Annotated in this window: 52 protein-coding genes, 3 tRNA genes and 1 riboswitch (1 of these 56 running past the window's edge); of the genes, 10 read left to right on the top strand and 45 right to left on the bottom strand. The window is 50.5% G+C overall.

The features are described 5' to 3' along the window. Nucleotides 1-527, top strand: the final stretch of a protein-coding gene (locus ACYVUT_RS01910; RefSeq protein WP_484501413.1) for an ISNCY family transposase. The gene continues 844 nt to the left of window position 1, outside the view; the window shows 527 of its 1,371 coding nt (coding positions 845-1,371); its start codon lies beyond the left edge, outside the window; its stop codon occupies nucleotides 525-527. Nucleotides 528-663: 136 nt separating this feature from the next. On the opposite strand, the gene ACYVUT_RS01905 is transcribed toward ACYVUT_RS01910, so the two are convergent. The 17 genes from ACYVUT_RS01905 to pth all read right to left on the bottom strand — a co-directional run bounded on the left by ACYVUT_RS01905 (nucleotide 664) and on the right by pth (nucleotide 19,348). After that, nucleotides 664-737, bottom strand: a tRNA-Pro gene (locus ACYVUT_RS01905). A gap of 4 nt (nucleotides 738-741) precedes the next feature. Continuing rightward, nucleotides 742-813 (bottom strand) — tRNA-Gly (locus ACYVUT_RS01900). A gap of 178 nt (nucleotides 814-991) precedes the next feature. Next, nucleotides 992-2,284: an O-acetylhomoserine aminocarboxypropyltransferase/cysteine synthase family protein gene (locus tag ACYVUT_RS01895; RefSeq protein WP_484501412.1), complete on the bottom strand. Its 1,293-nt coding sequence runs from the start codon at nucleotides 2,282-2,284 to the stop codon at nucleotides 992-994. Next, nucleotides 2,281-2,457: a hypothetical protein gene (locus ACYVUT_RS01890; RefSeq protein ID WP_484501411.1), complete on the bottom strand. Its 177-nt coding sequence runs from the start codon at nucleotides 2,455-2,457 to the stop codon at nucleotides 2,281-2,283. The genes ACYVUT_RS01895 and ACYVUT_RS01890 overlap by 4 nt, the downstream gene beginning before the upstream one ends. A gap of 502 nt (nucleotides 2,458-2,959) precedes the next feature. Next, on the bottom strand, nucleotides 2,960-3,364 hold the full coding sequence (locus ACYVUT_RS01885) for a hypothetical protein (RefSeq protein WP_484499796.1): 405 nt from the start codon (nucleotides 3,362-3,364) through the stop codon (nucleotides 2,960-2,962). Between the two features lie 151 nt (nucleotides 3,365-3,515). Beyond that, nucleotides 3,516-5,039: a lysine--tRNA ligase gene (gene lysS, locus ACYVUT_RS01880; protein WP_484499267.1), complete on the bottom strand. Its 1,524-nt coding sequence runs from the start codon at nucleotides 5,037-5,039 to the stop codon at nucleotides 3,516-3,518. A gap of 16 nt (nucleotides 5,040-5,055) precedes the next feature. Beyond that, nucleotides 5,056-6,084 carry a tRNA dihydrouridine synthase DusB gene (gene dusB / locus ACYVUT_RS01875; RefSeq protein ID WP_439774771.1) on the bottom strand — a complete coding sequence of 343 codons (1,029 nt, stop codon included), beginning with the start codon at nucleotides 6,082-6,084 and terminating at the stop codon, nucleotides 5,056-5,058. A 119-nt stretch (nucleotides 6,085-6,203) separates the two neighbouring features. Further along, the gene (gene pepT, locus ACYVUT_RS01870) at nucleotides 6,204-7,490 is read right to left on the bottom strand and encodes a peptidase T (RefSeq protein ID WP_484501410.1); all 1,287 of its coding nucleotides are present in this window, start codon (nucleotides 7,488-7,490) and stop codon (nucleotides 6,204-6,206) included. Between the two features lie 9 nt (nucleotides 7,491-7,499). Beyond that, a complete protein-coding gene (locus ACYVUT_RS01865) occupies nucleotides 7,500-9,125 on the bottom strand; it encodes a peptide ABC transporter substrate-binding protein (RefSeq protein ID WP_484501409.1) in 1,626 nt (541 codons plus the stop codon). A 478-nt stretch (nucleotides 9,126-9,603) separates the two neighbouring features. Continuing rightward, entirely contained in the window at nucleotides 9,604-10,485 is an 882-nt protein-coding gene (gene hslO / locus ACYVUT_RS01860) for an Hsp33 family molecular chaperone HslO (RefSeq protein ID WP_439775890.1), read from the bottom strand. 44 nt (nucleotides 10,486-10,529) lie between these two features. Beyond that, nucleotides 10,530-12,755, bottom strand: coding sequence for an ATP-dependent zinc metalloprotease FtsH (gene ftsH, locus ACYVUT_RS01855; RefSeq protein ID WP_484501408.1), 2,226 nt, complete (start codon nucleotides 12,753-12,755; stop codon nucleotides 10,530-10,532). Nucleotides 12,756-12,825: 70 nt separating this feature from the next. After that, nucleotides 12,826-14,121: a tRNA lysidine(34) synthetase TilS gene (tilS, locus tag ACYVUT_RS01850; protein WP_484501407.1), complete on the bottom strand. Its 1,296-nt coding sequence runs from the start codon at nucleotides 14,119-14,121 to the stop codon at nucleotides 12,826-12,828. An 88-nt stretch (nucleotides 14,122-14,209) separates the two neighbouring features. Beyond that, nucleotides 14,210-14,563, bottom strand: a complete 354-nt coding sequence (locus ACYVUT_RS01845; protein WP_484499791.1) for a S1 RNA-binding domain-containing protein — start codon at nucleotides 14,561-14,563, stop codon at nucleotides 14,210-14,212. Continuing rightward, nucleotides 14,563-14,943, bottom strand: a complete 381-nt coding sequence (locus ACYVUT_RS01840; protein ID WP_439775886.1) for an FtsB family cell division protein — start codon at nucleotides 14,941-14,943, stop codon at nucleotides 14,563-14,565. The genes ACYVUT_RS01845 and ACYVUT_RS01840 overlap by 1 nt, the downstream gene beginning before the upstream one ends. A gap of 66 nt (nucleotides 14,944-15,009) precedes the next feature. Continuing rightward, entirely contained in the window at nucleotides 15,010-15,252 is a 243-nt protein-coding gene (locus ACYVUT_RS01835) for an RNA-binding S4 domain-containing protein (protein WP_002878680.1), read from the bottom strand. 45 nt (nucleotides 15,253-15,297) lie between these two features. Beyond that, complete coding sequence (gene mfd / locus ACYVUT_RS01830) at nucleotides 15,298-18,774, bottom strand: transcription-repair coupling factor (protein WP_484499790.1); 3,477 nt, start codon at nucleotides 18,772-18,774, stop codon at nucleotides 15,298-15,300. Nucleotides 18,775-18,790: 16 nt separating this feature from the next. Beyond that, complete coding sequence (pth, locus tag ACYVUT_RS01825) at nucleotides 18,791-19,348, bottom strand: aminoacyl-tRNA hydrolase (RefSeq protein WP_439775884.1); 558 nt, start codon at nucleotides 19,346-19,348, stop codon at nucleotides 18,791-18,793. A 169-nt stretch (nucleotides 19,349-19,517) separates the two neighbouring features. Here pth and cbpA point away from each other — a divergent pair, with 169 nt between their 5' ends. Next, entirely contained in the window at nucleotides 19,518-20,216 is a 699-nt protein-coding gene (gene cbpA / locus ACYVUT_RS01820) for a cyclic di-AMP binding protein CbpA (protein WP_439775883.1), read from the top strand. Between the two features lie 53 nt (nucleotides 20,217-20,269). On the opposite strand, the gene alr is transcribed toward cbpA, so the two are convergent. From alr to ACYVUT_RS01775, 9 genes are all read right to left on the bottom strand, one after another. Continuing rightward, nucleotides 20,270-21,400, bottom strand: a complete 1,131-nt coding sequence (gene alr / locus ACYVUT_RS01815) for an alanine racemase (protein ID WP_484499789.1) — start codon at nucleotides 21,398-21,400, stop codon at nucleotides 20,270-20,272. Then, nucleotides 21,397-21,810, bottom strand: a complete 414-nt coding sequence (acpS, locus tag ACYVUT_RS01810) for a holo-ACP synthase (protein WP_439775881.1) — start codon at nucleotides 21,808-21,810, stop codon at nucleotides 21,397-21,399. The genes alr and acpS overlap by 4 nt, the downstream gene beginning before the upstream one ends. Nucleotides 21,811-21,894: 84 nt before the next feature. Beyond that, nucleotides 21,895-23,340, bottom strand: a complete 1,446-nt coding sequence (gene cshA / locus ACYVUT_RS01805) for a degradosome RNA helicase CshA (RefSeq protein WP_484501406.1) — start codon at nucleotides 23,338-23,340, stop codon at nucleotides 21,895-21,897. Nucleotides 23,341-23,349: 9 nt separating this feature from the next. After that, nucleotides 23,350-24,717, bottom strand: a complete 1,368-nt coding sequence (locus ACYVUT_RS01800) for a UDP-N-acetylmuramoyl-tripeptide--D-alanyl-D-alanine ligase (protein WP_484499787.1) — start codon at nucleotides 24,715-24,717, stop codon at nucleotides 23,350-23,352. A 113-nt stretch (nucleotides 24,718-24,830) separates the two neighbouring features. Further along, complete coding sequence (locus ACYVUT_RS01795; RefSeq protein WP_003612793.1) at nucleotides 24,831-25,082, bottom strand: type B 50S ribosomal protein L31; 252 nt, start codon at nucleotides 25,080-25,082, stop codon at nucleotides 24,831-24,833. Nucleotides 25,083-25,181: 99 nt separating this feature from the next. Continuing rightward, nucleotides 25,182-26,453, bottom strand: a complete 1,272-nt coding sequence (locus ACYVUT_RS01790) for a UDP-N-acetylglucosamine 1-carboxyvinyltransferase (protein ID WP_484499786.1) — start codon at nucleotides 26,451-26,453, stop codon at nucleotides 25,182-25,184. A gap of 120 nt (nucleotides 26,454-26,573) precedes the next feature. Continuing rightward, nucleotides 26,574-28,193: a CTP synthase gene (gene pyrG, locus ACYVUT_RS01785; RefSeq protein WP_439775877.1), complete on the bottom strand. Its 1,620-nt coding sequence runs from the start codon at nucleotides 28,191-28,193 to the stop codon at nucleotides 26,574-26,576. 116 nt (nucleotides 28,194-28,309) lie between these two features. Continuing rightward, nucleotides 28,310-28,897, bottom strand: coding sequence for a DNA-directed RNA polymerase subunit delta (rpoE, locus tag ACYVUT_RS01780; protein ID WP_439775876.1), 588 nt, complete (start codon nucleotides 28,895-28,897; stop codon nucleotides 28,310-28,312). 45 nt (nucleotides 28,898-28,942) lie between these two features. Then, nucleotides 28,943-29,341 carry a YwiB family protein gene (locus tag ACYVUT_RS01775; RefSeq protein ID WP_439775875.1) on the bottom strand — a complete coding sequence of 133 codons (399 nt, stop codon included), beginning with the start codon at nucleotides 29,339-29,341 and terminating at the stop codon, nucleotides 28,943-28,945. A 140-nt stretch (nucleotides 29,342-29,481) separates the two neighbouring features. Here ACYVUT_RS01775 and ACYVUT_RS01770 point away from each other — a divergent pair, with 140 nt between their 5' ends. Next, entirely contained in the window at nucleotides 29,482-30,795 is a 1,314-nt protein-coding gene (locus ACYVUT_RS01770; protein WP_484501405.1) for an HD domain-containing protein, read from the top strand. A gap of 75 nt (nucleotides 30,796-30,870) precedes the next feature. Here ACYVUT_RS01770 and ACYVUT_RS01765 read toward each other — a convergent pair whose 3' ends face one another. The 9 genes from ACYVUT_RS01765 to metG form a co-directional block, all read right to left on the bottom strand. Then, nucleotides 30,871-31,851 (bottom strand): ribose-phosphate diphosphokinase, encoded by a 981-nt coding sequence (locus ACYVUT_RS01765; RefSeq protein WP_439775873.1) that lies wholly within the window; start codon nucleotides 31,849-31,851, stop codon nucleotides 30,871-30,873. A 225-nt stretch (nucleotides 31,852-32,076) separates the two neighbouring features. Further along, complete coding sequence (locus ACYVUT_RS01760; protein ID WP_439775872.1) at nucleotides 32,077-32,823, bottom strand: hypothetical protein; 747 nt, start codon at nucleotides 32,821-32,823, stop codon at nucleotides 32,077-32,079. A 167-nt stretch (nucleotides 32,824-32,990) separates the two neighbouring features. Continuing rightward, nucleotides 32,991-34,376 carry a bifunctional UDP-N-acetylglucosamine diphosphorylase/glucosamine-1-phosphate N-acetyltransferase GlmU gene (gene glmU, locus ACYVUT_RS01755; protein WP_484499783.1) on the bottom strand — a complete coding sequence of 462 codons (1,386 nt, stop codon included), beginning with the start codon at nucleotides 34,374-34,376 and terminating at the stop codon, nucleotides 32,991-32,993. A 62-nt stretch (nucleotides 34,377-34,438) separates the two neighbouring features. Continuing rightward, nucleotides 34,439-35,269, bottom strand: coding sequence for a pur operon repressor (purR, locus tag ACYVUT_RS01750; RefSeq protein WP_003612830.1), 831 nt, complete (start codon nucleotides 35,267-35,269; stop codon nucleotides 34,439-34,441). Nucleotides 35,270-35,375: 106 nt separating this feature from the next. Then, entirely contained in the window at nucleotides 35,376-35,627 is a 252-nt protein-coding gene (locus ACYVUT_RS01745) for a Veg family protein (RefSeq protein WP_439775674.1), read from the bottom strand. Between the two features lie 59 nt (nucleotides 35,628-35,686). Further along, complete coding sequence (rsmA, locus tag ACYVUT_RS01740) at nucleotides 35,687-36,577, bottom strand: 16S rRNA (adenine(1518)-N(6)/adenine(1519)-N(6))-dimethyltransferase RsmA (RefSeq protein ID WP_439775675.1); 891 nt, start codon at nucleotides 36,575-36,577, stop codon at nucleotides 35,687-35,689. Continuing rightward, nucleotides 36,552-37,124, bottom strand: a complete 573-nt coding sequence (gene rnmV / locus ACYVUT_RS01735; RefSeq protein ID WP_484499269.1) for a ribonuclease M5 — start codon at nucleotides 37,122-37,124, stop codon at nucleotides 36,552-36,554. Before rnmV ends, rsmA begins: the two co-directional genes overlap by 26 nt. Continuing rightward, a complete protein-coding gene (locus tag ACYVUT_RS01730; protein WP_484499782.1) occupies nucleotides 37,108-37,887 on the bottom strand; it encodes a TatD family hydrolase in 780 nt (259 codons plus the stop codon). The genes rnmV and ACYVUT_RS01730 overlap by 17 nt, the downstream gene beginning before the upstream one ends. Then, nucleotides 37,887-39,869 (bottom strand): methionine--tRNA ligase, encoded by a 1,983-nt coding sequence (gene metG, locus ACYVUT_RS01725; protein ID WP_439774856.1) that lies wholly within the window; start codon nucleotides 39,867-39,869, stop codon nucleotides 37,887-37,889. Before metG ends, ACYVUT_RS01730 begins: the two co-directional genes overlap by 1 nt. A gap of 341 nt (nucleotides 39,870-40,210) precedes the next feature. Between metG and ACYVUT_RS01720 the strand changes: the two genes are divergently transcribed. Further along, on the top strand, nucleotides 40,211-41,536 hold the full coding sequence (locus tag ACYVUT_RS01720; RefSeq protein ID WP_484499270.1) for an RNA-guided endonuclease InsQ/TnpB family protein: 1,326 nt from the start codon (nucleotides 40,211-40,213) through the stop codon (nucleotides 41,534-41,536). Between the two features lie 526 nt (nucleotides 41,537-42,062). Here the strand turns inward: ACYVUT_RS01720 and mgtA are convergent. From mgtA to trpS, 4 genes are all read right to left on the bottom strand, one after another. Beyond that, the gene (gene mgtA / locus ACYVUT_RS01715; protein ID WP_484501404.1) at nucleotides 42,063-44,753 is read right to left on the bottom strand and encodes a magnesium-translocating P-type ATPase; all 2,691 of its coding nucleotides are present in this window, start codon (nucleotides 44,751-44,753) and stop codon (nucleotides 42,063-42,065) included. A gap of 88 nt (nucleotides 44,754-44,841) precedes the next feature. Then, nucleotides 44,842-45,005: riboswitch (M-box (ykoK) riboswitch) on the bottom strand. Between the two features lie 106 nt (nucleotides 45,006-45,111). Continuing rightward, nucleotides 45,112-45,726 carry a methanol dehydrogenase gene (locus ACYVUT_RS01710; protein ID WP_439776246.1) on the bottom strand — a complete coding sequence of 205 codons (615 nt, stop codon included), beginning with the start codon at nucleotides 45,724-45,726 and terminating at the stop codon, nucleotides 45,112-45,114. Continuing rightward, complete coding sequence (locus tag ACYVUT_RS01705; protein WP_003616872.1) at nucleotides 45,707-46,189, bottom strand: deoxycytidylate deaminase; 483 nt, start codon at nucleotides 46,187-46,189, stop codon at nucleotides 45,707-45,709. Before ACYVUT_RS01705 ends, ACYVUT_RS01710 begins: the two co-directional genes overlap by 20 nt. Before the next feature lies 1 nt (nucleotide 46,190). Next, nucleotides 46,191-47,216 carry a tryptophan--tRNA ligase gene (trpS, locus tag ACYVUT_RS01700; protein WP_439776244.1) on the bottom strand — a complete coding sequence of 342 codons (1,026 nt, stop codon included), beginning with the start codon at nucleotides 47,214-47,216 and terminating at the stop codon, nucleotides 46,191-46,193. A 185-nt stretch (nucleotides 47,217-47,401) separates the two neighbouring features. Here trpS and ACYVUT_RS01695 point away from each other — a divergent pair. Beyond that, nucleotides 47,402-47,472, top strand: a tRNA-Gly gene (locus ACYVUT_RS01695). Nucleotides 47,473-47,543: 71 nt separating this feature from the next. On the opposite strand, the gene ACYVUT_RS01690 is transcribed toward ACYVUT_RS01695, so the two are convergent. Next, a complete protein-coding gene (locus ACYVUT_RS01690; protein ID WP_484499271.1) occupies nucleotides 47,544-48,212 on the bottom strand; it encodes a CPBP family intramembrane glutamic endopeptidase in 669 nt (222 codons plus the stop codon). A 311-nt stretch (nucleotides 48,213-48,523) separates the two neighbouring features. Here ACYVUT_RS01690 and ACYVUT_RS01685 point away from each other — a divergent pair, with 311 nt between their 5' ends. Continuing rightward, nucleotides 48,524-49,402, top strand: a complete 879-nt coding sequence (locus tag ACYVUT_RS01685; RefSeq protein ID WP_484499368.1) for an IS982 family transposase — start codon at nucleotides 48,524-48,526, stop codon at nucleotides 49,400-49,402. A gap of 66 nt (nucleotides 49,403-49,468) precedes the next feature. Here the strand turns inward: ACYVUT_RS01685 and ACYVUT_RS01680 are convergent, their stop codons facing one another. Together ACYVUT_RS01680 and ACYVUT_RS01675 are read right to left on the bottom strand one after the other, a co-directional pair. Further along, nucleotides 49,469-50,806, bottom strand: a complete 1,338-nt coding sequence (locus ACYVUT_RS01680; protein WP_484499272.1) for a class III lanthionine synthetase LanKC N-terminal domain-containing protein — start codon at nucleotides 50,804-50,806, stop codon at nucleotides 49,469-49,471. A 303-nt stretch (nucleotides 50,807-51,109) separates the two neighbouring features. Further along, nucleotides 51,110-51,355 (bottom strand): arginine deiminase, encoded by a 246-nt coding sequence (locus tag ACYVUT_RS01675; protein ID WP_439776028.1) that lies wholly within the window; start codon nucleotides 51,353-51,355, stop codon nucleotides 51,110-51,112. A gap of 122 nt (nucleotides 51,356-51,477) precedes the next feature. On the opposite strand from ACYVUT_RS01675, the gene ACYVUT_RS01670 reads away from it, so the two are divergent. The 3 genes from ACYVUT_RS01670 to ACYVUT_RS01660 all read left to right on the top strand — a co-directional run bounded on the left by ACYVUT_RS01670 (nucleotide 51,478) and on the right by ACYVUT_RS01660 (nucleotide 53,607). Then, a complete protein-coding gene (locus tag ACYVUT_RS01670) occupies nucleotides 51,478-52,188 on the top strand; it encodes a metal ABC transporter ATP-binding protein (protein ID WP_439776027.1) in 711 nt (236 codons plus the stop codon). Beyond that, nucleotides 52,185-52,985: an ABC transporter permease gene (locus tag ACYVUT_RS01665; RefSeq protein WP_439776026.1), complete on the top strand. Its 801-nt coding sequence runs from the start codon at nucleotides 52,185-52,187 to the stop codon at nucleotides 52,983-52,985. Before ACYVUT_RS01670 ends, ACYVUT_RS01665 begins: the two co-directional genes overlap by 4 nt. A 115-nt stretch (nucleotides 52,986-53,100) precedes the next feature. Continuing rightward, nucleotides 53,101-53,607: an alpha/beta hydrolase family protein gene (locus tag ACYVUT_RS01660; RefSeq protein WP_484499273.1), complete on the top strand. Its 507-nt coding sequence runs from the start codon at nucleotides 53,101-53,103 to the stop codon at nucleotides 53,605-53,607. 135 nt (nucleotides 53,608-53,742) lie between these two features. Here the strand turns inward: ACYVUT_RS01660 and ACYVUT_RS01655 are convergent, their stop codons facing one another. The 3 genes from ACYVUT_RS01655 to ACYVUT_RS01645 all read right to left on the bottom strand — a co-directional run bounded on the left by ACYVUT_RS01655 (nucleotide 53,743) and on the right by ACYVUT_RS01645 (nucleotide 55,241). Then, on the bottom strand, nucleotides 53,743-53,994 hold the full coding sequence (locus tag ACYVUT_RS01655; protein ID WP_439776024.1) for a hypothetical protein: 252 nt from the start codon (nucleotides 53,992-53,994) through the stop codon (nucleotides 53,743-53,745). Between the two features lie 20 nt (nucleotides 53,995-54,014). Further along, nucleotides 54,015-54,749, bottom strand: a complete 735-nt coding sequence (locus tag ACYVUT_RS01650) for a hypothetical protein (RefSeq protein WP_439776023.1) — start codon at nucleotides 54,747-54,749, stop codon at nucleotides 54,015-54,017. Between the two features lie 204 nt (nucleotides 54,750-54,953). After that, nucleotides 54,954-55,241: a bacteriocin immunity protein gene (locus ACYVUT_RS01645; protein WP_050952047.1), complete on the bottom strand. Its 288-nt coding sequence runs from the start codon at nucleotides 55,239-55,241 to the stop codon at nucleotides 54,954-54,956. A 191-nt stretch (nucleotides 55,242-55,432) separates the two neighbouring features. Between ACYVUT_RS01645 and ACYVUT_RS01640 the strand changes: the two genes are divergently transcribed. Then, a complete protein-coding gene (locus ACYVUT_RS01640; RefSeq protein WP_484501403.1) occupies nucleotides 55,433-56,203 on the top strand; it encodes an NUDIX hydrolase in 771 nt (256 codons plus the stop codon). Nucleotides 56,204-56,277: the final 74 nt, after the last annotated feature.

Genomic DNA, 56,277 nt, shown 5'->3' with positions numbered 1-56,277 from the left:
AGACCGTACAGAGCCGTTTGAAGCCCGAACTGAGGCTTCACAATATTACTACAATCGAAGATGCCAACAAGTATCTCCGGGAGGTTTTTGTGCCAAAATTCAACGAGAAGTTTGGACAAGATGTAGGCAAATTTGAATCAGCTTTCGACGACAGCCCTGATGGCGAGAAGATCAACTACACGCTGGCAGTACTATCTCCACGCACGTTTGACAGCGGCTCGGCTATCTCCTACAAGAATCACTATTATCAAGCCACAGATGCCTCAAACAAGCTTATTTGCTTTGCCAAAGGCACTAAATGCCTGGTTATCCAAGCGTTAGATGGCCAGTTGTTGGTCACCGTTGACGAGAAAGTGTATGCTTTAACCGAGATTCCGAAGAATGCCAAGGTCTCTCCGGATCTCGACTTTGAGACCAAGAAGAAGAAACCGCGGAAAAAGTATATTCCACCGATGTCCCATCCTTGGAAGCGGGCTTCGTTCATTGAGCAGCAGGAAAAAGCGCACAAGTATCACAGATTCACATAAAAATAGCGGGGAAAATTCCCCGCTAATAATTTAAATTTTACGGGACATTATCCCAAGTTATTGACAGTCTTTTTTGCCCATAAATGAGAAAAAAGCGCCGCTATAAAAAGCAACGCTTTGATCACACATTGGCTAATCGGGAATGCAGGATTTGAACCTGTGACCTCTACGTCCCGAACGTAGCGCTCTACCAAACTGAGCTAATTCCCGAAGAAGCGGAAGACGGGATTCGAACCCGCGACCCCCACCATGGCAAGGTGATGTTCTACCACTGAACTACTTCCGCAACACATCTATTAGGATAATCTAAAAGCCGGGTCTTGGCAAGGGCTTTTTTATAAAAATAGCATTTTTCTCTGCGGCAAGTTCGATTAAACTATATGGAGGCCAGCAAGAAGATGTAGACGCAAAAAACGTTTCCTCTAGCAGGAAACGTTTTTTAACATAAGGAGATTTTTCAAAAATTACAGCTTGGCCAGGGCCTGGTCCAGGTCGGCCAAAAGGTCGTCGATATTTTCCACCCCAACAGAGATTCTGATCAAGTCCGGGGTAATCCCGACGCTGGCCAGTTCTTCGGCATTCAGCTGGGCGTGGGTGGTGGAAGCTGGCTGAATGATCAAGGACTTGGCATCAGCCACGTTGGCCAAAAGGGAGAAGAGCTTCAAGTTGACAATCAGCTGCTTGCCGGCTTCTTCCCCGCCCTTCAGGCCAAAGGTGAAGATTGAGCCAACCCCCTTCGGGAAGTCCCGTTCAGCCAAGGCATGGTCCGGGCTGTCAGCCAAGCCCGGGTAGCGGACCCAGGCAACCTTTGGATGCTTGCTGAGGTATTCAGCCACTCTTTGAGCGTTGTAGACGTGGCGTTCAACCCGCAAGGACAAGCTTTCCAGGCCTTGCAAAAGCAGGAAGGCGTTGAATGGGCTGAGGCTGGCCCCGGTGTCACGCAGAACCGTTGCCCGGATCTTGGTCGTAAATGCTTGTGCCCCCAGCTTGGCCCAAGTCACATCCTTGTAAGACGGGTCAGGGTTAGTGAAGCTTGGGTAGCGGCCGGACTTTTCATAGTCGAACTTGCCGCTTTCCACGACTACCCCGCCCATGGTCGTCCCGTGGCCGCCGAAGAACTTGGTAGCTGAGTGGACAACCACGTCGGCCCCATGTTCAAATGGCCGGTAGAGGTAAGGGGTAGCAAAGGTGTTGTCGATAATGACCAAAACGCCGTGCTTGTGAGCCACTTCTGCTACCGCGTCAATGTCGATCAAGTTGGCGTTAGGGTTGCCGATGGTTTCAGCGTAAACCACCTTGGTATGGTCGTTGATTTCTTTTTCAAAATTGGCCGGATCACTTGGGTCAACGAAGTGGGTCTTGATGCCCAATGGCGGCAAAGTCTGGGCAAAAAGGTCGTAGGTCCCGCCGTAAATAGTGGAAGCAGCCACGATTTCGTCGCCCGCCCCAGCTACGTTCAAGATAGCCGCGGTGATCGCTGCCGCCCCCGTTGCCAGGGCCACGCCACCCGTGCCGCCTTCAAGGGCTGCTACCCGGTTTTCAAAAACCGCCGTGGTCGGGTTGGTCAAACGGGTGTAGATGTTGCCGGCATCGGTCAAGGCAAAACGGCCAGCTGCCTGGTCAGCGTCGTCAAAGACATAGGACGTGGTTTGGTAGATTGGCACTGCCCGGGCGCCAGTTTCGTCAATTGGCTGACCGGCGTGGACCTGCAAAGTTTCAAATGACAAACCTTCGTTGCTGATAGCTTCTTTACTCATGTTTTTTTACCTCGCTTGTGTTGTTGCTGTGTAATATTTTTTAGTTGTTGGAAATGATTAGATTGCTGAAATATTGCTGTTAAAAACACAAGCGGCACATGTAGCTGGCCCCAATCGCCGCTCCCCGCCAGAGGATCAGCCAGCGTTTCGTCTGTTGATATCGTTTCCTGCACATGAACCTTACCTCGTAAAAAAGCCGCCCAACTAACCAGTAGTTCAGGCGGCCTTTACTATCTTCAATACAGTAACGATCTTAGGATGGTGAACCACAGGTATTCGTTTCTACGCTAAAAGGCATGCTGTACATCAGCATGTTCATTGACATGACTTGCATTTGACAATTCTTAGCAGCGAATTCCATGGTGGTTCTCCTTTCTTCATTAATCCTTAATTTGCTTTTAAGTATATCAGCTACCAGCTGAAAGTCAATTCTTTTTTGCTAAAAAGTCTGCAAACAAAAACCAGGAAATCATGGCAGTGATTCCCTGGTTGATCGTCCTATTCACCAAACTAAGCCGCTGAAAGCACTTTCCCAGCAAAACTTAATCTGTATTTAAAGTATACGAGCTTTTCGTCCAAAGTCAAGACCGGGCCAGCAAAACATTGCCCCCCGCCCGGCTGAACCCGTAATAATTGATCTTATCCAAATTCATTCTATTTTTTCTTTCGTGAAAACTAAGCTGCCGGGAAAGACATGAACTGGTGGGGCAACATGGTCAAAGCGGCAAAGACCAGGTTCAAGACCAAAGCCAGAGTCAAGGCCCAAGTCTCTTCTTTTTTCAGCAGATAGTTGATCGCCAATAAAGACAGAGCAGCTCCAGCCGCCAGTCCCTCTCCCTGCCAAAAGAGGAGCAGGGCTGACGCCAGCAAGCAGCTATTTAAAATAGCTAATACCCGCTTCCCCGGCCGCCAGAGGAAGTAGGCGCTAAGCCCCTCTAAAAGGCAGAGGACGGCAAAAATCCCCGCCTTGACTGGCTGGCTGGCCAAATAAGCCGCTAAGCCGCTGCTGGCAGCCAAAAAGGCCCCGGCCAAGGCGGAGATGGTGGTTAAAATCGACAATAAGTATCTGTAGATTGGCAAAAATTCACCTTTTCTAAAAGCAACTCTCAAGTTAATTGCCTTTATTCTAGCAAAAATTCCTTAACATTTATATCTTGAAAACGATTCGTTTTATTTTTTCAATAAAAAACTCCCCAGGCCAAGCCCGGAGAGTTAAATTTATTGATCTGGACTACTTGTCCAGCTTAATGTTCTTTTCGTCGTCGACGATCTTTTCCGGCCGCATGGTTGGGAAGAGCAGGACGTCGCGGATTGAAGCCGCGTTGGTCAAAAGCATGACCAGACGGTCGATCCCGATGCCCAGACCACCCGTAGGCGGCATACCATATTCCATGGCCCGCAGGTAGTCTTCGTCGATGATGTCGGCTTCGTCGTTGCCGGCGTCACGTTCAGCCATTTGGGCTTCGAACCGTTCCCGCTGGTCAAGCGGGTCGTTCAGTTCTGAGAAGGCGTTGCCGTATTCATTGCCCATGATGAAGATTTCGAAACGGTCAGTGAAGCGTGGGTCATCCGCGTTCTTCTTGGCCAGCGGTGAAACTTCAACCGGGTGACCGTAAACGAAGGTTGGGTCAACGATTGACTTTTCACCAAATTCTTCGAAGAAGGCGTTGATGATGTGACCAACTTGCCAGTAAGGTTCAACTTCAACATGGTGTTCAGCGGCAACCTTCCGGGCTTCTTCCAGAGTCATTGGCTGCCAGAAGTCAACGCCAGTTAATTCCTTGATCAGGTCAACCATGTGCACCCGACGGAATGGCTTGCCCAAGTCCAAGTCAGTGCCTTGGTAGTTGATCTTGCCATCTTCTGAAACAACCTTGGCAGCTGCCCGGATGATGCCTTCAGCTTCATCCATGACATCGTGGAAGTCGTAGTAAGCAGCGTAAGTTTCCAGTTCAGTAAATTCAGGGTTGTGCTTCAGGTCCATCCCTTCATTTCTGAAGACCCGGCCGATTTCGTAAACCCGTTCCATGTCACCGACGATCAAACGCTTCAGTGGCAATTCCAAAGCGATCCGCATGTAAAGGTTGATGTCCAGGGCGTTGTGGTGGGTAATGAACGGACGAGCTTCAGCCCCGCCTGGGATGTTGTGCAGAACCGGAGTTTCAACTTCCAGGAAGTCCTGCCCGTTCAAGTAGTCACGGATAGCCTGGATGATCTTGGTCCGGTTAACGAAACGCTGGTAGCTTTCGTGATTGGTGATCAAGTCCAGGTAACGCTGGCGGTAAATGGATTCAACGTCCTTAAGGCCGTGGTACTTGTCAGGAAGTGGCCGCAGAGCCTTGGACAGGAAGGTCACGTGCTGGGCCCGGACAGACAGTTCGCCTGAATCAGTCTTGAAGACTTCGCCTTCAACGCCCAGGAAGTCGCCGAGGTCGGCCTTCTTGAAGATCTGGTAGTTTTCTTCACCGACCATGTCCTTGCGGACGTAGATCTGGATCTTGCCGCTACGGTCATAGAGGTCCGCAAAGCCGACCTTGCCCTTGCCCCGCTTGGCCAGCATCCGGCCGGCGATCTTGGTCTTAGGCATATCTGCGTTCAGTTCGTCCTTGTCAAGGCCCAAGTACTTTTCGTCCAGGTCGCGGGCCAGGGCTTCCCGGTCATATTTGCGGCCGAAGGGTTCAATCCCCATCTCCTTAAGTTCTTCAAGCTTTTGCCGACGAACAAGCAATTGGTCGTTAATTTCGTTCTTTGCCAACGTGTTTTTCCTCCATTTACATAGATTGGGTATCAGCAGCGCGGTCACGCTTCTGCCGCGCGCGTTTTTCGTAAGTTTCGACGAATTCGTCAAGCAGGTCATAAACCTCCTGACGCGTCCAGACTTCATTTATTTTAGCACGAGTCCGGGCTGAACGGGGAATTCCCTTCAAATAATATGCTGCCTGCTGGCGAAATTCCGGCACGGCCCGTTTTTCCCCATGCAGCTGAACCAGGCCGTCGAGCTGATGCTTGGCGGTCTCCACCTTTTCCCGGACGGTCTGCTTTGGCAGTTCTTCGCCCGTTGCCAGGTAGTGGGTCATTTCCTTTAAGATCCAAGGATTGCCCAGAGCGGCCCGACCAACCATGACGGCCGTGCAGCCGATCTCGTCCAGGGCCTTCTTGGCCAGCTGCGGAGTCGTAATGTCCCCGTTGGCCACGAAAGGAATGTCCATGACCTGGGCTACTTCATGCAGGGTTTCCCAGTCAGCTTCGCCTTGATACATCTGCTTTCTGGTCCGGCCGTGCATGGCCAGCATGGAAGCACCGGCTTCCTGGGCAGCCAGGGCGTTTTCGACGGCAAAAATGTGCTTGCGATCCCAGCCGATCCGCATCTTGACGGAAACGGGCTTTTCCACGTTCTGGACAACCTTGTGGACCATCTGGTAGATCTTGTTTGAGTCCAAAAGCCACTTGGAACCCGCGTCAGTCTTGGTCACCTTTGGTACCGGGCAGCCCATGTTGATGTCGATGATGTCGGCATCGGTGTGCTGGTCGATGTACTGGGCCGCCTGCAAAAGGCTGTCTTCCGTCCCCCCGAAGATCTGGATGCTCATCGGGTGCTCGCCCGGGTCGACGTCCAGCATGCTCAAGGTTTTCTTGTTGCCGTAAATGATCCCATGGTCGGAAATCATTTCGCAGACAACCATGCCGGCGCCGAATTCCTTGCAGACTTTTCTAAAAGCCATGTTGGAAACGCCGGCCATCGGCGCTACCATTACCCGGTTGGGAATTTCGATTTCGCGTATCTTCCAAGTAGTGTCCATTGCCACCTTTTTCCTTTCAATAACTACAACTTTATATCATAACAAGATTATGCCCAAAGAACAAACCAAAAGCCCGCGAAAAGAGCATCCCCCGTTAAAAGAGGATGCTCTTCTTATCTTTACCAGTATTTTTCCAGGGGTCGGTCGTCTTGCCCCTCTTTACTCTGGCGGGCATGCTCAGCCGCGATCGTCACTAAGACTTCGGCCAGTTTGTCCATCTGCTCAACCGTCACGTATTCGTAGCGGCCATGGTAGTTGCCGCCGCCATTGAAGAGGTTGGGCGTCGGGATTCCCTTTTTGGTGATGAAATTCCCGTCGGTTCCCCCTCTGAAGGTCTGCACATTTGGCGTAAGGCCCGCTTTTTCATAGCTGTCTAAGGCCAGGTTGACCACATAAGGCCGGTCCTTAACCCCGTTGTAGATGTTCTCGTACTGCCGGCGCAGGTCTAGCTTGAAGCGGTCTGACCCGTATTTTTCCCCTAAGGAAGCGACGAGCTTTTTGACCAGGTCTTCTTTCGCCAAAAATTCATCCCAGTCAAAGTCGCGGATAATCAAGCCGACGTGAGCTGAATCGACGCTGCTCTGGGCATCCGTGACCATGATGAAGCCCTCGTGGCCCCGGGACTTTTCCGGCACCTGGTCTTTGGGCAAAGCCGCCAGAAATTCCGTCATGATCGTCGTGGCGTTGACCATCAGCCCGTAGGCTTCACCCGGGTGGACCACGGTCCCCTTGATCGTCAAATCGGCGGCTGAGGCGTTGAAGGTCTCGTATTCAAAGTCGCCTGGCCGGCCATTGTCCAAAGTATAGGCAAATTCCACTCCTGGAAAATCAGCCGGGTCAAAGCGCTGGCCGCCCAAACCGATTTCTTCATCCGGGCCAAAAGCCACATAGATATCGCCATGTTCAACTTCCGGGTGCTCATGGAGGTACTTGAGTGCCGCCAGCAGGCCAGCCACCCCAGCCTTATCGTCAGTTCCCAGAATGGTTTTCCCGTCGCTGGTGATCAAGGTCTGCCCCTTTAAATTCAGCAGGTCCGGAAATTCTTCCGGGTCCAGGAAAATCCCGTTTGCCTCATCCAAGACCAGCTTTTGCCCCTGGTAGTCCCGGTGGACTTGAGGGCGGATAGGGAAGCGGTCATCGTATTCAACCGTGTCGACATGGGCGAAAAAGCCAATTGGGGCAACGCCCTCTGTATTAGCCGCCAGGCGGCCGATCGCAAAGGCAGTTTTTTCATTGTAATAAGACTCCAGGCCATAGTCTTTGACCTGGTCAGCCAGTTCCTTCATCATCTTGACCTGATTAGGCGTGGTCGGGACCTGGTCTTTATTGGCGTATTTGGACTGGGTGTCTTCTTTAGCATAGTGGATGAAGTTTTTTTCTAAAAAATCAAGATCGGAAAAAGCCATGCCTGCCTCCTATTTCTTGATGTAAACAAGCTTGAAGTCGTAAGGGATGCCCAGCGGGTTGTAGGACACGTTCTTGACGTAGCTTTGCACCAGCTGCGGGTGAGCCGTCTGGATCAGCGGGATAGTCCCTTGTTCATTCATCAACAGCTTTTCAGCTGCCACCAGCCGCTTCCAGCGCTGAACCGGCTTGTTGCCGTAGACGTTTTCGGCTTCATTGAGCAACTGGTCGTACTTGCTGCTGGCAAAACCGCTGGTGTTGTAGCTGGAGTCCTTTTCAAAGACGTCCAGGAAGTTGATCGGGTCACCTAAGATAGCCTGCCAGTTCTTGATGGTCAATTGGTAGTTGCCGGCGCTTTGCCGGGCGATTAAGGTCGTGTACGGCAGTGTCGTCACGGTGATCTTCACGCCTGGCAGTTCGCCCAGCTTGCTTTGCAGGAATTCGCCCACCTGCTTGGCAGAGTCAGTGTCGCTGACCGTCAAGTTGAGGTTAAGGGACTTGATCCCCAGTTCCTTGTAGCCCTTGGCCAGGTACTTCTTGGCTTCCTTCAAGTTGTAGCTGACTGCTTCCTTGACATAGGCTTCCTTGTAAAAAGCTTCCCCGGTCGTTGGGTTGTTCCCCATGCCGGATGGGACGAAGCCCTTTGCCGCAACTGACCCGTCGCTCAAGACCTTAGCCAGGCTGCCCCGGTCAATGGCCAAGGACAGGGCCCGGCGGATGTTGAAGTTATTAAAAGCCTTGACCTTCTTGCGGTTTAATTCCAGACGCTGGATAGCGGAAGCCGGCCGGTCGTAGAAGGTGGACTTGCCCTTGTTGGCCTTGACTTGTTCACCAGTCAGGTAAGTTTCGTCCAGCTTGCCAGCCTGGTAGAGGTTGTAGGCAGTTGAAGAAGTTTCGCTGATGGTTTCGTTGACCTTGTCCAGCTTCACGTTCTTCTTGTCCCAGTAGTTTTGGTTCTTAACCAGGGTAAACTGTTTGTTAGACCCGGTCCACTTGGTCAGCTTGAAAGGACCGGAAGAAATGGTGTACTTGGCCGCCGTCCCGTACTTGCTGCCGGCTTTTTCAATAAACTGCTGGTTTTCCGGGAAGAAAAGCGGGAAGGCCAGCAAAAGCTTAAAGTAAGAGACAGGCCGGACCAGCTTGATCTGCAGCTTGGTTTTGCTCAAGGCCTTGACGCCCAGGCTGGTCACAGACTTCTTGCCGGCATTGATGGCTTCGGCATTTACGATTTGGTAGAGGTAAAAAGCCATGGAAGACTTGGTCTTCGGGTTCAAGGTTCTTCTGAAAGAGTAGACAAAGTCATTGGCCGTGATCGCCTGGCCATTGGACCACTTGGCGTTTCTGAGGACAAAAGTATAGGTCTTGCCCCCATCAGTAACCTTGGCACTCTTGGCCAGGGCCAGCTGGGGCTTTTGTTTTTTGTCCAGGCGGTAGAGCCCTTCCTGGGTGTTCAAAAGAGCCTGGAAGGAAGTGGAGTCAGTCGTCAGTGACGGGTCCTGGGTTGAGATCTGGGCACTTTCGGTCCAGTTGAGGACTTGCTTGGTTTGGGACTGGGAGCTCTTTTGCTGGCCGCAGGCGGCTAAAACGAGGGCTGAGGCGGTCAAAAGACCGGCAGCGGTAATTTTCTTCAAGGTCATGATTTCCTCCGTTTTTACTAAAAACAACAACTATTAACATCACAGCTTAAAAAGAAAAACGCCCCTGAGATCAACTCTCAGGGACGCTATTAGCGTGTTACCACCCATCGTTCAAAGCAAAAAATGCTTCCTCAGCAGATGCTCTGCCAGAAAAAAAGACGCCTCTTGGCCCAGAGGCCAAGGGACGTCTTCGCGCGTTACCACCCTTTATTCAGCCCCGCCTCACGGCCAGGGCCCTTAAAGTCTTCCAGTCAGAAGATCTGAACGCGCTAACGGGCGTTAAGCGGGTCCGGCTTATCAGCGACTCGCCGGGACCATGCCAACACAAGACCATCTTCGCCAGCTTCCGCCCCCTGTTTCTCAGCACCAACAGTTCTCTGTAGAGGCTTCCCCTGACTACTCATCTTCTTAAGCTTTGCTTAATTTAACTATAATTAGAGCATAAAGTAATTCTTACTTTTCGTCAAGGGACAAAAACTTATTTTTGCAGCTTTTTGTCCAAAATGGCTTGCAGTTCTGCTTCAGTGAAATTGTACTTGTCCCCGCAGAAGTTGCAGACCAGTTCAGCCCCATGGTCTTCTTCGATCATTTCCTTGAGCTGGCTGCCCTTCAAGGTTTCCAGCATGCCGGCATACTTTTCCTTGGAGCAGTCGCAGTGGTAGGAGACCTCGTCTTTTTCCAAGATCTTGCAGTCATCGCCCAGGATCTTCTTGGACAAGTCTTCTGGCGTCATCCCGTCCAAAAAGGCGGATGAAAGCTGCGGCAAGGCCTTGATCCGGTCTTCCGTTTCCTTCAGCAGTTCTTCGCTGGCCCCTGGCAGTGCCTGGAGCAAAAAGCCGCCCGCGGCCCCAATAGTGTCGTTCGGGTTGACGAAAACTGACAGGCCGACAGCTGACGGGATCTGTTCTGACTTAGCCAGGTAGTAGGTCAAGTCTTCAGCAATTTCCCCAGATACGATCGGCACTTCGCCAGTGTAAGGCTGCTTCAAGCCCAGGTCCTTGGTTACCTGCAGCCAGCCCTTGCCGACAGCCTTCTTAACGTCGATATGGCCGTCTTCTCTGGCCGGCAAGGCCACGTGGTTGTTTTGGACATAGCCCTTAACAGTCAAATCTGACTTGGCCGTAACCACGGTTGCCCCAACCGGGCCATCGCCCAACAGGCGCAAAGTCAGTTCCTGGTCACCTTTTAATTCTGCCCCAGCCAAAAGCAGCGTACCCAAGAGGCTCCGGCCCAAAACAGCTGAGGAAGCTGACCAGGTGTCGTGCCGCTTTTGCGCTTCAGCGACCAGGTCCTTGCCGTTAATGGTCAAAAGACGCAGGTCCTTGCTGGCATTGATTGCTTTGATTAAGTAGTCGTTCATGATTTTCCTCCATAAAAATAGAGCCGTTGCCGGCTCTATTTCTTCTATTCATCCTTGTCTGAATCGTCTGTTTGTTCAGTCTTCTGACTAGGAGCGTCATTCTTGTCCTTTTCAGGATGCTTTGACAGGTCGCTTTCGCTTGGCGTCGGCAGAGCATCAGCAGAGTCTTCTTGACTTGCTGAATCATCTGGCTCAGCGAGCTTGGCGGCGTCGGTTTCCGGCTTGACCGCGTCTTCGCTCGGCGTTGCCAGAGCTTGCTTTTCAGCAATGTCTTCTTCCGCCTTTTCCTCAGCCTTTTCTTCTGCCCGCTTCTGAGCAGCTTCCTTGGCTTCTTCATAGCTCAAGGCCTTGGCTTCAGATGGGAATTCTTCGCTGGACTTTTCAGGCATCTTCCCAGTCTTGTAGAGTGAGTAGATCTGCTTTTCATCCAGAGTTTCGTACTTCAGCAGGGCTTCAGCGATGATCCGGTGCTTTTCCCGGTTGTTTTCAACGATTTCAACCGCCTTGGCGTGGGCTTCGTCCAGGATCTTCTTGACTGCTTCGTCGATCTTGGCCGCGGTTGCTTCACTGTAAGGCTTGAAGCCGTAAGGAGTGCCCTCGCCTTCCTTTTCCAGTTCAACCATGCCCAGTTCATCGGTCATCCCGTAGTTGACCACCATGCTGTGGGCGATTGCCGTAGCTTGTTCAAAGTCATTTGAGGCCCCAGTTGACTGGTCGCCAACCACGACTTCTTCACCGGCCCGGCCACCCATCAAACCAACGATTTGCTCAAAGAGCTGCTTCTTGGTCAAGATGAACTGGTCGTCCTTAGGCAGCATGATGTTGTAACCGCCTGCCCGGCCACGAGGCACGATGGTAACCTTGCGGACCGTACGGGAATCGCTCAAGACCAGACCACAGATTGAGTGACCGGCTTCGTGGAAGGCCACGCGTTCGCGTTCCTTCTTGGAAATCATCCGGTCCTTCTTGGCAGGACCAGCAATTACCCGGTCTTCAGCTTCATCGATATCGGCCGCGGTAATCTTGGTCCCGTTGCGGCGGGCGGCTACCAGGGCAGCTTCGTTAAGGACGTTCTCCAGGTCAGCCCCGACAAAGCCAGGAGTCTGGCGGGCGACTTCCTTCAAGTCGACATCGTCAGCCAACGGCTTGTTCTTGGCGTGAACGCGCAGGATGGCTTCACGGCCCTTGACGTCCGGACGACCAACCAGGACCTTCCGGTCAAAACGGCCCGGCCGGGTCAAAGCCGGGTCGAGGACGTCAGACCGGTTGGTAGCGGCCATGACGATAACGCCTTCGTCGCCTTCAAAACCGTCCATTTCAACCAGCAGCTGGTTCAAGGTCTGTTCACGTTCATCGTTGCCGCCGCCTTGGCCATTGCCACGCTGGCGGCCGATGGCATCGATTTCGTCGATGAAGATGATGCTTGGCGCGTTCTTCTTGGCGTTGGTGAACAGGTCACGGACACGGCTGGCCCCGACCCCGACGAACATTTCAACGAAGTCTGAACCAGAGATGGAGAAGAATGGCACGCCCGCTTCACCGGCAACGGCCTTGGCCAGCAAGGTCTTACCAGTACCCGGAGGCCCCTCAAGCAGGACACCGGACGGGATTCTTGCCCCCAGCTTGGTGTATCTTGCCGGATTCTTCAAGAATTCAACAACTTCCACCAGTTCCTGCTTTTCTTCTTCTTCACCGGCCACGTCGTCAAAGCGGACCTTGTTCTTCTTAGGGTCCTGCGGCTTGACGTTGGAGCGGCCGAAGTTCATGATGCCGCCGCCTTGGCCGCGGCTGCCGCCTTGGTTCATCATCATGACCATCAAGACAATGAAGAGGACGGTTGGCACCAGCATGATGATCGTTGAGATCCAGTTGCTGGACTGTGATTCACCCTGGGTGCTCATCTTGACGTTCTCAGACTGGGCCAGGTCCTGGACCTTCTTGACGCTGGAGTCGTTTTCCAGCATCGTGGTTGAGAAGCCAGTCACCTTGGAGGAGCTGCTGCCGCCAAAAATATCTGAGCTTGAGGATGACTTAGTTTGACTTGACTTGTAGCTACCGGTTACGGAGTAAACCCCGTTGGACGGCTGCACGTTAAAGTCCTTGATTTCGCCATTGCGCAGCTTCTTCACGAATTCCGTGTAGCTGATGGTTTCAGTTGCTCCAGAATTGCTGCTGCCGCCAAGGGCCCAATTGATTCCCCAGAGGAGAAGCAAAAATACGACTATGTAGAATAGACCATTGCTAAATAGTCGATTCCGATTATTTTTCATAAATGACCTCCGTCAGATCGAAGAATTACTCCCCAAATTTTAACATAAAAGCCGGCAACTATCGAAACTTTTACCTGTCTTTCTTGCATGTTTTCACTTGCTGCAAATACAGCGGCCTTTTTTCTTCTTTGACTGGCTGCTGGTAGCAGCCCTCAACATAAACTGCTTCTTGTCCAGCAAAGAGGCTAAGGCAGTTGCCCCGCAAGGCCAGCGGAATCCCCGCCGCCGCGAAAAGTTTCTTGCTCTTGGCATGGCGGCCGTCTTTTAAAAGCAGGCGCTGGCCAGCCGGTAGACTGCCGGCAAATAATTTCCCGGGAAATGATATTTCCGCCAAGGGACTTTCTGCCTTTTTTTCCTCGCTTAATAAGTAGCAGCGGCCTCTGAAAAAGAAAGGCTGGCCGACCTCAACTTGCCTTAGGGGACTGGGAGCTGGCTGCTCGGCCGGGTAAAGCCAGTAATGCCCTTGGTAAAAGCAGAGGTGAAGCCCCCCTTTTTCCTGGCCTTGCCCTTTCGCCAGTAAAACCCGGTCCAGCTGGACTCTTTTATTGTACTTTTTTTGGATAAAATTCTCCAGGTAGAACTTGAAGAGCTCGGTTTCCGCCTGCCCGGCTGCCTGGGGGATCCGCCAGCCGCCAAAGAGAAATTCCGGCTCAGGCAATTTGCCGGCTGCCTGGGCAAAACAGTCTTCTTCCGCCGTCATTTCCCGGCTGAAGCGCCAGGCATTTTCCAAAAGATCCGGGCTCTCCTTTTTCAAAAGCGGGACTACTTCTTGGCGCAGGCGGTTGCGGACCGTAATGCCCTCAAAGTTGGTCCCGTCTTCGACATATTCCAGTCCTCTTTCCTTGACATAAGCCAACAGATCAGCCTTGCTGGCAGCCAGAAGCGGCCGGGCCAGCTTGACCTTCCCCCGCTGGCTGACGGGTTTGAGGCTGTTCATTTCCCGGGGAATACCTGACCGGACCAGCTTGAGCAGGATATTTTCCAGCAAGTCATCGCCGTGGTGGGCTGTCAGCAGGTAGTCAGCCTTAACCTGCCGGGCCACTTCAAACAAGAAGTCGTAGCGGTAGTCCCGGGCTGCTGCTTCCAGGCCGTTTTCTGGATGAAGGGACTTGGGCCAGACGCTTTCATACAGAGGGAGCCGGTACTTATGACAGTAAGCCCTTAACACCTGGCTTTCTTTTTGGCTGTCTGGCCTGATCTGGTGGTCAAGATGGGCCGCGTAGAGCTTAAAATTTCCCGGCAAGCGCCGCATCAAATCAAGCAGCGCCATTGAGTCCGGACCGCCGCTGGCCGCGACCAGGAAATTTCCTTCCAAAGGCAGGCCTTCTTCGGCGAAAAAGGCTGCCAGTCTTTTTTCAATGTCCATGAGCCATCACTCCCTCTTCTTGGCAAAAAGGAAAGATTCCAGATTAAAAACTACAGATACAAGCAAAAAACGGCCCCTAGGGCCGTTCTTATTTCAAGGCAGCTTCCAGCTGCTTTATTTCTGCTCGCGCCTCTTGGTCAACCTGGTTGAGGACCCGGTCAAAATCTCGGGCCTGCAACTGGCTGAACTGGTTGGCCGGATCGATCAGTTCCGGATCGTTGACCCGGCGGATGGACAAGTCCAGCCGGCCCTTGCGCAGGTTCTGGACCACCACTCTGACCTGGTCGCCCACCTGCCAGCGCTGACGCTCTCTTGGCCAGTCGCTGCCAAAGTCATTGCGGTGAACCAAGCCGCTCTTATGCTTGGGCAGGGTCACGAAGATGCCCAGATCTGTCACATTGTTGATTACACCGTCAAGGCGCTGGCCAACTTTGTAGTTCATCAGTTATCGCCCTTTTCCTTGATGTTGTAGACCCGCTCGCCATCTTTAGTGTACTTGTATTTGTAGCGGATCACCTTGGCCACGTAGTCGCTGTCTTTCATGTCGTCGCGCTCGTTGGTCAGCTTTTCCTTGTTCTTCTTGATCTTGGTCAAAGTTGCCTGGTTCTGGCTGACCTGCTTCTGGATCTTGGCCGTCCGGGCCTTGGTCATGGCCAGCTGGAAGCCCAGCACTGCAAAGACCAGCAGGATCAAAGCCACGATCCGGTTGCGCCGGACCCGGTGCACTTCTCTGAACTTGATTTGCCGCTTCTTCAGGCGGCGGACATCCTGGTCCGGCCGCAGCGGCGTTACGTTTTGCTGATTTCCTCTGTTGTTCCCCATCACTGTCTACCCTTATCCTAAAATCATATAATAGATTTAGTATATCAGCTTTGGTGGAAAAAGTCATTAGTCGACTAATTCGTACAAGTCCCCGGCTTCCGCCTTTTTGGTCGTTTCCCGCAAGTCCAGGACCCGGGCCTTGATCACCCTGGTCCCGTAAGCTACGGCGATCACGTCGCCGACAACCACGTTGTAGCTGGACTTGACAGTCTTGCCGTTCACGCTTACCCGGCCCTGGTCAGCCATTTCCTTTGCCACCGTTCTCCGCTTGACCAGGCGGGAAATTTTCAAAAATTTGTCGATTCTCATATTTGTCTCCTGTCTGTTAATACTTAGCTTTTTACTCTTAAAAAATTACCGCTGGATGATCTCTGCCGCGTCCTTGGCAAAAGTGCCCAGTTCCGCGAACATGGCCCGCCGGGTCAGCTTGTCTGGCAAAAGCAGGGTAACCACCAGGCGCTTTTGGGCCCCAAGAGCGATCCGGGCCTTCCAGGACACGTGTTCCAGGGCCTTGAAGATGTTTGGCCCTTCCATTTCCCGGCTGCCGGAATCGCTGAAAATGACCCGGATCTGGTCCTTTTCCTTGACCAGGGTCAAAATCTGAGCCAAGTCGCAGCTGGCCTTCAAGCTGGCCACATTGAGCAGGTTCTCAACAGCTGCCGGATAGTCGCCAAAGCGGTCCAGGAGCTCGTCTTCGATGTCTTCCCGGTCCTGCAGGCTGCCGATGCCCTTGATCTTCTTGTAAAATTCGATCTTCTGCTCTTGATCGGCGATGTAGTCTTCTGGAATATATGCTTCCAGACCCAGGTCGATCTCGGCATTGCTCTTTTTGACCGGCTTCTTTCCCTGCCGCTCCTTGATGGCGTCAGCCAGCATCTGGGAGTAGAGGTCGTAGCCGACGCTGTCGATGAAGCCGTGCTGCTGGGCCCCCAGCATGTTGCCGGCCCCGCGGATGGACAAGTCCCGCATGGCGATCTTGAAGCCCGCCCCCAGCTCGGTAAAGTCCCGGATGGCGTCCAGTCGCTTTTCCCCCACTTCCGTCAGAACCTTGTTTGGCTGATAGAGGAAGTAGGCGTAAGCCAGGCGGGCTGACCGGCCGATCCGGCCCCGCAATTGGTAGAGCTGGCTTAGGCCGTAGTGGTCGGCATCTTCAATGATCATGGTGTTGACGTTAGGCATGTCAATCCCGGTTTCAATGATGGTCGTGGTGACCAAAATGTCGAATTCCCGGTCCAAAAAGCGGGTCAAAATATCTTCCAATTGGTTTTCGCTCATCTGCCCGTGGGCATAGGCAATCCGGGCCTGGGGCATAAGCTGCTCCAAGCGGGCCACTGTTTCCTCGATGTCGCCAACCCGGTTGTGCAGGTAAAAGACCTGCCCGCCCCGCTGCATTTCCCTTTGGCAGGCCTCCTTGACCGTACCCGGCAACTGCTCCAGGACGTAAGTCTGGATCGGATACCGGTTCTGGGGCGGCGTTTCCATGACTGACAGGTCTCTGATCCCGATCATGGACATGTGCAAAGTCCGCGGAATCGGAGTGGCTGTCAGAGTCAAAACGTCGATATTGGTCTTCAGCTGCTTGAGCTTTTCCTTGTGGGCTACCCCAAAGCGCTGTTCTTCATCGATGATGAGCAGACCCAGGTCCTTGAACTGGACGTCCTTGGACAAAATCCGGTGGGTGCCGACTACCAAGTCAATGCTGCCGTCTTTCAAGCCAGCCACGATCTTCTTGCTTTCGGCCTGGCCTTGGAAACGGGAGAGGCTGGCAATTTCCACCGGAAAGACCTTAAAGCGGTCTTTAATGGTCTGGTAGTGCTGCTGGGCCAGGATGGTCGTCGGCACCAGGAAGGCGACCTGCTTGCCGTCGCAGATGGCTTTAAAAGCAGCCCGCATGGCCACTTCTGTTTTCCCGAAGCCGACATCCCCGACCAAAAGCCGGTCCATCGGCTTGGCCTTTTCCATATCAGCCTTGATTTCCGCAGTGGCCCGCAATTGGTCAGGGGTTGGCTCGTAAGGAAAGGCAGCTTCAAAGGCAGCCTGGTCTGATCCATCCGGGGAAAAGGCAAAGCCCTTTTCCGCTTCTCTTTTTGAGTACAGGTCGATCAAGTCGTCAGCGATGTCCTCGACTCTGGCGGCAACCCGCTTCTTGGTCTTGGCCCACTCGCTGCCGCCCAGCTTGTTGACGTGGGGCTGCTTGCCTTCTGAAGCCACGTACTTTTGCACCAAGCTGAGCTGGTCAGCTGGAACAAAGAGCTGGTCACCTTTTTGGTAAGTGATGGTGATGTAGTCCCGCTTTTTCCCATCGGTCTCCAGGGTCTGGATGCCTTCAAAGCGGCCGATACCATGGTTGACGTGGACCACATAGTCGCCAGGCTTGAGTTCTGTATAGCTGCGCAGACGCTGGGCGTTTTCCAAGGTCTTGATCCGCTTCTTCGGCCGCTTGCTTTGGTTAAAAAGCTCCTTTTCAGTTAGATAGACCAGGTCGCTGTCGGGCAGGACAAAGCCGCTGGCATAGCCACTGATAACCAGCTGGGCCCGGCCTTCTTTTAAGCCGTCTGCTTCCGCCAAAGGCAGGTAGATGTCATAGTCATGGCAGCTCCGGCTGAATTCCTCAGCCTGCCGGCGGCTGGACAATTGCAAGACCACGGTCTGACCCTTTTTGGCATAAGAGTCCAGCTCCGTTTTCAAAAGCTCCATCTGGCTGAAAAACTGCTGCGCTTCCCGGCTGTCCCAGGCCAAATGCTGGCCAAAACGCAGCCGGCCCATGGAGTGGGCCATCAAGCTGACATAGAGACGGTGGTGGCCATCTGCCTTTAGCACCGCCTCAAAGTCAAGGCGCAGCTTCTGCCGGCTGGTCATCATCTTGCTGGCGATCTGGCTGGCCAGGTAGTCATCGTTGATAGCGCCCATATTCTTGACGCTTTCAGCAATCAGCTGCCAGTCGTTGAACAAAAGCAGGCCTTTAGCCGGCAGGTAGTCCAGCAGACTGAAAGATTTAGGCAAAAGGTAGTCCAGGTAGCGGTCATAGTCATCCGGCAATTGCCCGTCAGCTAAGGCCTCCTGGGCCATTTCCAGGCTGGCAGCCGCTTCTTTTGGCAGGTCGCTTGCCAAATCCCGGCCCGCCCGGTCCAAGTCTTCGGCCGTAAAGACGTGGTCACTGGCTGCCGGCACGGTTACTTCCGGCAATTCCTCCAGGCTGCGCTGGCTGGTCAAGTCAAAGGTCTTGATCGTGTCGATTTCGTCGCCGAAAAATTCCAGGCGCAGGGGGCTTTCCCGGTCCAAAGGATAAAGGTCGACGATGTCCCCCCGCATGGCAAACTCGCCCGGCTTAACGACCAGGTTTTCCCGGTGGTAGCCAGCCTGGTTCAGCCACTGGGCCAGGTCGGGCAAGGCAATTTCATCCCCAACGGCAAAATGCTTCTGCCCCTTTTTAAACAGGGCCGGGTCGCTTAAAGGATACTGCAGGCCCTGCGGGGTCGCGATCACGACGCCAGGCCGGCCGCTTAAGAGCAGGTTCAAGCACTGAACCCGGCTGCTTAACTCATCCGGTGAACTGACCGCCGTCTGCGTGGCCAGGTTACCGTCCAGGGCAAAAAGCTCCAGGTCATCATCGGCCAAAAGCCGGCTCAAATCGTTATAGCGCTCCTGGGCCTTGTATTCATTCTCTTCGATCAAGAGCAGGGGCTGGCCCACCTGGGCTAAGTACGCCTGGATGAGGACAGCAAAAGCGCCCCGTTCGACTCCTGTGAGCAGGGAGTTCTTGATCCGGGACGTTTTCGCGATAAAAGCAGTCACTGCTTGATCTTTTTTCAAAAAATCAATTACTTGCATGTTCGTGTGCTTGTCTTTAGTTGTAACGGTTCATTAAGTATTGGGCGTCTTTGCCGGCGATAAAGTCGTCAATGATCTGGTCGACCTTGGCAAAACTGGCCTCTAGTTCTTTTTGCTGGTCGGGGTTAAAGGGGGTCAGGACCCAGGAAACCACGCTCTGCTTGTCTGGGTGGCGGATCCCGATCTTAAGGCGGTTAAACTTCTCAGTCCCCAGGCAGGCAATAATGCTCTTGATCCCATTGTGGCCGCCCGACTTGCCGCCGGCACGAATCCGCAGCTTGGCGATTGGCATGTCCATGTCGTCGTGAATGACCAGAATATCGCTAGGATCAATCTTGAAGAACTTGGCAGCCGCGCCTACGGCCCTGCCGGATTCATTCATATAAGTCTGCGGTTCCATGAAGATCACGTCCTCGCCTGCCACTTTCTCCTTGGCGTAGAGGGCCGTGAACTTGTCGCGGTCCAGGCGCAGGCCCTTTTCTTCTAAGTAGTGGTCCAGGGCCATGAAGCCGGTATTGTGCTTGGTTTTTTCATATTTAAGGCCGGGATTGCCCAAAGCAACGATTAATTTCATCAAAAGTCTCCTCACTTGCTGTATCTTAATAATTTTAGCACAACTGGCAAAGATCTTACGCTTTCCCGCCTTTTAACCTGTCTTTAATTTCTATTTTCTGCATGCTATAATGTGAAAGTATGAGACAAGAAAACATTTACATGTAAAGCTACATAACGGAGGTTCTCCTATGTTAATCAAATCACTGGTCATCAAGAAAGACTACCTGACGACTGTCAACGAACACGCCACCCTGGAAGAAGCCTTGAAGGTACTGGAAAGCTCCGGCTACCGCTGCGTGCCAATCCTGGATGACAGCGGCAAGATCTTCCGCGGCAACATCTACAAGATGCACATTTACCGCCACAAGTCCCAAGGCGGGGACATGAGCCTGCCGGTAACCTACCTCTTGAAGAACGCCACCAAGACCATCAAGATCAACGCGCCATTCTTCCAAGTCTTCTTTACCATCAAGGACTTGCCTTACATTGCCGTTTTGGACACTGACAACACCTTCTACGGCATCTTGACTCACGCCCGCCTCTTGGACATGCTGTCTTCAGCCTGGAACGTCAAGACCGGGGCCTACGTCCTGACTGTCTTGTCAACCAACGACAGCGGCAACTTGACCAAGATGACCAAGATCATCTCCAAGTACGTCAACCTGGCCGGGGCCATGACTCTGGACGCGCCAGCCAGCGAATTTGATGGCAAGTACGTCCGCCGGACCCTCTTCACCCTGCCGCAAGGGACCACGGAAACTGAACTGAAGGCCATCTGCAAGAAGCTCAAGGCCAAGGGATTCCCTGTCGTTGCCGTTGAAGACCTGGCTGCCGGCATGAACATCATGAGCGAAGAAAAGCCAGGCGTCTTCTTGAACGAAGAATAAGCAAAAACATATTAAAAACCTCCGAAGCAAAATTCGGAGGTTTTTTCTTGCTTTTATTCGTTGTCGTAAATCCGGTCCAGACGGTCGTTGAACTGGCAGGCCACTTCATAGTGAATGGTGTCCAGCCAGTCAGCTGCCCGGCGCAGGCTGTTTGGCGCTGCCGGATCAGCTGAGATCAATTCAACTGGCGTGCCAGCCGGCACTTCCTTTGGCAAGAGAACCATGAACTGGTCCATGCAGACCCGGCCGACGATCGGGCAGTAAGTGTCCCCGACCTTGACCTTGAAGCCCTGGAACTTGCGGATCCAGCCGTCAGCGTAGCCAACCGGCACGGTCCCGATCCATTCGTCTTCTTCAGCGATGTGGGTTGACCCGTAGCCGACCCCGTAGCCCTTGTGGATCTGCTTGACATAGGTCAGTTCGCTGGCAAATGACATGGCCGGCTTGAGGGCAAAGGCCGGCTCTAAGTCCTGGCTGCCTGGGGCTGAAGACGGGTTGAGCCCGTAGAGGCCAATCCCAAAACGGACGATGTCGCTGTCCACGTCCTTGTCAAAGAGGCTGGCAGCCGTGTTATCCACATGAATCCACTTCGGCTTGACCGTCAGCAGGCTTTCCATGTGCTTGAAGCGCTTGACCTGGTAGTCAAAGTAGCTGGAATCAGCGGAGTCAGCTGAAGCAAAGTGAGTGAACATCCCTTCCACGAAGAAGGCGTCATTGCCTTGCAGATATTCGTTGACCGCCTTGAAGTCCTCGTCTTCACTAAAGCCGATCCGGCCCATCCCTGAGTCGATGGCCAGGTGGATCTTCAGCTGAAGACCTTCCTTGCGAAGAACTTTTTCCGCCTCCTTGAGCCAGTCCAGGCTGGAGACTGGCAAAGAAATGTCGTTGGCCGCGGCCAGGGCGGCTTCTTCAGCCGGCTGCAGGCCCAAGACCAGAATTGGCTTGACGACTTGCGCCCGGCGCAGTTCCAGCCCTTCATCCAGCATGGCCACGCAGAAGCCGTCTGCTCCGGCTTCTTCCATCACCGGCGCCAGGCGCGCTGCCCCATGCCCGTAGGCATTGGCCTTAACCACGCAAAAGAGCTTCTGGCCCGGCTTCAAGTGAGCCTTGGCCTGGCGGGTGTTTTCCTTGATAGCAGCCACGTTGATGTGCAAGGCTGCTGGTCGATTAACTGCTGTGATCATTTTTTCCTCCCAGATAACAGGTGCGATAGTTTGCCGATCGCGCGGCGCCAGCCGGCCGGCTCTTCAAGCACGACCACGGCGACGATCTCGTGATCATCATGCGCGATGCTGGAAAAAATCCGCCCCGTAAAAATCCGCGACGTCGTTACAGGCGCTCCTGACTCGGTCCTCAAAGTTTCCACGTCTTCAAAGGAAACTGCCTGGCCAATCCCGGTTCCCCAGGCCTTGGAGAAGGCTTCCTTGACGGCGAAGCGGCCGCCCAAGTACTCAATCTTCCGCTTATGGGTCAATTCCTGGTACTGGGCAAATTCCCGGTCGGTCAGAACCTTTCTGGCAAAACCGTCCCCCCGGTCAACGACCTTGGCGATCCGGTCCACCTCAATCTGATCCACACCGATATTTTTGATCATCTTTCCACCTCACGCTGTTTAAATAATAGCACAGATAGAAAAAGGCCGGGTCAAAAGCCCGGTCTTTTTTACTTTTTTAAAAAATCAGCCTTTCCGGCCGTGGATCTTGAAACCAGGCTTGCGCTTCTTCTTGTCAAAATTACGCTTGCCCTTGAAGTTCTTATTTCCGCCCCGGATGTGGCCATTCCGGCCCCTGCCGCCTGAGTGCTTGCCCAGGTATGGAAGAGGCTTTTCAGGAGTGATGGTAACCTTAACCTCGCTGTCGTTGGACAGTTCCTTCAGCAAAGCAGCAGCGATATCTTCAGCTGAGTAGTTTTCCAGCAGCTTTTCCGCCGCGTCGTCGTACTTGCTCAAATCCCCGCTCAAAAGGTCGTCTACCTTCAAGACCGCCTGCTTCATCTGCCCGGCAAAGGCCTGGGCGTCTGTCGGCGGACGCAGAGGAGACATCTTCTTCTTGGTCAAATCCTCGATGGTCCGCATGTAGCCAATCTCGTTCGGCGTCACGAAGGTCACGCTCATCCCGCTCTTGCCGGCCCGGCCGGTCCGGCCGATTCTGTGGACGTAGGAGTCCGGGTCTTGCGGAATGTCGTAGTTGTAAACGTGGGTAACCCCGGAAATATCCAGGCCCCGGGCAGCCACGTCAGTAGCTACCAGAATGTCCAGCTGCCCTTCCTTGAAGCGCTTGAGCACCTGCATCCGGCGGGCCTGGGTCAGGTCGCCGTGGATGCCGGCCGCGTTGTAGCCCCGGGCAACCAGGCCCCGGGTCAGTTCGTCAACCCGGCGCTTGGTCCGGCCAAAGACCACGGCCAGGTCCGGATTTTCCACGTCGATCAGCCGGCACATGGTGTCGAACTTTTCGTTTTCGCGGACGCGGACGAAGTACTGGTCGATCAAATCAGCTGTCAGTTCCTTGGCCTTGATCTTCACGACCTGCGGATCATGCATGAACTTTTCGCCCAAAGCCTGGATCGGCTTTGGCATGGTCGCGCTGAACAAGAGGGTCTGGTCCCGGTTTTCAGCATAGGTCAAAATGCTTTCGATGTCCTGGATAAAGCCCATGTCCAGCATTTCATCAGCTTCGTCCAAAACAACCGTCTTGACGCCGTCCAGCTTGATGGTCTTGCGCTTTAAGTGGTCCAAAAGCCGTCCCGGTGTCCCGACCAGGATTTCCGGCACCTTCTTCAAGGCCCGGATCTGCCGGCCAATATCAGCCCCGCCGTAAACGACCTGGACCTTGGCCTTTTCATCCCTGCCCAGGCGGAAAAGTTCTTCCTGGGTCTGGATGGCCAGTTCTCTGGTCGGTTCAATTACGATGGCCTGGATAGCGTGGTCCTGCTTGTCCAGCTTTTGCAGGATTGGCAGACCAAAGGCAGCCGTCTTCCCCGTCCCGGTTTGGGCCTGACCGATCACGTCCTGGCCAGCCAGAGCCAAAGGAATGGTCTGGGCCTGGATCGGGGTGGCTTCTTCAAAGCCTGACCGCTTGATTGCCTTTAAGATATTGTCGTTCAATCCTAGTTCAGTAAATTTCAAATTGTTCTCCTATTTCAGTCTGTCGAGGACTCGTTCCAGGTGCATCCCGTGGGACCCCTTCAGCAAAACGATGTCCTGGCTGTGGATGTCGCTCTTTAAATCATCGATTAAATGGCTCATCTCATCTTCTGGGTAGTAGTGCAGATTCTGCTGGTCATACTTGTCCAGCAGGGCTTGGTAAAGGTGGTTCATCTCCGGCCCGTAAAGGTAAAGGACGTTGATCTTTTCCGGGTCCAGGCAGGCAGCCAGGCCCTTGTGTAGGTCGGCTGACCGGCTGCCCAGTTCCAACATGTCGGCCAAAACCGCGATGCGGCGGCCGCCTTCACTTACAGGAACCTGGCCAAAGGAGGCAGTCACGGCCTTAACAGCCGTTGGGTTGGAGTTGTAGATATCGCTCATGATGTCTTCGCCGCAGTCGCCCTTTTCCCATTCCATCCGGTTGGCCGTTGGCACGAAGTTGGCCAGACCGGCGGCGATTTCCTCGTCGCTTTCCCCGAAGTGGCGGCCAACCAGGATAGCGGCCATGGCGTTAGCCACGTTGTGGCGGCCAATCATCGGAATTGAGAATTCCCGGTCAGTCCCGTTGACCTTGAAGAAGGAATGGTGCATGGTGCTGCGGAGGTCACTGGCATGAATGGTGTCAGAGTCAGCAAAGCCAAAGGTGGACTTGTCCTGGGAAAGCTTGGCGGCTCTTTCCGCCAGGAGAGGTTCATCACCGTTGTAGATGAATTCACCGTCTTCTTGCAAAAAGTCCGTGATTTCCATCTTGGCGTCAGCGATCTTGTCCCGACTGCCGAAGAATTCGATGTGGGCTTCCCCAATCATGGTGATCACGGCTACGTCCGGCCGGGCCAATTGGCTCAGTTCATGCAATTGGCCAGCCCGGTCCATCCCCATTTCCAAAACCAAGATCTCAGTGATCGGCTTCATTTCCAAAATGGTCATCGGCACGCCGATTTCATTGTTGAAGTTGGCCTGGGTCTTGTAGACGTTGAAGCGCTTGGCCAAAACCGCCGCCACCATGTCCTTGGTCGTAGTCTTGCCGTTTGAGCCGGTGATACCAACAACAGTCGGGTTGACCTTCTGCAAGTAGTAGCGGGCCAGATCCTGCATGGCCTTCAAAGTGTCGGCAACTTCCAGAACCGCGATGCCTTCCGGCTTGCCCGGGTGGCCTGCCTCCCACAAAGTAGCGCTGGCGCCGGCCGCAATAGCTGAACCCACAAAGTCATGGCCGTCTCTTTCCCCCTTGATCGGGACAAAGAGGGCGCCCTGGCTGATCTTTCTTGAGTCAAAGGCTACTGAGGTAATGACCGTTTCCGCGTCCCCTTCACAACTGGTATTTAAGGCTTGGGCGATTTCTGCCAACTGCATTTTCATTCCAATACTGCTCCTTGAGAATAAATTAACACTTAGTATATTATACGTTGTTTGGCGCTCTTCGCAATAAAAAAAGCAACCCAAGCGGGCTGCTTTTAAAGTAAAGAGAACGATTAGTTCTTCTTGTTGAAGCCGTACTTCTTGTTGAAACGTTCGATTCGACCATCGGCTGCGGCAAACTTTTGCTTGCCAGTGTAGAATGGGTGGGAATCTGATGAGATTTCAACACGGATCAATGGGTAAGTGTTGCCTTCGAATTCAACAGTTTCTGATGACTTCAAAGTTGAGCCGGCAACAAACTTAAAACCAGTTGCTGAGTCCATGAAGCAAACTTCTTGATAATCTGGGTGAATACCTTGTTTCATAATTCTAAAACTCCTTTGCCATAGCCCTCTGCAGGCCATAGATTAATCGATTAACTCTAACATAGTACCACTATCCAGCCCGTTTGACAAGGGCTCAAGTTAATCTTCCACGTCACGGATGACCACGTCAGCTCCCAGCTGGCGCAGCTTTTCTTCCACCCGGTCGTAGCCGCGCAGGATGTTGCCGGCGTTGTTGATTACTGTTTCGCCGTCAACCATCAAGCCAGTAAGCATCAAGCAGGCCCCGGCCCGGATTTCGTCAGCGTGAACCACAGCCCCATGCAGGTGGCTGCCTGGATGAACCAGGATGATGTTGTTAACGACAGTGATGGAAGCCCCCATCTTCTGCAGTTCCGGCACGTGCCGGGTCCGCTTCGGGTAGATCGGGTCGATGATGACCCCTTCACCAGTCTTGGCCGTCAGTAAAAGCGGCGTGATTGGCTGCTGCAGGTCAGTCGCGAAGCCCGGGTAGGTCCCGGTCTTGACTTGAACCATGCGCAGGTCACCAGCCGGGTAAACGAAGAGAGAGTCTTCATCAGTGTCGATCACCACGCCCATTTCTTCCACCTTGGCCAAAAAGGCGTCAAGGTGTTCAGCGATGATATTGTGAATCCGGATCCCGTTGCCGATGCAGGCTGCCATGGAAATGTAGGTCCCGGCTTCGATCCGGTCAGGGATGATCGTGTGCGGCACCTTGGCCTCCAGGCGGTCAACCCCGTCGATTCTGATGGTGTCAGTCCCCGCCCCACGGATCTTGGCCCCCATGTTGTTCAAGAAGGTAGCCAGGTCGATGATTTCCGGCTCCTTGGCCGCGTTCTCGATCACCGTCCGGCCACTGGCCGTGACTGAGGCCATGATGATATTCATCGTTGCCCCAACTGAAGCCATCTTCAGGTGAATCTGGGCCCCTTTCAACCCTTCATCAGGCGCGGTAATTACAATCTGCTCATTTTCATATCTAACGTCGGCGCCGAGGGATTGAAAGCCCATAATGTGCTGGTCAATCGGCCGCGGGCCAATGTCATCGCCACCAGGAAAACCTACAACCGCCTTGCCAAAACGACCGAGCAAAGCGCCCATAAAGTAGTAAGACGCGCGCAAGCTCTTAATCTTCCCAGCTGGCAGGGGACTCATCTTGATGTCGGTCGGGTCAATTTGCAGGGTCGTTTCGCGGAAATCGCAGTGCACGTCCATTTCGCTCAACAAGTCCATCAAATTGTCAACGTCGGCAATCCGCGGAACTGATTCCAGGGTCACCGGCGTTCTCGACAGGATTGAGGCCGGAATCAGCGCTACCGTTGAGTTCTTCGCGCCGCCAATCCAGATGTCGCCTTGCAGGGGTTTCCCTCCGTGAATTATCATTTGCTTCATTTGGGAAAGTAGTCCTTTTCTTTTGTCAAATTATCATAATAATGTTAATAGATCTTCGTCAAAAAAACAAGAGAAGAGGTTTCTCTTCTCTTGTCACTATCTATTATTATCGTACAAAATTTAGAACTTGTCGACCTGCAAACCGCTGGCTGCCCCAATAAAGCCCTTGAAGAGCCCTTCTGGCCGGTTTGGCCGGCTCAAGAATTCTGGGTGGTATTGAGCGGCAACAAAGAACTTCTTGTCCGTGATTTCAACGATTTCCACCAGGTGGTTGTCCGGTGAAACGCCTGAGAAGGTCATGCCGGCCTTTTCAAAGGCTTCCCGGTACTTGTTGTTGAATTCGTAGCGGTGACGGTGACGTTCCTGGATAACTTCCTGGCCGTCGTAGCATTCCCGGGTCTTGGTGCCGGCCTTCAGCATGGCTGGGTACAGGCCCAGACGCAAGGTACCGCCGATCTTTTCCTGGTCACGCTGGTCAGCCATCAAGTCAATGATGTTGTTCTTGCAGTTTGGTTCTGCTTCAGCTGAGTTGGCATCTTCCAAGTGCAGGACATTGCGGGCGAATTCCACGCTGGCCATCTGCATCCCCAGGCAGATCCCCAGGAATGGAATATCGTGTTCGCGGGCGTACTTGATGGAAGTGATCATCCCTTCCAGACCCCGGGTGCCGAAACCGCCTGGCACGATCAAGCCCTGGGTGTCCTTCAAAAGTTCTGCCACATTGTCTTCAGTGATGTCTTCAGCCTGGATCTTTTCAACTTCGATCTTGCTGTTGTACAGGTAACCGGCGTGCTGCAAAGCGTCAGTTACGGAGATGTAGGCATCTTCCAGTTCAACGTACTTGCCAACCAGGGTGATCTTGGTCTTGTACTTCAAGCTCTTGGCCCGTTCGTCCATCCGGCGCCATTCATCCATGTCGGCAACCGGCTTCGGGCTGTCGATGTGGAGGAAGTCAACGACCTTCTGGTCAACGCCTTGTTCCTGGTAGGACAGCGGCACGTCAAACAGAGATGGCGCGTCCAAAGATTCCACGATGTAGTCGACTGGAACGTCGGTGAAAGTGGAGATCTTGTCCTTCATTTCCTGCGGAACTGGCATTTCTGAGCGGAGAACCAGCATGTTTGGCTGGATCCCGATTGACCGCAGCATGGAAACTGACTGCTGGGTCGGCTTGCTCTTCAATTCCTTGGCTGCCCGCAGGTAAGGAACGAAGGTAACGTGCACGTACATGACGTTTTCTGAGCCGACTTCCCGCCGCATTTGCCGGATGGCTTCCATGAACGGAGTTGATTCCATGTCGCCGACCGTACCGCCGATTTCAGAAATAACCACATCAGTGTCGGTCATTTGCGCTGCCCGCATGACCTTTTCCTTGATCATGTTGGTTACGTGCGGGATCACCTGTACAGTGCCGCCGTGGTAGTCGCCGCGCCGTTCACGCTGCAGGACTTCCTGGTAGATCTTGCCAGTCGTCACGTTAGAGTACTTGCTGGTTCTAACGTCGACCAATCTTTCATAGTGGCCCAAGTCAAGGTCAGCTTCCGTACCGTCGTCAGTCACGAAAACTTCACCGTGTTGGTAAGGGTTCATCGTGCCGGGGTCGATGTTGATGTATGGGTCGAACTTTTGCATGGTAACTTTCAAGCCGCGGTTCTTCAGCAAGCGACCAATGCTTGATGCAGTAATCCCTTTCCCCAATGATGAAACAACGCCGCCAGTCACAAAGATATATTTGGTCATTGAGCTCTCCTTTGAAAAATAATAAAAAAGCTCCCTAGCAATTAGGGAGCTAAACGCACATAGGGTGCCCAAGCAAAATAATAACGACTTTTCAGCCGCAAGTCAAGGACAAAATCCTATTCTTCGTCTTCATCGTCATCAAGGTCGTCGTCATCCATTTGTGACAGCTGGCCTTCGATCCCGTCTGGCAATGAGTCGTCATCTTCGTCGTCTTCATTGTCGTCGTAATCGTCATCGTAGTCGTAATCGTCGCCGGAGTTGTCGTCATCGTCATCTTCGTCAGCGTCACTGTCGTCGGACAAGTCTTCGTCTTCTGGGTCGTCGTTTTCGTAGTCGATCACGTCGTCGCCTTCAGTCGTGGCCAGGAAGGCGTTGACCTTCTTGTGGTGCTTGCGAGTTGATGCTTCGTCGCCATCGTCTTCTGGGTGGTCGACTTCTTCATCGACAGCTTCGAACTTGAACCAGGTCCGCAGGGCCCAGACATTTTCACCCATGGAAATGAAGCGGCCATCGGTGTTCATGTCCGTGTAAAATTGCGGCAGGCGCTGGCGAATTTCTTCGTCGCTCTTGTTCAAGTACTTTTGCACTTCGTTAACGATATCGGCAAAAGCCATTCTTTCGCCACGGTCTTCCAAAATTGCGTGCGCAACTTCAATCATTGACAATTCGTTGCGATCCACGTCTTTAAAATCAGCTAATCCCACAGTTGAACGTCCTCTCTATTCAATCTTGTCTATTTTACACGTCATTTAAGCAAAAATCAACGAGACGGCATAACTACCAATTAAGTCTACACCACTAAAGAGGTCATATTCAACTTCAAGTTGCTGGCCAGCGGCATTTTCTTTCAATTCCAGGCGCTTGGTTTCCGACAAAAGATCCAGCTGCCGGCCCTCAACCACGTACTTGCACTGCCCTTTTTCGCCCAAGACAAAATGCATTTGGGAGAAGTTGCTGTGGTCAGTCCCCCGCCGGATCAAGAGTTCCTGTTCTTTTAAGAGCATCTTGACCGGCACCTTTTCTGCCTCGTAAAAAATTCTTTTAACCGCGCCGTCTTCCCGCAATTCACCTTCTGCCTGCTGGCGGATGGTTTCCGTTTGCTCGCCCTGGGTGATCTTGCTCGTCAAATCGATTTTAATTTTGCTCATCTTTTAAAAAAATAATTCTCCTTACAATGGCCACAAGCAGCGGCCCCTGGCAACTTTTGCTATAATTTTCTATAGCTAGTCAAGCATATCTTACTATGTTTCGGCAAAAATATAAAATAATAAGAATGGAGGATCTACTTTTGACAAAATTTGACAGTCCTAAACTGGCCCGCGAAGTCGTCGTCCGTGACCCGGTCCACGGCTATATCCACCTGGACACCCAAGTGGCCCTGGAAGTCGTCCGCTCGAAAGAATTCCAGCGGATGCGGCGGATCAAGCAGCTGGGCCCGACAGCCTTCGTCTTCCCCGGTGCCACCCATACCCGCTTTGAGCACAACCTGGGCGTCTATGAACTGGCCCGCCGGATCAGCAACCTTTTTACTGACAAATACCCTAGTCAAAGTACCGGCGACGGGCTCTGGGACCCCGAAGAGAACCTGCTGGTGCAGATGGCCGGCCTTTTGCATGACATCGGCCACGGCCCGTACTCGCACACCTTTGAGCACCTTTTCGGCACCAACCATGAGCAGATCGGCCAGCAGATCATTCTGGATCCTTCCACTGAGGTCAACCAGGCTTTGAGCAAGGTCGACCCGGACTTCCCAAAGGCGGTGGCCAGCGTGATCGCCAAGACCTACCCTAACCCCCAGGTGGTCAAGCTCATTTCCAGCCAGGCTGACGCTGACCGGATGGACTACCTTTTGCGGGATGCCTACTTTACGGGTGCCTCTTATGGGGAGTTCGACCTGTCCCGGATTTTGCGGGTCATCCGCCCTTATGAAGCAGGGGTTTGCTTTACGGCTAACGGGATGCATGCCGTTGAAGACTATATCGTCTCCCGCTATCAGATGTACCAGCAGATCTACTACCACCGGGTCAACCGGTCCATGGAGGTCATCCTTCACCACCTGCTAAAGCGGGCCCAGTACCTTTACCAGGAAAAAGAATTGCCGGTTACGCCAAGCTTAGCCAGATTTTTGGCGGGGACCTGGGACTTGCAGGACTACTTGAAGATGGATGACGGGGTCATGGAAACCAACTTCAGCATGTGGACTGAATCCAGCGACCCGGTTTTGGCGGACTTAACCAAGCGCTACCTCTTCCGGCGGCCTTTAGCCAGCGTGAAGATCAACGAAGAAAGCAAGCAGCTTTTGCCGCAATTAAAGGACTTGATCAAAGATGCCGGCTTTGACCCTGACTACTACACCGGGGTGGGGTCAGCTTTTGACGAGCCATATGACGCTTATAAGCCAAGTGGCAAGAACGCCAACAGCCAAATTGAGATCATGCAGGAAGACGGCAGCTTAATCGAGCTGTCCCAGCTCAGCCCCCTGGTCAAGGCCTTAAACGGGACCCTGCAGGGCGATGAGCGCTTCTTCTTCCCGGTCGCCATGCTCAAGCAGGCGGATTTTCAGCAGTACCTGAAAAACGGGGAATTGCTCACGAAAAAATAAAAGCAAAAGAATAATTTGCAAAAGAAAACAACCGCTGCACATGCAACGGTTGTTTTTCGTATAGTCTATAAATCCTTACTTGTCCTTGTACTTGTTAGCGTCGTAACGAGTGTCAAAGAGCGGACTCATTGGCTTGTGTTCCATGATCAGCTTGATAGCGTCACCCATCAAAGGCCCAACGGAAACGAGAATCATCTTGTCGAGGTTCTTTTCGGCTGGCTGTTGGATTGAGTCGGTCAAAACCAGGCTCTTGATTACGGAATTGTTCAAGCGGTCAACGGCTGGGCCGGACAAAACGGCGTGGGTAGCACAGGCGTAGACTTCAGTAGCACCGGCGTCCTTCAAGGCTTGGGCAGCCAAAGTGATAGTACCGGCAGTGTCGATCATGTCGTCGATCAAGATAGCCCGCTTGCCCTTGACGTCACCGATGATGTTCATGACTTCGGCAACGTTGGCCTTTGGCCGGCGCTTGTCGACGATGGCAATTGAAGTGCCCAAGAATTCAGCTAATTTTCTTGCCCGGGTAACGCCACCGTGGTCTGGAGAAACGACAACAGCGTCTTCTTCCAGGTGATTGCTCAGGAAGTAGTCAGCCAATAAAGGAGCGCCCATCAGGTTGTCGACAGGGATGTCGAAGAAGCCTTGGATTTGCGGAGCGTGCAGGTCCAGTGAGAGGACGCGGTCAGCCCCGGCAGCTTGAATCATGTCTGCGACCAGTTTAGCAGTGATTGGTTCTCTGGCCCGGGTCTTCCGGTCTTGACGTGCGTAGCCGTAGTAAGGCAGGACGATGTTTACGGAAGCGGCACTGGCCCGGCGGACAGCGTCGATCATGATCAAAAGTTCCATAAGGTTGTCGTTGACCGGCGCGCTGGTGGATTGGATCAAGAAGACGTCCTTGCCACGGACAGAATCGTCGATGTTGACTTGAATTTCACCGTCGCTGAAGCGAACGACGCTTGAAGTTGAAAGCTTTACCCCCATCCGCTTAGCGATCTTTTCTGCCAACGGTTTGTTTGAGTTAAGCGCAAAAAGCTTGATGTTGTCCTTGTAAGACATAATTCCCTCCGAAAAAAACAGCATTTACCAGTTCTATTCTAACAAAATCCGGCATTCTTTTGTTGGAAAAAAGGCATTTGTGTTCAGTTTTTAAGCAAAAAATTCCTGACAGGCATGTTTTAACCTGGTCAAAAAGCAAGAAAGCCTTTTATTTTTTAGTAGATAGAAAAAATCGTCTGTTTTCCAAAGAAAAAAGCTCTGACTTCCGTCAAAGCTTTTTCCTAATTACTTGCTTGCGATTACCTTAACGTCGCTGGCCTTAAGGTAGGCGCTGTTGCCAACGTAGTAGTACTTCTTGTTCTTGATGGTGATGGTCTTTGAAACCTTGTACTTAGTGCCCTTGTAAGCTACAGTGCTCTTCCAGCCGTTGTAAACGTATGGGCTCTTCTTAGTGAACTTGGAACCGTCCTTGTGGTAGAAAGGAGTGGTCTTCTTAGTTACTTGAACTTGAGTTACAGTCTTCTTTGAGCTGGACTTCTTGGAAGAAGTGCTTGAGCTTGAAGTTGAGCTGCTTGAAGTAGAACTAGTCTTCTTTGAGCTTGAACTTGAGCTGGTCTTCTTGGAACTAGTCTTGCTTGAAGTAGTGCTTGCCTTCTTTGAGCTTGAAGTTGAGCTGGACTTAACCGTCTTAGTTGCGGTTACCTTGACGTCGCTGGCCTTCAAATAAGCGTCGTTGCCGATGTAGTAGTACTTAGCACCCTTGATGGTTACAGTCTTAACTACGTTGTAGCTGGTGTTCTTGTAAGCTACAGTGCTCTTCCAGTCGCCGTAAACGTAAGGCTTCTTCTTGGTGAACTTAGAACCGTCCTTGTGGTAAAAAGGAGTGGTCTTCTTAGTTACCTTAACCTTGGTTGCCTGCTTAACCGTGGTAGTCTTGGCAAAAGCCGCGTTTTGAGTAAGCAGTGCTGCTGGAGTAGCCAGAGTCAAAGCCAATGATGCTGATGCAAAAGCAATTTTCTTAGTAAACTTCATCGATATGCAAACCTTTCTTGCTTCTTTTTGTACATTGCCTAGATTATACACCCTCTGTTTAAAAATTGCTTATTAAAGTTCTCAAAAGAAAGGCAATTTTTCCTTAAGTCAACTGTAAGCGGATGCATTTTGCTTATTAAAAAAGGAGCCTGAGCTCCTTTTCAAAATTATTTCCATTCTTCGTCTTCGGACAAAGGCAGCTTGTGCCAGTAGTCTTCCTTGTTGACCTGCCGGCCCCGGGCGATGGCCATTTCATACTTGCCAACGTCCTTGGTAATGGTTGAGTCAGCCGCGATAAAGGCGTGGTCAGCCACATTAATTGGGGAAACCAAGGTTGACCCGGCCCCGATGAAGGACTTGTCGCCAACCGTCGTGTGGAACTTCTTGACCCCGTCAAAGTTGGAGAAGATGACCCCGCAGCCGACATTGATGTCCTTGCCCAAAGTAGCATCCCCAACGTAAGTCAGGTGACCGACCTTGGTGTTCTCGCCAATTTCCGCCTTCTTGACTTCCACGAAGTTGCCCAGGTGGGCTCCCCGCTTGATCAAAGCCTTTGGCCGCAAGTGGGAATTTGGCCCGATGTCCGTGTTGTCTTCCATGATTGATTCTTCAATCGTGGAAGAAGTTACCGTCACGCCATTGCCGATCTGGCTGTCAACGATTCTTGACCCGGAAGTGATCAAGCAGTCAGACCCGATCACAGTGTGGCCCTTGATCGTCACGCCGCCTTCAATCACCGTGTCATTGCCAATTTCCACGTCAGCATCAATGTAAGCCGTGGCTGGGTCGATAAAGGTAACCCCATCCCGCATGTGCCCTTCATTGATTCTTCTTTGCATGATCCGGGTGGCTTCAGCCAAGGCGATCCGGTCGTTTACCCCCAGGCTTTCGCTGAAGTCAGGCATCTTGTAAGCCCCGACCTTCTTGCCGGCCTTGCGCAAAATTTCCAAAACGTCAGTCAAGTAGTACTCGCCTTGAGAGTTGTCGTTGCCGACTTGCTTCAAAGCAGCCCACAGGTCCTGGTTGTCAAAGCAGAAGACCCCGGTGTTGATTTCCTTGACCTTCAGTTCTTCCGGCTTGCCGTCTTTTTGTTCCACGATCCGCAAAACATTGCCCTGGTCGTCTCTGATGATCCGCCCGTAGCCAAAAGGATCCGGAGCTTCAGCAGTCAAAACCGTGGCCGCGTTGCCTTCTTCTTCATGGTAGGCAAAGAGCTTTTCAAAAGTTTCACTGGTAAAAAGCGGGGTGTCCCCGGTTACAACCAGCGTTGCCCCTTCCAAATTAGCCAGCTGGCCTTCAGCCTGCATAACCGCGTGGCCGGTGCCCAGCTGCTTTTCCTGCATGGCAAATTCAGACTTGCCTGCCAAGACTTTCTCCACGTCTTCTGCCCCATGGCCGACAATAGTCACGATCTTGCTTGGCTTGACCGCTCTGGCCGCGTCAACGACATGTTCAACCATGGCCTTGCCGCAAACCTGGTGCAAAACCTTGTAAAGCTTGGATTTCATTCTGGTGCCCTTGCCGGCAGCCAAAACTACGACATATTTTTCCATCTGTTTTGTAACCTTCTCAATCAAAATAAGCTAGCCTTCCTGGCTAGCTTATATTGTAACATTTAGAAACGGTCGAAGTTAGTTCTAGTCAAAAAGTTGCCCGGCTGAGCCAGGATGATTTCCTTTTCGCTGTCGATCTGGTCAATGTTGACCAGGGAAACGTAGTCCTTGATCTTGCGTTCCTCTTCGTATTCAGTTTCGCAAAGGACGCAGACGCCGGCAACCTGGCAGTCAAATTCCTTGACCAGTTGCCGCATCCCGTCCAGGGTGCCGCCGCCCTTCATGAAGTCATCCACAATCAGAACGTTCGTATCCTTGTCCAGGGCCCGGGTCGGCAATTCCATCTTGGCTACCCGGGAAGTTGATGAGGACATGTAGTTAACGGACACAGTAGCCCCTTCCGTCACCTTGGACCGCTTGCGGGCGGTTACCGCTGGGACGTTCAAGTAGCTGGCCACGGCGTTGGCCAAAGAAATCCCCTTGGTTTCCACCGTCATGACAGCTTCGATATTAGCGTAAGCATAGCGGGTGGCGATCAGCTTGCCGATCATCTCCAAATCATATGGCCCGCCCAAAATGTCTGACAGGTAGACAAAGCCACCCGGCAGAATCCGGCTGGAGTCCTGGATGCGGCCTGCCAGGTCCTTGAGGTACTTCTCAGCCGGCTTCTGGCCCAAAAAAGGGATATAGCGGACCCCGCCGGCTGCCCCGGCAACGGTCTCCAGGATCCCATCCTCGTTGCTGGCCAGGGTGTGCTTCAGAATGGCCAGGTCTTCAGAGATCGATGACTTCGCTGCCCCGTAGCGCTTGGCAAAAAAAGGCAGAGCAATCAAGGTATGCGGGCGCTCCATCAAAAACTTGGTCATGTCTACTAATCTTTCAGAACGTTTCATTCTCTTTCCTTCCTAATGTCTGTTTTTGTACTTATACTAATATACTCTAAAGGGCAAAAAAAATCACTAACATTTTCAAGAAATGTTAGTGCAAAAATTCGTATTTTTACTCTGCATCGCTTTCGTCATCAAATTCCAGCAGGATGTTCTTGGTCAAAACATCAGTGTAGCTGTATGATGCGTGTTCAAAATTATTACTGTCCTGGTCCAGAGCCACTACGAACACGGCAGGAAACGTGTTCTTCAAAACGCCGCGGCGTCTGGTTACCTTCTTGCGACCCGCTTGGGCAACGATTGTCAGCTCTTCGCCTAGGTGGGCATCTAACTTCTGCTTAATGTCTTGAATATTGATTGGCAATTATGACACTCCTTTATCAGAACATTGTAACATAATTTCCTATTCAAATCAAGATTGAATTATTTATTCAGTTCCGCTACCGCCTGGCTGATTCTGATGAAGTCGCCGATGGCCAGTTGTTCCGGCCGCTGGCGCGGGTCCAGATCCAGGTCAGCCAGCAGCTTTTCCCGGTCTTCCTTGTCCGGAACCAAAGCCTTCAAGTTGTTGGCCAGGGTCTTGCGCCGCTGGGCAAAACAGAGCTTAACCACCCGGTTGAACTGCTTGCGGTCGCCAACGTCTGCCGGATTTTCCAGCGGCGTTAAAACAACCACAGCTGAGTCAACCTTTGGCTGGGGCATGAAGGAAGCATGCCCTACTTCCAAGGCCAGGTCCACGCTCATTTGAGTCTGCACGGCAATGGACAAGGGGCCATAGGCCTTAGAGCCCGGCTGGGCAGCCAGGCGCTCAGCGACTTCTTTTTGCATCATCAAGGTCAGGCTGGTGAAGTCCAGGCTGGATTCCAGCAGGTTGAAAATAATCGGCGTGGTGATGTAGTAAGGCAGGTTGGCCACGACTTTGACGGGCTTGCTTAAGTCAAAAAATCCCGCCAGATCATTTGCAAAGTCTGCCTTCAAAACATCCTTCATGATCAGCTTGAAGCGCTGGTCCAGGTCTTCGCCGTCCACCTTTTCCGGCAGTTCGTTAGCCAGGATTTCCGGCAGGCTCTGGTCGACTTCATAAGCCGCCACCTTGCCCCCGGCTAAAAGCAGCTGCTCAGTCAAAGAGCCGATCCCCGGGCCGACTTCTACTACCTGGTCGCCGGGCTCAATCCCAGCGGCCCTAACGATCCCCTGGACAGCATCCAGGTCAACCAGGAAGTTCTGGCCCAGGTTCTTCTTGGCGTGCACAAAGTAACGGTTGACGATGGCCGCCGTCCTTACCGGACTAGCGATTGGAATTCTGTTGGTCATTTTCCGCCTCCTCTACTGCCTGCTTGAGTTCAGCTAGACTGATGCCAAAAGTCCGCAGGCGCTGGTAAAAACGCTTGGAATTGGCATAGCCGATCCCCAGCTTGATCCCGACTGCCTCCCGCAATTGGCGGGACTGGCGGCCCATGGCCAGGCCCAAGTCGACATAGTCCCCGTAGTCAAAGTCAGCCTTTTCCGCTTGGACCTCGCGCAAATCGCTCAAGGCCCGCTCCAAAGCTTCCTTTGACGCGTGCTCTACCCCCAGACTGCCCTGTTTCTTAGGCTCGCCTTCCTTGCGGGTAATAAAGGCCTGCTTGGCCGTTGGCACGGCTTCGGTCACTATCCGGCGGATCCGCTCGCCGTTGACGTCAGGATCGGTAAAAACGATAATCTCGCGGCTTTGGGCCAGCTTCTTCAGCTTGGCCAGGACCGCATCAGAAACGGCCGAGCCATTCGTCTCGACCGTCTCAATTCCTGGAAAAAACTGCTTTAAGCGAATCGTATCGTCCTTGCCTTCCACGACAACGACGGCGTTAAAATTCTTCTGCATTTAATCCGTAAATCCTCATTGTATTAGCATAAGTTGCCTCAGCTACTTCGGCCAAGTCCAGCCCCTTCAAGTCCGCGACCGCTTGGGCGACGTAGCGGACATAGCCAGGCTCGTTTTGCCGGCCCCGGTAAGGCACCGGGGTCAAAAATGGTGCGTCAGTTTCAACCAAAAGCCGGTCCAGGGGAACCATCTTGGCTGACTCATGCACTTCAGTGGCCTTCTTGAAGGAAACGACCCCGGAGAAAGAAAAGTTCACGTTCAAGTCCAGGAACTTTTCCGTCCATTCCGGACCCCCGTTGTAGCTGTGCAAAATCGCCCCGTATTCCAAATTGGCTTCTTGCAAGATCTTCCAGCAGTCTTCAAAGGCATCCCTGGTGTGGATGTTTACCGGCAATTTCAAATCGCGGGCAACTTCAATCTGCCGGGCAAAAACTTCCCTTTGCACATCCCGGGGCGACTCGTCCCAGTAGTAGTCCAGGCCGATTTCCCCAATGGCAACTACCTGGCCGCTTTTAGCCTGCTCAACCAGCAAGTCTTCAGCTGCCTGGTCATAGTCTTTGGCCACGTCCGGGCAGTAGCCGATGATAGCCTTGACATTGGCAAAGCGCTTGGCCAATTCCAGGGCGCCCAGGTTCATTTCCGGGTCCTGGCCCACGCAGTTCATTCCAACCACGTCCAAATCCTTGGCCTTTTGAATGTACTCGGCTTCTTTTCCGGCAAAAGGTTTGTCGTTTAAGTGGGTATGGTTGTCGTAGATCTTCATTAGCCCAGTTCAGCCCCCACCGGGTGTTCATCGCCGACCAGGGCCAGCTTGACATCACCGTCAGCTTCACTGGACAGGAGCATGCCCTGGCTTTCGTGGCCCAGCATCTTGCGCGGCTTCAGGTTGGTTACGGCCAGAACCTTCTTGCCCAAAAGGATGCTTTCATCTGGGTAGAACTTGCGGATCCCGCTCAAGATCTGCCGCTCGCCGGTCTTGCCAAAGTCCAGCTTGAACAGCAAGAGCTTGCTTGACCCTTGAACTGGTTCAACAGACAGGATCTTGCCGACCTGGATCTTGACCTTGTCAAAGTCGTCGATCGTGATCTGCTTTTCTTCCTGCTTTTGTTCTCTTCTTGACTGCTTCTTTGGCTTGGCCTTCTTCATTTCTTCCTTGATGTAGGCCACTTCTTCGTCATTCTTCAAGCGTGGGAAGATTGGGGTTGGCTTGGCAACGACGTTCACGTCCCAGGCAAAGCCGCCGAACTTCAAGTCCTTTTGGCTTTCGTCTTCCCAGTCCAGGCCCAGCTGGCTGAACATCTTGGCTGGTGTTTCAGTCATGACTGGAGCGATCATGATGGCTACCAGACGGAGGCTTTCAGCCAGGTTGCTCATGACTCTGGAAAGCTCTTCAGTCTTGCCTTCCTTGTTCAAAACCCATGGGGTAGTTTCATCGATGTACTTGTTGGCCCGGGAAATCAGCTGCCAGACGTTTTCCAAAGCGTTGGAGAAGTGCATCTTGTCCATGTTGTCGTAGTAGTCGCTGATCGCCTTGGCGGCAACGGCAGCCAGGTCTTTGCCGTACTTGTCCTGTTCCTGGTCAACTGGGGCAACCAGGCCCTTTTGGTACTGGTTAATCATGGAAACAGTCCGGTTCAAAAGGTTGCCCAGGTCGTTGGCCAGGTCAAAGTTGGTCCGTTCAACGAAGTCTTCTGGAGTAAAGGAACCGTCAGCCCCAAACGGGATAGCCCGCATCAAGTAGTAGCGGACCGGGTCCAGGCCGTAGCGGGAAATCAAGGATTCCGGATAAACGGCATTACCCTTGGACTTGGACATCTTGTCCTTGTAGATCAAGACCCAGCCGTGGCCGAAGACCTGCTTAGGCAGCGGCAAGTCCAGGGCCATCAGCATGATTGGCCAGTAAATAGTGTGGAAACGGACGATTTCCTTGCCGACCAGGTGGACGTCAGCTGGCCAGTACTTCTTGAAGAGGGAGTCGTCTTCTGACCCGTAGCCCAAGGCAGTGATATAGTTGGCCAAGGCGTCGATCCAAACGTAAACAACGTGCTTCGGGTCGCTTGGCACCGGGATCCCCCAGTCAACCGTGGTCCGGGTAACTGACAAGTCTTCCAGACCAGGCTTGATGAAGTTGTTCACCATTTCCTTTTCCCGGGAGTTTGGCTGGATGAATTCCGGGTGGTCCTTGTAGTACTGGAGAAGCCGGTCAGCGTACTTGCTCATCTTAAAGAAGTAAGATGGTTCCTTAACCAATTGAACTTCGTGGCCAGATGGGGCGATACCGCCGACAACGTTGCCCTTGTCGTCTCTGAAGACTTCCTTAAGCTGGGATTCAGTGAAGTATTCTTCGTCTTCAACTGAGTACCAGCCGGTGTATTCACCCAGGTAGATGTCGCCTGAGGCCTTCAGCTTTTCAAAAATCTTCTGGACAGCCTTGACGTGTTCTTCATCAGTGGTCCGGATGAACTTGTCGTAGTTGATGTCCAGCTTCTTCCACAGTTCCTTGATGTCCTTGACCATGCCGTCCAGGTAGGCCTTAGGCTTCATGCCCAGCTTTTCAGCCTTTTGTTCGATCTTCAGACCGTGTTCGTCAGTCCCGGTCAAGAAGAAGGTGTCATAGCCGCGGGACTTCTTGTAGCGGGCCATGGTGTCCGCTGCTACCGTCGTGTAGGCGTTGCCGATGGTCAAACGGCCAGACGGATAGTAGATTGGCGTGGTAATGTAAAAAGTTTTCTTGTTATCTGCCATAGTGCTTGATCTCCTCAAAAATTCTATACTCTCTATCATACAACAAAAAGCCTTACCTTATAAAGCGGATCGGCGATTTAACGGGCTTTGGGGCAAAAAAGAACGGCCTTTTTACTAAAGAGCTACTAATTAGTAACAAGTAATATAGAACTATATCGAAAAATATAGCTTAATGTGCTTGCGAAAGAAAATCAATTCTATCTTAATAGAAGTTAAGTGTGTTGCGCCTATGATTTTAATCAAAAGATGCAACACATATTTTCGACTCTTTTTCAAACATATGTTTGGAAAAGAGCTGGGATACGTGCTAAAATATGCTTGTCGAAAAGAGGTGAAGACAAATGGCAACCAAAAGGACTCACGTATATCGTTTATATCCAGATGCTACTATGGCTCACGTCTTGGACCAGTGGTGTGACTATCGCCGTTATTGCTACAATAAGGCCCTAGAACTTTGGAATTCTACCTATTCGGAATATCGTATGCTGGTTAGTCCAGAGATTCTGGCGGAATTCAAGAAGCCAAAAGAAGAACGGCAATTTACTGAAGAGCAGGAGCTGTTTATTTCCAATTACTACCCAACCGCAGCACTGATTCAGAAAAAGCTTACGGCAAGCAAACAGTCATGGGAAAGGCAGATTTCTTCGCGTATCCTGCAGCAAGCATGTGCTGACTTGGGCAAATCGTTCAAGAAGTTTGCCAAAGATAAGGCACTCAAAGTAAAAAATGGTGCCGGGCACCCCGTTTTTCAATCTAAGAAAGCCAAACGTCAAGGCTTTAAGTTGAATCAAGGCGTGGTGCTCGCGAAGGAAGGCAACCACGGAAAGCTGACCTTGCCTGTCCCAGCACCTTATAAGGGTGAGTGGCATAGCATAAGATTTTCTGAAATCCCCAAAAATACCGAATTTGGGACGATAAGCTTTTACCGTGAACACGGCCATTACTACATGGCGGTTCCTTACAAGTATGAGACGCCACCATACATTCACAAGCATACGGGTAAGAAGACAGGAATTGACGTCAATGTCAGCCATTTCAATGATGCAGAAGGAGAACACTATTTTCTGCACAAAGGAAACAATGGCGCCGTCAAGCTGGCAAGAGTCTATGAGAACATCAAGCACCAGCAGCGGATTCTGGCAAGAAAGCTGGAAGAAAATGGCCAGATTGCCGGGAAGCGTTCAAAAAGCTATCAAAAAGCGAGAATCAAGCTTCAGAAGCTTTACGAGCGTGCTCACCGCATGCAGGATGACGCGATGCACAAGTACACGACTCACCTTGTCAGAGAATATGATGCAATCTGCATTGAGGATCTGGACGTCAAGGGCATGCTTATGAGCCATGTCGCTTCAAAAGGCGTGCACCGTGCACTGTTTGGACGCTTTCGCAGCTATCTTGAATACAAGTGCAAGTCAGCCGGGGTCAAATTGGTGATTGCCAACCGCTTTTATCCAAGCACCCAGCGCTGTGCAGTCTGTGGCAACATCAAGAAAAATGACGAAAAGATCACCCTTTCTGGCAATAAGAAGCACGGCACCAAGCACAATGAATACGTGTGCTACAACAAAAAATGCCCGAACTACAACAAAGTTGTAGATCGGGACATGAACGCGATGATGAATCTTACTTTTTTGATTGATCATCCAAGATACAATAAAGCATTGTAAAAAATCAAAGGATCCGCAAGGATCCATGCGGGCAGGCTAATGGCCGGAATGCCATCTGTTACTTGAACAGTTGCGTAAGTGGCTGTTTCGGTGCAGATGGCTCACCGGACGGGAAGCCGATAAGTTGTTTTGGCAGCGAATCGGTTTCTACGACCGCGCATGCAATTCCTCAAATGGAAGAACATGCGAGAAGCGAGTTCAGAACTCGTGAGACAGTTCGGTTGCTCATCTTCGGATAAAGGCATTGTCTGCGGCTTCGGCCGTACAGGTGATGTGAGCATATCGAGTGCAGAGATCGCCCACGCTGTCAATGCGAAAGCTTGGCAGTGAACGCTCGTGAGAGAAATGGAAGCCTACAGAGGCTTATATTATGTGCTGGGTATGTTCCAGCCAGGCATGTCGGCGTCGGAAGTAAAGATATCGATGATGCGATAGTCGCAAAATTGAATATCTTGACCATAATGTGAACCAGCCGGTATCAAGCGCACATTCTTCCACATTTCTTATAGCACCGTTCTTTTTTCAGTTAAATCAGGAATTTTTCCTTCTTCATGTAGAAGTGCTTGACGACTGTCGTCAAAAGCAGGTAGCAAACCAAGAGGCCAGCCACAATCCACAGGAATTCTTCGTTCAATTGGTCAAACTTCATGGCCCCGGCCAATTTTGAAAATGGCAGAACCGTGCCGAAGATGGCAGCCCCAAAGGTAGCCAGCATGACTGGGCTGGAAGCCCGTTGCTGGATGAATGGCAGGCGTTCGTCGCGCAGAGCGTGGATGACCATTTCCTGGGTCCAGAGGGATTCCACGAACCAGCCAGTGTGGAAGATGGTCATGAAGGCCAGCTGCCCTGCCGGTCCTAAGGAAGCGTAGCTGCCGCCGGTCAAAGCCGGGCAGATTACAAAGAAGAGGACGGCAAAGGTGATGACGTCAAAAATTGATGATGCCGGTCCAAAGTAGAACATGAACTTCGGCATGTTCTTGGTTGACCATTCCCGCGGCACATGCAGGTAGTCTTCAGACACGCTGTCAAATGGCAGAGCCAGGCAGCTGGTCCCGTAGAGCAGGTCCAAAATCAAGAGCTGCAGCGGCAGCATTGGCAAGAATGGCAGGAAGATCGAGGCGACCATGATGGACAAGATGTTCCCGAAGTTGGAAGACAGGGTGATCTTGATGTACTTCATGGTGTTGGTCAAGGTCTTGCGGCCGATGCGGACGGCATGCTCCAAAACACCCAAGTCCTTTTGCAAGAGGATGATGTCAGCTGATTCCTTGGCCACGTCGACAGCCGAGTCAACAGAGATGGATACGTCCGCCTGCTTCATGGCCGGGGCATCGTTGATCCCGTCACCCATGTAGCCGACCGTGTGGCCATTCTTTTGCAAAGTAGCGATGATCTTGGTCTTCCATTCCGGTGACAGCTTGACGAAGATATCGCATTCTTCAACGATCTTGGCCAGTTCTTCATCACTCTTGCCGATCAAGTCCTTTTGCCCGTAAACCGTGTCGATGTTAAGGCCAACCTTCAAGGCCACGGCCCGGGTAACAGCTTCGTTGTCCCCAGTCAAAATCTTAACGGTAATGCCGTCCCGGTTGAGGCTGGCCAGGGCATTTTTGGCGCTTTCCTTCGGCGGATCAAGGAAGGTCAGGAAGCCGATTACGATCAAGTCGCTTTCATCTTCTACCGTGAATTCACCGACTGGAGACGGGTCAACCTTGTAGGCCAAGACGATAACCCGCATCCCGTCGCTGTTCAAGTCGTCGATGTCTTTAAAAATCTGCTTTTTTCTTTCTTCAGTCAAAGGCAGGGTCTGGCCGCCGATTTCCACCTGGCTGGATACTGCCAGCATTTCTTCGGCCGCCCCCTTGGTAACCAGGAGGTGCTCGCCGTGCTTTTGGTCAGAGTTGGCAACCACCACGCTCATCCGCCGGCGCTGGAAGTCAAAAGGAATTTCATCGATCTTGTGGTAGTCCCGCTGGATTTCGCTGGTGTCCAGGTCGTCGTCAGCCACGTCGATGACTGCCTGGTCAATCAAGTCCTTCATCCCGGTCTGGTAGTAAGAGTTCAGGTAGGCCATCTTCAAAACCCGGTCAGTTTCCCGCATTTCCAGGTTGTAGTGCTTTTCCAGGATGACCTGGCCCTGGGTCAAGGTCCCGGTCTTGTCGGTGCAGAGAATGTCGGCTGAACCGAAGTTCTGGATGGAGTTCATCTTCTTGACGATGGTCTGGTGCTTGCTCATTTCCACGCTGCCCTTGACCAGGTTGGTGGTCACGATGACCGGCAGCATTTCCGGCGTCAGCCCCACCGCCGTAGCGATGGCGAAGATTAAGGCATCAGTCCAGTTGCCCTTGGTCAAGCCGTTAACGATGAAGACCAAGGGCGCGATGATGGCCGTCATGGTCAAGAGCAGCTTGGAGATGTTCTTGATCCCGGTGTCAAAAGTCGTCTCCTTCATTTCAGTGTCGGCGATTTGGGCCGCCATCTTGCCGAACATGGTGTGGCTGCCAGTGGCGAAGACCACCCCGCGGCCTGAGCCAGAAACGATGGTCGTGCCTTCAAACAGGATGTTTGGGTAGTCCAGGTAGTTTTCCATCTTGTCCGGGGTTGGGACGAAGTTGGCGTTCTTTTCCGTTGGCGTTGATTCCCCATTCAAGGAACTGGCTGAACAGAACAGGTCGGTACTGGACAAAAGCTTCATGTCAGCTGGAACCATGTCCCCGGCTGAGACGTTGATGATGTCGCCGACCACCACGTCCTTGGTCGGGATTTCCTGGTCCTTGCCGTCCCGGCGCACGTTAGTCGTGACTGAGACCATCTTCAAAAGGGACTGGACGGCGTTGGAAGTGCGGACGTTCTGGACAAAGGAAGTAATCCCGGAAACCAGCACCATGACCACCATGATGATGACGGTGCTGAGGTCCTTTTCACTTTGCGGGACGAAGATGTAGTTGGTAAACAAGGACATCGTCGCCAAGATGAGCAGGACCAGGGTAAACGGGGTCAGGAAAGCTTCGGCCAGAAAGTGCAGCTTGCTGGCTTGGTTGTTGCTCGCGATCTCGTTGGTCCCGGTCTTTTCCCGGACATTGGCTGCTTCTTCAGTGCTGAGGCCGTTGCTGTTGGTATGCAGCTGGGCCAAAGTCACGCTCCGCTTTTCCAGGGCAATTCTTGCAACCCGCTTTGCGTCTTCGCTGGCAGCTTTGTTCATTGTCTTGTTGAGCATAATAGTTCTCCCCTCTATGACAACTTCGCAAACGAACAAAAAAGTCCCCCTTACAAACCGTAAGGGGGACCTTGCCAAATAAGGCCACGCTATTGACTAATCGCTCAGCTTTAACACTACGTGACGTAAGCACATGCTAGCTACCTGGAAAGTGCCTTATTTCGACAATTTCTATTTAACCCGTTGGCATCTCTGGATGTTTCTGGGCGATAGCGTGTGTTCACGTAGGAGTCTCACCTAACAGTTCATTTGCTCTCTTTTCAACTTTACATAAAAGACTATACACGCTTAAAGCAAGCTTGTAAACCACTTTTGTGTAAAATTTACCTTGTTATTTAGTTTTTTCTGTGAAAAAGTCTTACTTTCTTGCCTGCCGTCTTATCGTATAGCGGAGGAAAATGATCACGGCCACGATCAAAACAAGTAAGGCGCACATGATCGGAACCCTGAGGTCAGCCGGCTTAATTACCCGGTTCACTTCTTCGCTGGACAGGTCAAGGGAGTCCTTTTTAAAGCCAAGGCTCTGGTCAATCAAGGTCACGGAAATCTTGAAGAGCTCCTGCACCCCTTCATTGAAGGCGATCGGGTCATCAGCCGTGATCTTGGAAGCCGTGTGGCTGAGGATATTGGACCGGACCTGGGCCGTGAACTGACTGTGCAGATCGCTGCTGCTGTAAAGGTAGGCCTTCTTGGTCCCGTCTTTTTGCACGTTGATCACGATATAGAGGGTTCTGGTTGCCTTGCTCAGGCCATCTGGCTGGGTCTTTTTGGCATCCTGCAGGGTCTCAACGATCACGATCGGGTGCTGGTCAGACTTTTGGTACTTGGCATTCTTTTGGTCAACCATTTTCCGGGTATCGGAATTGATGATGCCGGCATTGTCCTGGACGAAAAAGCTGCTGGCCCCGGTTACCAGGGGAAAAAGGCAGACTAAGGCCAGGAGCCAGGCCAGCCTAGTCGCTGCCGTCTTCAAGTTTGTGTGCCAGTTCTTCGACGAATTGGCGGTCAAGCTTAATTTGTTCATAAGGTACTCCACTATCACGCAGCAGCTGAATGGCCAAAGGACTGTCGTGATAATCATAGTAATAGTTGATCTTGGTCACCCCGGCCTGCAGCAGGTGCTTAGTGCAGTTGTAGCACGGGAAGTGGGTCACGTAGATTTCCGTGTTGTCGGTTGAGACCCCGTTTTTCGCGCAGGAAATCAGACTGTTCATCTCAGAGTGAATCGTCCGCACGCAGTGGCCGTCGACCAGCTGGTGACCCACGTCATCGCAGTGGTCCTGGCCGGAAACTGACCCGTTGTAGCCGGTGCTGAGGATCCGCTTGTCCTTGACCAGGACGCTGCCGACCAGGGCCCGGTCACAGGTTGACCGCTGGGCGATGACCAGGGCCTGCATCATAAAGTACTGTTTCCAGGGAATTCGCTTGCGCGTCATATTAGCCTCGGTTCTTGAAGTAGTTGAAGCCGATCGCGTCACGGACTTCCTGCAGGGTCTGGTCAGCCACCTGGTTGGCCTTTTGTGACCCTTGGTAGAGCATGTCGTAAACGGCATCCAGGTTTTCAGCGTACTTTTGACGACGTTCTCTGATTGGAGCCAGTTCAGCTTCCAGGACCTTGTTTAAGTAGCGCTTGATCTTGACGTCACCTAACCCGCCCTTTTGGTAGTCTTCCTTAAGTTGGGCAACGGTGTCCTTGTCCGGGTCAAAAACGTCCAGGTAAGTGAAGACGGTGTTGCCTTCAACCTGGCCTGGGTCTTCCACGTGGATGTGGTTAGGGTCGGTGTACATGGACATAACCTTCTTCTTGACCGTTTCCGCGTCATCAGACAGGTAGATGCAGTTGCCCAGGGACTTGGACATCTTGGCGTTGCCGTCCAAGCCTGGCAGGCGGCCCTGGCCCTTAGGCGGGAAGTAGCCCTTTGGTTCAACTAAGACGTCGACATTGTAGGTCCGGTTGAAGCTGCGGACGATTTCCCGGGTTTGTTCCAACATTGGCTCCTGGTCATCGCCAACTGGTACCAAAGTAGCCTTGAAGGCAGTGATGTCAGCGGCTTGGGCAACCGGGTAGGTCAAGAAGCCGACTGGCAGGGAGTCGCCAAAGCCCTTTTGCTTGATTTCAGCTTTGACAGTTGGGTTTCTTTCCAGCCGGGACAGGGTTACCAGGTCCATGTAGTCAGTAGTCAGTTCAAACAGGGCCGGGATTTGGGACTGGACAAAGATGGTAGACTTTTCCGGGTCCAGGCCAACAGCCAGGTAGTCCAGGGCAACTTCGATCAAGGAGTTGCGGATCTTTTCAGGGTTACGGGCGTTGTCAGTCAAAGCCTGGGTGTCGGCAATCATAATGTAGGAATCATACTTGCCAGTGTTTTGGAGCTTGACCCGGTTCTTCAAGGAGCCGATGTAGTGTCCGATGTGCAGCTTGCCGGTTGGGCGGTCGCCAGTCAAAATAATTTCTTTCGTCATTTTTCGCTTTCCTTTACTAGTACTGGTTTCTTGTTAATTCAATTTATTTCAGCGTTATTATTATCATTCTAGCAAAAATAACAAATAGATTAAACCACTCCCGCCGGGCCGGAAGAATCTTTTTGAAAAAAGTTTCCAAAAAGACTTGGCGAAAGTTTTTTTACATGCTATACTTAAAACATCTTGCGGGTATAGTTTAATGGTAGAACGCTAGCTTCCCAAGCTGGAGATGAGGGTTCGATTCACTCTATCCGCTTTTTTTATACCATAAATTAGCAAAGAAATAAGCGAGGCCACACGGCCCCGCTTATTTTTTACTCTCTTCAGTTAAACGGCGATGGTCACAACCGTCAAGACCCCGTTTAAGGCTGCCAGGTAAAGGGGCAGCCAGATGGTCTGGGTGCTGAGGTAGCTCCAGGCGAAAAGCATGCCAAAGGCAAAGTTGAAGGCAAAGATTGCTGGAGTGAACTGGAAGGTCAAGATGGCGTAAAAGAGGCCCGAGCAGATTATGCCAGCGTAGGCCACGCCCTTTTTCTCAGTCCTAAACCAATAGTTAAACAAGAAACCCGTGCAGAGGTACTCTTCTAGGATTGGCAAGACCACCCCATTGGCCAGCATCATGAACCAGTATAAGGCACTGGTGGAATGAGAGGCGTAAGTCAGCTGCAGACCAGAAGCCGGGAAGCCCTTGTAGAGCTGCAGGTAGGAGATCCCGATCCGGCCGGCGGCAACTATGAAGCTTAAGAGCAAGGTGAAGTTGAAGCTGCTCAGCCAGGGGATGTTGAAGCGTGAGTCGAAGAAGCGCTGTTCACGGTTGTAGCGGTAAATGTAAAAAAGCAGGCACATGGCCGCCAGAACCAGGAACAGGATCACGTTCCAGATGCTGATAGACGGGCTCTTGATGGCTAGGTTGTCGGCCAGGGCCGTGAAAACAAAAACTACAAAATAAACGAGATAACGGACAAGGTTACCTTCGCGTGATCGTGGCGTATTCATCTTATTCCACTCACTCCTCCGTGAAACATTTGTAATTATCTTATTATACCAAAGAAATTGGGCCCTTTTTGGCCTTTGTATGAATATTTTTGGTTACTTTTGCCTTACAATGTTTCATGCTTTTTACGTGGAGGGATGAAAAAAGTGCCGCTAAAGCCGGGTGTTTAGGCTTTAGCAGCACTTTGCTTATGATTGTATCTGAATTTAGTCAGATACGCGTGGTGCTAGTTGAAATATAGTTTCAATTTCTTAACAAAAAAGGTCCAACATTGTAGACTCTAGTTGGAAAAAAGAAAGGAGTCCTTACAATGTTGAACCAACTACAGATTAAACGTTATAGTCACCGTTTGCAAGTGGAATTTCGAACTTTGTCGAAAATCTGCAAGAAACTTTATTACAAGTACGCTCCATCTCGGTTAACTCACCGTCGCAATGCCAGTCTGGTAAAGGTTCCAGACTACGAAATTATTGCATTACTTGTCTGGCAAGCTGAGGAAGGTATATCTTCTCAGCGCAGATTTGCTCGCTGTTGGGGACTTTGTGGGCTCTCCAGATCTCGTTTCAATCGCAGAGCTAGAGCGCTTCTTGGCATCACTGTTCAGATCGTCAACGAACTAAACTCAAGAGTCGATCTGTCTGATCAGTACATGATCATTGACAGTCTACCCATGCCTTTGTGTCAGCCAATCAGAAACCGCAGAGCTAAAGTGTTTGAAGGAATTGCCAACATTGGCTATAACTCAACCAAACAGTTTTACTATTACGGCTTTAAAGGCCACTTTGCCGTAGCTCAAGACGGTTATGTTCTTGGCTATGTAATCACACAAGCATCAATACACGATGCAAAAGAAGCAGAAGAGCTGATTCTCACTACCCATCCCGAAGGGCACTTTATTTTAGGCGATGAAGGCTATATAGGCAAGCAGCTGCACGATACTCTCAAGATAAACGGCTATATACTGTGGACACCTTACCGGAAAAATATGAAAGGTGCTAAGCAGCATAACAAAAGAGAGCTAATGGCAATTCGCCGAACGATCGAGAGTGTGTTCTCTGTACTAAAGTACTACGGAATTGAAAATATTCTTGCAAGAAGTACAGACGGTTTCCAACAAACCGTCGAGATAATCGTACTAACTTACAATATCAGCTACATCCTACAGAGATATGGACTCAACTTCTTCAACTAGCACCACGCGTAGTCAGATGCTATGATATATTTTTTCTTGTAGTAGACTTTTATATCCAGCAAAAAATTATTGAAAGTGCTGTATTAAATAATTAAGATCCGACTCCTGTATCTTTTCACCTTTGATTAAAAGACGATAAAGTTCAGCAATTCTTTTAGGCAGTTGACACTGCTCAGATTCAGATACATATTCTTTTATTTGCCAGTATGTTGAATCACTATTTATTTTACTCGTATAGTTTAAATATGACTGTGGAAAAACAATGTAATATAAGAATTTTCCTAAGCTATACAGGTCTAACTGCTTTTTACCAATTGCCACTTCTGGGTCAAAAAAGCCATAAGTACCTGCAGAATTAAGAGTTAGGCCAGCAAAACTGGAAAGTCCAGAAAGAGAGATTGCATACCCAAAGTCGATAATTTTTATAGTATGATTTGGACATAAAATCACATTACTAAAGGATAAGTCTCTGAAGATTATCAGATTATCATTTAATACATAGATCCCTCTTAAAACATTTCTAAAAATCTCAAGACGTTCTGGCAATGAATATGAGCCAAGTTTCCCACTTTTCGCTAACTCATCAAGATTACAGCCCGAAGCGTACTCCGTAACAACAAAGAAAGCATCGTTCACGTAAAAAGCATCTACTACTGTTTCAAAGAAGTTACTGTTTCGCACAAAATCCTTTTCTAGCAAACTACTGGCGCTTATCAACCGATCTCGTTCATCAATTCCGGCACACTCAACATTATAGTATTTCTCTGCATACCTAATAATTACCTTCACCTTAGTTTGTAAATCAAGTGCTAAAAATACTCCTGAAGGACCGTTTTGCTTTATTACCTTTAAGATAAGATATCTAGTGGGTAGACTATTGTAACGCTCGAGACGATAATCATAAATTCTTTCCACGTTTGAGCTAGGTTTTAATTTTTTATCTCTTTTGTCAATATTCTCAACATCATCAAGCAAAGTTCCATATCTATAATAGACATTAAGGCCTTGTTTATATGAAGTATCTGAGCCCACTCGAATTCCCACATCATCATGAAAATAATAATATAGAAGTTCTAGAGTCTCTGTTACTGCACTTTGATCTGGATATATTGTTATAAATTTGCCAACTTGACTATTCCCAAAATAGCCCATATTTATTTGCTCTAAATACGGTATGGAAGAAATAATTTTAAAATCAAAATGATACTTTTGGTTAAGAGTTAAAAATTTTCGAGCAATTTGGATAGCATTCGTTAGGATAGCACTAATATGAATTTTCCATCCGTAGTTACTCTTTATATGGTGCGGATAATTAGGAAAGGCCCATATACTATCTTCATACCTAGCGACTGAGTATTCTTTGAGCAACAATTCAAATTGAATTGCAATATCTTCTTTATTCATGGCCAAAATTTTTCTTCCTTAGATTGAAGCTGAGCCAACAAGTACATTCCATCTAAATAGCGAACAACTAAATAATTTACTACTGCTTTCTCAAAATTAGCTTGCTTTAATTTTCTAGCTATTTCCGAAATACTATATCTGTTCTCGACAGAGAGTTTATACGACTCAATTATAAACCTTGAATATAAATAATATGATGCTGAACCAATACTGACGTCTTTTTCATTAGTATAGCTTTTAATAAAGCGGCTAAAATATTTTTTTAGTCTCTCATCCGGCGATCTCTTGATATAATCTATTTTTTTAACCTCTTGCAGGATGATTAGTTGGGCATCGTTGGCTGTGGGCTCCAGACAAAGCACCTACTGCTTGACCTGTTGTAAGACCTAAGTCATTTAGTGCCTCTACATCTCTAGCAAGGAGGGTCTTCTTTTCTTGATTTGTTAACTTTGTGGACTTTAAAAATTCCTCTGGATCTGCTAAAAAATTACCAATAGTAATTGGATCACTCTGAAGTTTTTGAATTAATTTTTGGAATTCTATTGACATAAGTATGTCTCCTCTCTAAAATGTGCTTTGCATTAGTTTTTCATGAAACAACTTTATCATTTATTAAAAACATAATCAATCTAACTTTGCATAAAATCGGTCTAACTTTAAGGAAATAAACAATGATTAGTGCTAATAATTTAAATATTGGTTATAAAGATAAAGTCGTTGTTCACGATTTATCTTTCTACCTAGATAAAGGAATGTTTATCGCTTTAATTGGAGCTAACGGTGCTGGGAAATCCACCTTGATTAACAGCTTGATTGGCGTCATTCCACCAGTGTCAGGTCAAATTTCATGGAAACTGAAAACTGATCGGGTTAATCCTTTCAACGATGTTGGCTTCAGTCCCCAAAGCCAGCTGATCGATTGGTATACCAGTGTCTATGACAATGTGTATCAAGGACCGCTTCTCGCCGGCTTTAAGCCCAAGGAAGCCCAAAAAGCAACCAAGCAGGCCTTAAAACTCTTGGATATTAGTGATTTAAGTGCTAAGCCGGTTGATCATATTTCTGGTGGCCAGCAGCAACGAGTACAAATCGCCAGAGAAATTGCTCGTGAGCCACAAGTCTATATACTAGATGAGCCCACAACCGGGCTCGATGTGGAAACTTCGGAAAACTTATTTACCTACTTAAAGCAAAAAGTTGATGCCGGAAGTATTGTATTAACTTCTTCACATGACTTAACTCTGCTGGAAAGCTACGCGAGTCACGTTCTTTTCTTAGACGATCATGAACAAAAATACTTTGGTCCACTTACTGATTTTTTGGACAGTGGTACGAGTTTGCGAGAAAAATACCTTAACGAACGGAAGGCGATAGAAAAATGAATCCGCAACATTTTAGAAATATATCTTTAGGATTACGGTCGATCAGAATTGTCGCCAACAATGAGTGGCGGGCTTTCGTGCATAATAAAGGCTTGCTCTTATCAATGTTCATGCAACCGCTTATTACTTACGGCTTGTTGGTCATGGCATTGAATCAAAATTTAGCTTCCGTTCACTACGAATCACTAATTTTGCCCTACAAGCAGTATGCATTGACCGGTGTTTTGAGTTTCTTCATGACCACTCAGATGTCGCAAGCGATGTACCGGGCGACAGTTGATAAAGAATATGGTTTACTAGCTATTAAATTTACGAATGGTGTTCAGCCATGGCACTACTTGACTGGAATGAGCTTCTTCCCAATTGCCGGTCTCATATTTCAAAGCGCTGTATTGATTGTTCTTGGACTTGCTACAGGTGGTGTGTACAATTTAGGATTATTGTTACTATCTCTGCTTGTATTAATCATCTCACTTGAGTTCTGGTCCACTTTGGGAATCGTTATTAGCACGCGGATTTCTTCCTATCAGCAACGCGATATCATTATGACCCTAATCTTTTCACCAGTTGCATATGCCGCGCCAACGCTTTATGTCTTCAGCGATAATTCACCACTGATCATTAAAGTGTTGGCCTATATCAATCCGCTATCCTACCAATTAAAGGCACTTAGAACTGTAGCCTTTGGCATATTTGACATTAAAGATTTATTGATTGCTCTAGCACTTACAATTATAATGATTATTTTTGCCCAGATAATTTTACGTAGAATGCCATTAAGTCTGGCTGAAAGATAGTATGCGAAAAATGGTCGAATATATTTTCTGTCGTGACTGTGAGAAAGTCTATTTTTATCTGCATGGAGGTCCTTTTTTTACCCTTAGGAATTGGCAAGAAGACCCTTTCGCAACAATGCTCTACAATGAACAACGGAATTTTATTTTGCTAAACTACCCCATTATTTATGGCAACGGTGGCATTAGTGATTACCAATTTTTAAAAGAGTATTTTTTGAAGTATAAAAGAGAACATCCAAATACAGAAATGATTTTACTAGGAGAAAGCTACGGCGGGTACCTAGCCAGTCTGTTTGCAGCCGAATATATATTCAGAAAAATTATAGCGATAAGTGCGTTTACCAGTATTGATTATCAAGAGTTGTTTTCATCTGAGCGGTCTTGGCTTAAGGACTATCTTTCAGAAAATGCACTTGATTTTTACGCTCTATGTCGGGACAATAAAATAAATACTCAAACTATTTTTATAAACGGCTCTAGAGATTCAAGAGTTCCCTATCAGCAATTTTTAGTGCTACCATTCATGAAGAAATTCAAAGTTAATGTACTACCTGGATTTACTCACAGAGAATGCGGGACGAGGCTTGAATATGTTATCTCGTTAATCAAACAAGAATTGTAACCTAAATTGACATACCCCCAAAATCATATTTCAATTTTGGGGGTATTATTTATGCCTAAACAAACTATAGATAACAGAAAAAAGTGCCGCCAAAGCCGGATATTTAGGCTTTAGCAGCACTTTTCTTTTTCTATTTTAGTCCATAATCGCGCAGCTCATGGCAAAGTAGACCAGGCTCAGGCAGGAACAGAAAATGATGACTGGCCAGACAGCTTTAGCGACGTTTTTTTGCCGGATGCCACTGACAACCAGATAGATCACCAAGCCAAGCAAGGTTAAAAGGCCTAGAGCCACGATTAAGAGGTGGTGCCACAACCAGATAATCGTGCTGTCACCGACAATATGGAAAACACGTTCCCAAAGTGGAAGTCGTGAAGCTTGGTACATACGTAATCATCTTCCTTTCTTTAACGATACCAACAAGTCTTTGGCCAATTCTTGTGTTTTGGGTCACCAGACCACGAGGAGCAATCTTTAACGCCTTTTCCGCGTCTATCAAGCCCATCGCACTTAGTCATTGTCCCTAGATCTGAACAACCATATTTACTCCAATGGTAATAGCAGTCACTTCTATAGAAATCTGTCCAGGATCGCGGATCTGTCTTCTTCCAATATCTATGGTCACTATTCGGCCCATTAAATCTATTACAATGCACATGTGCACCAGTTTTTACTCGATCACCATTATTTTGGCCCGAATATCCACCACCGCTCGAAGGAACAGCGATAAACATGGTTCCTGATCTGACAGAAGACTGACCATTATCCTTATCCATTGAGCCAATCCAAGACTTAAAGTCTATAACTTTTGGTTTAGGCTGTGATGGTAGTCTGATAAAAGAAGTTGTAAACGGTGTTTTTACCGTTGTCCCATCTTTTCTTATATCCTTGTCGTTCGGAAATAATATTTCCACAGTAACCGTATTCCCTTTTTGTATAAAATCAACAAGACTATCTTCTTTGGCTATTTCTTTCATTTCTTTTAAAGTATCTGCAGGAATCGAAGACAACTCATAGTTTGCAACAACCTCTGTGGAGCTATCAGCATTGGTAGCTGCATTCACTGTTTTACAATTAAGTAAAATCTCAATTAATCCAAAGCTAAATAGTAGTATTTTGCTTACCTTTTTTGTAATAGTCATATTACTTCTCCTCCCATAAGTCTATGAAAAAAGATTACTACAGCTAACACTACGCTGTATCATTTGCGACAATTGTAGCACCAATCATGAGCAAAGCGTAGCTCTTTTTTCACTTTTTGTTCAAAATAAATTAATAAGTGCTGTTGAAGAAGGAATACCAAGCTTCAGCAGCACTTATTTTAATATGATTAAGTTTTCAGTAGATTACTTCAGAACTACGCCATTAGCACCAACTGCAGAGTAGCGGGCCAAGTCCAGTTGCAAGCTAGTAACGGCCTTTGGCAGTTCGTTTTCAGCGAAGTTAGACCGCAATTGAGTGTCCAGGTTAGACGCAATTGAGCGGATTGATTCTGACTTTTCAGCCTTCTTAACAGCTGCTTCAAGCAGCTTGCTCAAAGCCGCGTTTGCCTTGACTGCCGGGTCATTTGCGACAGTTTCCAATTGCTTCTTAAATGCTTCTTCTGCTTCGTTTTCTTTCTTGTTAAAAAACATCGTACAGCCCTCCTATAAATGAAAAATCAAACAATGTTTTTTCGCTTACATTCTAGCACTGTTTGTAATCAGTGGAAGAGGGAAGTTGATTATTCTTTCAAAAAGCTGCACATCTTTTCATCCCTCTTCCGCATCCAGCTAATCCTCCCAGCAATGATATAATAGTAATAAAACTGAAAGGAGCCGTTTTGATGCCTGAATTAGAAAAGATAGTCGAACGCCCCTTGATCACCATCACCAACCTGATCTGGAGCTTTAACAAGGAAACCCACCGGGTTCAGCTGCTTTTAGTCAAGCGCAAGGACGAACCTTTCGCGGACCGCTGGGCCCTGCCGGAAACCCTCCTTCGGGAAAACGAAAGCGCCGACCAAGCTGCCGTCCGTTTGATCAAAGAAAAGATCGGCCTTAACCTGCCGGAATCTTCCACCGAGCAGCTGGCCACCTTTACCTCCCCCCACCGGACGCCCGGCGAGCGGGCCCTGGCCCTAACCTACATGACCTACCTGCCCGCCATGCCAAACCTGCGGCCCGGTTACGGAGCCAGCGATGTTGCCTGGTTCGCCTTTGAAAATTTCGGCCACAAGTATGAGCTTTTTTCCGCTGACAAGGACCTGACCTTTGAATTAGCGGAAAATTCCCACGCCCTGGCCTTTGACCATGACGAAATCATCGCCGTGGCCATCCAGCGCATCCGCAACAAACTGGACTACCAGCCCAGCATCCTGCAGATCCTTGGCCCCGAATTCACCCTCCGCGAAGCCCGCGAGGTCTACGCCCCCTTCTTCCAGACTACAGTCGATGAGATCGACAACTCCAACTTCCGCAAAACCCACGGCTCCCTCTTTACCGAGCTGGGCGTGCAAAAAAATTACCACAAGAGCGGGCGGCCCCCAAAGATCTATCGCCTTAAGAAAACGCAAAACAATATCCTCTGGGGCAAGGCTAACGACAAGCAAGGCTAACTGCCTTGCTTTTATTTTGCAAAAAGCCACCCTGCCTAAGCAAGGTGGCCTCTAATTCTATTAAAAATAACTAG

Source organism: Lactobacillus sp. WILCCON 0059 (genome assembly GCF_057197985.1).
The sequence above is the reverse complement of the archived record's forward strand: the minus strand, read 5'-3'. Positions and strand labels throughout refer to the sequence as shown.

What these genes read in the sequence shown, in the direction of transcription:
- ACYVUT_RS01895 (WP_484501412.1), bottom strand. Translation starts at nt 2,284, where the DNA reads ATGAGTAAAGAAGCTATCAGCAACGAAGGTTTGTCATTTGAAACTTTG.
- dusB (WP_439774771.1), bottom strand. Translation starts at nt 6,084, where the DNA reads ATGGACACTACTTGGAAGATACGCGAAATCGAAATTCCCAACCGGGTA.
- pepT (WP_484501410.1), bottom strand. Translation starts at nt 7,490, where the DNA reads ATGGCTTTTTCCGATCTTGATTTTTTAGAAAAAAACTTCATCCACTAT.
- ACYVUT_RS01865 (WP_484501409.1), bottom strand. Translation starts at nt 9,125, where the DNA reads ATGACCTTGAAGAAAATTACCGCTGCCGGTCTTTTGACCGCCTCAGCC.
- hslO (WP_439775890.1), bottom strand. Translation starts at nt 10,485, where the DNA reads ATGAACGACTACTTAATCAAAGCAATCAATGCCAGCAAGGACCTGCGT.
- ftsH (WP_484501408.1), bottom strand. Translation starts at nt 12,755, where the DNA reads ATGAAAAATAATCGGAATCGACTATTTAGCAATGGTCTATTCTACATA.
- tilS (WP_484501407.1), bottom strand. Translation starts at nt 14,121, where the DNA reads ATGGACATTGAAAAAAGACTGGCAGCCTTTTTCGCCGAAGAAGGCCTG.
- ACYVUT_RS01845 (WP_484499791.1), bottom strand. Translation starts at nt 14,563, where the DNA reads ATGAACTACAAAGTTGGCCAGCGCCTTGACGGTGTAATCAACAATGTG.
- ACYVUT_RS01840 (WP_439775886.1), bottom strand. Translation starts at nt 14,943, where the DNA reads ATGGGGAACAACAGAGGAAATCAGCAAAACGTAACGCCGCTGCGGCCG.
- ACYVUT_RS01835 (WP_002878680.1), bottom strand. Translation starts at nt 15,252, where the DNA reads ATGAGAATCGACAAATTTTTGAAAATTTCCCGCCTGGTCAAGCGGAGA.
- mfd (WP_484499790.1), bottom strand. Translation starts at nt 18,774, where the DNA reads ATGCAAGTAATTGATTTTTTGAAAAAAGATCAAGCAGTGACTGCTTTT.
- pth (WP_439775884.1), bottom strand. Translation starts at nt 19,348, where the DNA reads ATGAAATTAATCGTTGCTTTGGGCAATCCCGGCCTTAAATATGAAAAA.
- cbpA (WP_439775883.1), top strand. Translation starts at nt 19,518, where the DNA reads ATGTTAATCAAATCACTGGTCATCAAGAAAGACTACCTGACGACTGTC.
- alr (WP_484499789.1), bottom strand. Translation starts at nt 21,400, where the DNA reads ATGATCACAGCAGTTAATCGACCAGCAGCCTTGCACATCAACGTGGCT.
- acpS (WP_439775881.1), bottom strand. Translation starts at nt 21,810, where the DNA reads ATGATCAAAAATATCGGTGTGGATCAGATTGAGGTGGACCGGATCGCC.
- ACYVUT_RS01800 (WP_484499787.1), bottom strand. Translation starts at nt 24,717, where the DNA reads ATGAAAATGCAGTTGGCAGAAATCGCCCAAGCCTTAAATACCAGTTGT.
- ACYVUT_RS01795 (WP_003612793.1), bottom strand. Translation starts at nt 25,082, where the DNA reads ATGAAACAAGGTATTCACCCAGATTATCAAGAAGTTTGCTTCATGGAC.
- ACYVUT_RS01790 (WP_484499786.1), bottom strand. Translation starts at nt 26,453, where the DNA reads ATGAAGCAAATGATAATTCACGGAGGGAAACCCCTGCAAGGCGACATC.
- pyrG (WP_439775877.1), bottom strand. Translation starts at nt 28,193, where the DNA reads ATGACCAAATATATCTTTGTGACTGGCGGCGTTGTTTCATCATTGGGG.
- ACYVUT_RS01775 (WP_439775875.1), bottom strand. Translation starts at nt 29,341, where the DNA reads ATGAGCAAAATTAAAATCGATTTGACGAGCAAGATCACCCAGGGCGAG.
- ACYVUT_RS01765 (WP_439775873.1), bottom strand. Translation starts at nt 31,851, where the DNA reads ATGTCTTACAAGGACAACATCAAGCTTTTTGCGCTTAACTCAAACAAA.
- ACYVUT_RS01760 (WP_439775872.1), bottom strand. Translation starts at nt 32,823, where the DNA reads ATGAAGTTTACTAAGAAAATTGCTTTTGCATCAGCATCATTGGCTTTG.
- glmU (WP_484499783.1), bottom strand. Translation starts at nt 34,376, where the DNA reads ATGGAAAAATATGTCGTAGTTTTGGCTGCCGGCAAGGGCACCAGAATG.
- purR (WP_003612830.1), bottom strand. Translation starts at nt 35,269, where the DNA reads ATGAAACGTTCTGAAAGATTAGTAGACATGACCAAGTTTTTGATGGAG.
- rsmA (WP_439775675.1), bottom strand. Translation starts at nt 36,577, where the DNA reads ATGACCAACAGAATTCCAATCGCTAGTCCGGTAAGGACGGCGGCCATC.
- rnmV (WP_484499269.1), bottom strand. Translation starts at nt 37,124, where the DNA reads ATGCAGAAGAATTTTAACGCCGTCGTTGTCGTGGAAGGCAAGGACGAT.
- ACYVUT_RS01730 (WP_484499782.1), bottom strand. Translation starts at nt 37,887, where the DNA reads ATGAAGATCTACGACAACCATACCCACTTAAACGACAAACCTTTTGCC.
- metG (WP_439774856.1), bottom strand. Translation starts at nt 39,869, where the DNA reads ATGGCAGATAACAAGAAAACTTTTTACATTACCACGCCAATCTACTAT.
- ACYVUT_RS01720 (WP_484499270.1), top strand. Translation starts at nt 40,211, where the DNA reads ATGGCAACCAAAAGGACTCACGTATATCGTTTATATCCAGATGCTACT.
- mgtA (WP_484501404.1), bottom strand. Translation starts at nt 44,753, where the DNA reads ATGCTCAACAAGACAATGAACAAAGCTGCCAGCGAAGACGCAAAGCGG.
- ACYVUT_RS01705 (WP_003616872.1), bottom strand. Translation starts at nt 46,189, where the DNA reads ATGACGCGCAAGCGAATTCCCTGGAAACAGTACTTTATGATGCAGGCC.
- trpS (WP_439776244.1), bottom strand. Translation starts at nt 47,216, where the DNA reads ATGACGAAAGAAATTATTTTGACTGGCGACCGCCCAACCGGCAAGCTG.
- ACYVUT_RS01690 (WP_484499271.1), bottom strand. Translation starts at nt 48,212, where the DNA reads ATGAATACGCCACGATCACGCGAAGGTAACCTTGTCCGTTATCTCGTT.
- ACYVUT_RS01680 (WP_484499272.1), bottom strand. Translation starts at nt 50,806, where the DNA reads ATGAATAAAGAAGATATTGCAATTCAATTTGAATTGTTGCTCAAAGAA.
- ACYVUT_RS01675 (WP_439776028.1), bottom strand. Translation starts at nt 51,355, where the DNA reads ATGTCAATAGAATTCCAAAAATTAATTCAAAAACTTCAGAGTGATCCA.
- ACYVUT_RS01670 (WP_439776027.1), top strand. Translation starts at nt 51,478, where the DNA reads ATGATTAGTGCTAATAATTTAAATATTGGTTATAAAGATAAAGTCGTT.
- ACYVUT_RS01665 (WP_439776026.1), top strand. Translation starts at nt 52,185, where the DNA reads ATGAATCCGCAACATTTTAGAAATATATCTTTAGGATTACGGTCGATC.
- ACYVUT_RS01660 (WP_484499273.1), top strand. Translation starts at nt 53,101, where the DNA reads ATGCTCTACAATGAACAACGGAATTTTATTTTGCTAAACTACCCCATT.
- ACYVUT_RS01655 (WP_439776024.1), bottom strand. Translation starts at nt 53,994, where the DNA reads ATGTACCAAGCTTCACGACTTCCACTTTGGGAACGTGTTTTCCATATT.
- ACYVUT_RS01650 (WP_439776023.1), bottom strand. Translation starts at nt 54,749, where the DNA reads ATGACTATTACAAAAAAGGTAAGCAAAATACTACTATTTAGCTTTGGA.
- ACYVUT_RS01645 (WP_050952047.1), bottom strand. Translation starts at nt 55,241, where the DNA reads ATGTTTTTTAACAAGAAAGAAAACGAAGCAGAAGAAGCATTTAAGAAG.
- ACYVUT_RS01640 (WP_484501403.1), top strand. Translation starts at nt 55,433, where the DNA reads ATGCCTGAATTAGAAAAGATAGTCGAACGCCCCTTGATCACCATCACC.